This window comes from Pelagibius sp. 7325, from assembly GCF_037652055.1.
Taxonomy (GTDB): domain Bacteria; phylum Pseudomonadota; class Alphaproteobacteria; order Kiloniellales; family Kiloniellaceae; genus Pelagibius.
Genome location: NZ_JBBKAH010000008.1, coordinates 109,883 through 166,664, shown reverse-complemented (window position 1 = coordinate 166,664; position 56,782 = coordinate 109,883). Strand labels below are relative to the sequence as shown.

Genomic DNA, 56,782 nt, shown 5'->3' with positions numbered 1-56,782 from the left:
CGAGGGCGTGAAGACACCGGCCGAGAGCATCCTCGCGCGTCTGCGTGATCACCTGCCCGACTACATGGTGCCCGGCACCGCCGTGGTGCTGGACGCACTGCCGCTGACGCCGAACAAGAAGATCGACCGCAAGACCCTGCCCGCCCCGCAGGGCACCCGCCGCCAGGGCGAAAGCTACATCGCCCCGCGCAACGAGGTGGAGCGCCGGGTTCAGGAGATCTGGCAGGAGATCATCGGCGTCGAGCCACTGGGCATGCGCGACGATTTCTTCGAAGTCGGCGGCCACTCCCTGCTCGCCGTACGGCTGGTCGCCGCCATCGAGAAGCGGCTCGGCCAGCGCATTTCCCTGGCCGCGCTGCTGCAGGGCCGCACCATCGAGGCGGTTGCACGCCAGATCGGCGGCAGCGTTGCCACGGATACCGCCGCGGCCTCGCCCGGCGGCGAGGAAAGCTTCCTCGTCCTGCAGCGCGGCGGCAAGCGCACGCCTTTCTTCGCCGGCGGCAGCCATCCGCGCTACCGCGAACTGGCGCGCCGCCTGGGCAGCGACCAGCCGGTCTATCAGCTCGACATCTACGCCCTGCTGAGCCAGCGGCTGTCGCAGGGCCAGCCGGTCTACGAGACCATCGAAGAAATGGCCGCCCGCTACGTCGACCAGATTCGTTCGGCGCAGCCGCAGGGGCCCTACTGGATCGGCGGCGGCTGCGAGGGCGCCTATGTCGCCTTCGAGGCCGCGCTGCAGCTGCAGCAGCAGGGTGAGAAGGTCGAAAAGCTGGTGCTCTGGATTCCGCCGGCAATGCGGGAAGCCCCCGGCTTCCTGGCGGGTCGGACGGTGCCGTCACGCCTGTGGAAGCAGCTGCACCAGTTCGTCAGCGGCGGCGGCTACAGCAACCTGCGACTGGGCACGCTGCGTCACCAGCTGCGGCACGAATATCTCGACTACAAGATCTTCCGCGCCATCGACCGCTACCTGCCGGCGCGCCGCTTCGACGGCGAGGTCACCATCGTGCGCACCGAGCACAGCCCGCGCAATTCAGGCGACCTCAACAAGCAGTGGTTCGACCGCACGACGCGCGGCGGGTCGGTGCACATCATGCCCGGCCACCACGGTAATTGGCTCGACGACGAGCACATCGGCAACTTCAGCGGCCTGCTGAAGAAGACATTGCACGGCGACTAGCCCAGCCGGGCTAGGCCAGCCGGAAGCAGCGGCAGACCGGCGGACCACCCTCCACGGCCAGCGCGGCGCGGAACCGTCCCGCAAGGGGCGGCTCCAGCGCCACGTCCAGCAGGCTCCAGCGCCGTGCCTCCGCCGGGCGGAACTCGGTCGACAGCAGGCGCGCCGGCTGGCGGGGATCGGTCGAAACGCAGAAGCCGTCCAGCGGCAGGCTGAGCCCGGCGCCGAAAGCTTTCAGCAGCGCCTCCTTGCGCGTCCAGATCGCACAGAAGGCTTCCGCATAGAGCGGCGGATCGTAGGCGGCCAGCGCCGCCGCCTCCGCCGCCGCGAAGAACCGCTTCGCCACAGCAGCCAGATCCTCGGTCTCAGGGATGCGCTCCAGGTCGACGCCCAGGCACCGGCCCTGGCTCACCCCGAGCAAGGCCCAGTCCGCGCTGTTGGAGAGGTTGAAGCTCAGCTTGGCCGCTGCCTGGGGCCCGGCGATCTCCGGCTTGCCGGCCGGCCCGTAGGAGAACGTCAGGCTTCGGGGGTCAGCATCCAGATAGCTTGCCAGGATCCGCCGCAAGGTCGCGCGGCCGGCGATGAAGCGGCCCCGGTCGCGCTCGAAGCGGAACCGCTCGGCGCGTAGGGCCTCGTCGGGGCTCAGCAGCGCGGCCTCGGCGGCCGTTGCCGCCCCGCTGCCGGCCAACGCAAAGGCCCAGAGGTGCAGCGCCCCGTCCAGCCGGTCGAGGCGGGCCTCGCCGCCCAGGCCGTCGCGGCAGACCTCCTGCCAGAGACGCTGGCTGGCGACCTTAGAAGAGGTTTCCGAAAGCTCGGTGGGATGGCTCGACATGGCGCGGCGAGGGTAGTATCAGGGGGGTGCGGGGGCAAGGGGCGTCAGCTAGAACGGCGTCTCGGGCCGTAAGTATAATCTTCACCATATCAATAGCTTGTGGGCTGTTTCTGCGGTGTTGCATAATAAGTCCGGCGCCCGCGCCGAGGGTGGCGGAGAGACCGCTGTTGAGGTTTGCTGCAAGAGGGAAGGATGCTCGATGGCGGTCATTGATGAGGTAAAGCAGGTGCTGGGCGAGACGCTGCAGCTGGGTGACCGGGCGAAGCAGTTCACCGCGGAGACCTCGCTGTTCGGCGCCATCGCGGAGTTCGATTCCATGGCGGTGGTCACCGTGGTGACCGCGCTGGAGGAACGCTTCGGCATCTTCATCGAGGATGATGAGATCGAAGCCGACGTCTTCGAGACCGTCGGCAGTCTCGCCGCCTTCGTCGATCGGAAGCTCGCCGCGTGACACTGCCGCTGTCCTCCGGCGACCCCGCCCGGTCGGAGGCGCCGCAGCCGTTCTTCTTTCCCGGCAGCGCCGGGCCCCTGTTCTGCCTGCTGCAGGCCCCGCCCGAGGGCACGGCCCCGCGGGGCGCCCTCCTCTATCTGCCGCCCTTCGCCGAGGAGGCCAATCGCTCGCGGCGCATGGCGGTGCTGCAGGCCCGGCGGCTCGCCGCCAGGGGCTGGGCCGTCCTGCTGCTCGATCCCTACGGGACCGGCGACAGCAGCGGAGGATTTCACGAAGCGCGCTGGGAGATCTGGCAGGCCGATGTCGAGGCCGCCGCAGCCTGGCTGACCACCCGCTGGCCGGGGATCGCCGTCTCGCTGTGGGGCCTGCGCCTCGGCGCCCTGCTGGCTGCCGAGGTTGCCGGCCGCCACCCGGCACGCTTTGCACGGCTGCTGTTGTGGCAGCCGGTGCTGCGCGGCGACCAGTTCATGTCTCAGTTCCTGCGGCTGCGCATCGCCGCCGCAATGGCGGCCGGCGAAAAGGAAAGCGGCGAGGCCCTGCGCGGCCGCCTCGCCGCCGGCGAGACCCTCGAGGTCGCCGGCTACGAACTTGCGCCGCCCCTGGTCGCCGCGATCGAAAGCCGGCGTTTCGACACCCTGCTGCCGGCCCTCTCGGACTGCCGCATCGACTGGCTCGAGGTCACCTCGGCCGAGGGTGAGCCCGCGCCGGCCCCGGCAAGCCAGCGCCTGCTGGAAGCACTTCCCGACGACACCGCCGGACGCGTGAACTGCCGCGCCGTCGCCGGCGCGCCTTTCTGGACGATCCAGGAGATCACCCTCGCCCCCGCCCTGCTGGATGCGACCGATGCCCGGTTCGAGTGAGCCGACGTCCTCCGTCCCGAGCGAGGAGGCGGTGGTGTTTCCCTGCGCTGGCAGCCGCCTGCTCGGCGTTCTGCACCACGCTCCTGGGTCCCCGAAGACCGGCATCCTGATCGTCACCGGCGGGCCGCAGTATCGTATCGGCAGTCACCGCCAGTTCCTGCTGCTCGCGCGCAGCTTCGCAGCCGCGGGCGTGCCCACCTTCCGTTTCGACCATCGCGGCAGCGGCGACAGCGAAGGGCCCTACCTGGGCTTCGAAGGGATCGATGCCGACATCGGGGCCGCCGTTGACGCCTTCTTCGCGCGGTCGCCGGGCCTCAAGCACGTCGTGCTGTGGGGCATCTGCGATGCCGCCTCGGCGATCCTCTTCTATGCCGGCTGCGACCGGCGGGTGGCGGGCCTCTTGCTGGTGAACCCCTGGGTGCGCGAAGCGGAGGGCGAGGCGCGCACCCTGGTGAAGCACTACTATGGCCAGCGCATCCTCGATCCCGCCTTCTGGCGCAAGCTGCTGTCGGGCGGCGTTGCGGTGCTGCCCGCCCTGCGCGGCTTCATCGCCGGCGTCGCCGGCTGGCTGCGCGCCGCCGCGCCGGCCCGCGCAGGCAACGCCGCCGGTTCCAACAACGCCCGCGACACTCGCCCGCTGCCCAACCGCATGGCCGGCGGCCTGGCGGCGTTCGACGGTCCGGTCGGGCTGATCCTTTCCGGGCGCGACATCACGGCGCGCGAGTTCCTGGAGGCATCGAAAGAGGCGCAGTGGCGCCGCCTGCTGGCGGACCCGCGCGTGACGCGTCACGATCTGCCGGATGCGGATCATACCTTTTCGCGCCGCACCTGGCGCGACTCCGTTGCCCGGTGGACGCTATCCTGGCTACAGTCAATTGGTCGCTGAGGGGGGCTCGGCATGAAGGAAATGGCGAAGGCTGTCTGGAACTGGCGCATCCTGCCGTCACAGATCCTGAGGGATTACCGCTTTCACCGCCGGGTGAAGGTTGCGGCGCCACCGCTGCGGCGCCGCCTTGTCGAACAGGCCGCGCTGCTGTGGACCAACCGCATCACCGCGAAGGACTACTACAAGTTCGGCCTTTTCGATCCGGCAATGCCGCGCGACGTGAAGCGCACCTACATCGGCGAGTTCCAGCCGTGGAAGATGCTGACACCGGTAAACGATCCGGCGTTCTATGACCTGACCGACGACAAGCTGAAGTTCCAGAAGCGCGCCCTCGCCAGCGGACTGCCGGTACCCGAGATCCTGGCGACCCTCTCGGCTGAAGGGGCGGACCTCGATGTGCCGAACCTCGACAGTGCGCAAGCCCTCGCGGAATGGATGGCCGCCAACAACATCGCCGACGTCGTTTTCAAGCCCATCGGCGGCCTGATGGGTCGGGGGGTGATCAGCCTCGGTGAGCGCGTCCCGGAGACCGCCGCCTGGCGCTCACTGCCGGACGGCCGCACCCTCGATGCCCAGGCGCTTTGGGACCATTGCCAAAGCCAGCGCCGCCACGGCGGCATGTTCGTGCAGCGGCGCGTGGCGCCCCACCCGGAACTGGCAAGGATCGCGCCCAATGTGCTCCACACGGTGCGCGTGGTGACCTTCCTCGATCCGCAGCCGAGGGTCATCGATGCGGTGCTGCGCGTCGGCAACGGTCGCGTCGCAGCGGACAACATGCACTCCGGCGGCCTCGCGGTGCCGGTCGACCTGGCCACGGGGCGCTGCGGCAACGGCGCGCTCGTGGTCGACGGGCTGACGCAGGACCTCAGCCATCACCCTCTGACCGGCGCGCGCATCGCGGACACGGTGCTGCCTGACTGGCAGCAGGTCCTCGATCTCGCCGTCACGGCGGCCCGGACCTTTGACATGCAACGCAGCCTGGGGTGGGACATCGGTCTTTCTGACAAAGGGCCGGTGCTGCTGGAGGGCAACTGGCGCTATGACCTGGTCCTCCTGGAACTGGCCCAGCACAGGGGATCCCTCGACAGTCCTTGGATCGACGTCTTCAACGACGGCGGCGGCTACCGGCATCTCAGCCTCGGCTTTTCGAACCGCCCGCGCCGCCGGCAATCCGATCCGACTGCGCCCCGGCGCCGCTCCGCCTGAAGCGCTTCAGGCCGCGGCGCCGCGCCCGGCCGTGCCGGCCGCCATTGCCGCTTCGACGATCTGGTCGAACTTGGCCATCGCCTGCGTCCAGCTGTGGTGGCTTTCCATCCGAGCCCGCCCGGCCAGGGCGAGCCGCCGGCGCTCGGCGCCCTCCGTCATGAGCCGCAGGACCGCCGCGGCGGTCGCCTGCGGATCGTCCGCCACCAACAGGTGCTCGCCGGGCACCGCATCCAGGCCGCGCGCGGCAAGTTCGCTGGCCACCACCGGCACGCCCATGGCGAGACTCTCCAGGATCTTGTTCTGCGTGCCGCGCGCGACGATGAGCGGTGCGACCGAACAGGCCGAGCCGATGAAGTAGGGGCGCACGTCGGGCACCGAGCCCGTCACCGTCACGCCCGCCGCCTCCCCCAGGGCGCGCGCCGCCACCGTCGGCGAGGCGCCGACGATGGCCAGTTTCGCGGCAGGCCGCTGCACGCGGATCAGCGGAAAGACATCGCGCACGAACGCCGCCATGGCCTGGACGTTCGGAAAGTAATCCATGCGGCCGACAAAGCAGATCTGGTCGGGGTCGTAGGCCTCCGGCTGCGGCTGGAAGAATTCCAGGTCGACGCCGTTCGGGAACCAGTCGCCCCGTGCCCCCGGCGCGATCGCTTTCAGGCTTTCCACCTCCGCCGCGGTGGCGCAGGTCGCGTAACCAAAGTCTTCGGCGATGCGCCGCTCCACCCGCACCAGCTTCACACCTTCCAGCCAGTAACCGAGCGAGCGCGGGAACGTCATCTGCTTGCCGTAGGCCAGCCACTTCTGCGAGTCCATGTCGCAGAAGTCCATGATCTTCGGCACGCCGACGAAGGGCGCCGCGTAGGGCCCGACGGAGGAACTGTGCGCGATTACCAGGTCGAAGCGTTCTTCGCCGGCCAGCCGGCGCAGGCGGTTCATCAGGGCGGGCGACGAGAAGTAGCCGAAGGAGGACGGCTTGGGCGTGGGCAAGGCCAGCAGCGTCTTCGCCCAGGCCTCGGACTTGCCGATCGGCGCGGTGATGACGCCGGCGACCTGCTTTTCCAGTTCCGGCACCGCCTGGCGTTCCGCGTCGCTGCGCGTCAGCGAGGCCACCACCACGGCATGATGGCGGCTCAGGTGACGGATCATGTTGAACGATCGAATGTTCGCGCCCGAGTTCGGCGGATAGGGAAAGCGGTGACAGAGGAAGAGAATGCGCATGACCGGACTCTCAGTTGCCCGCCGCATTCACGCGACACCTTTCGAGCGCTCGCGGTGTCGCCTGCCGCTGCCCCCAGATTCCGGCCACCGTCATTCGGTTTCCTGACTCACGTCCTGCTCGGAAGCGTGCAGCTTGAGCAGGTGATAGAGCGTCGGGCGGCTGACACCGAGAAGCCGCGCCATCTCCGACCGATTGCCGTTGGCGATCGCCTGCGCGCGCCGCAGAGCACGGGCCTCCGCAAGCGTGCGAACGGTCGCGAGGTCGATCGCTTCGTCGGCATCTTCTTTCGGCACGTCAAGGCGCAGATCGGCCGCGGTGAGATAGGACCCGCGCGAGGCGGCCACGGCGCGTTTGATGCAGTTCTGCAACTCGCGCACATTACCGGGCCAACGGTACGCGAGGATCGCGGCCAACGCATCGGTCGAGAAGCCGCGGATCGGGCGCTTCAGTTCCTCCGCGTAGAGCCGCACCAGGCGATGGGCAATGATGACGGCGTCTTCCGGTCGCTCGCGCAACGGCGGCAGCAGGAACTCGCTCTCGGAGAGGCGGTAGTAGAAGTCCTCGCGAAAGCGCCCCTCGGCGATCAGGGTCTCAAGGTTCTGGTTGGTGGCCGCGACGACGCGCACGTCGACCGGTATGGACGTCCGTCCGCCGATCCGCTCCACCTTGCGTTCCTGCAGGAAGCGCAGCAGCTTTGCCTGCAATGCCGTGGGCATGTCGCCCACTTCGTCCAGGAAGAAGGTGCCGCCGTCGGCCTGCTCGACCTTGCCGACCGTGGTCTTGATTGCGCCCGTGAACGCGCCCTTCTCGTGGCCGAACAGTTCGCTCTCCAGCAAGGTCTCCGGGATCGCCGCGCAGTTCACGGCGATCATCGGTCCCTTGCGGCGCTGGCTCAGCTCGTGCAGCGCCTGGGCGATCACTTCCTTGCCGGTGCCGCTCTCACCGGTCAGCAGCACGGTGATGTCGGTCGTCGCCAGCCGCTTCAGTTCGTCGCAAAGCTCCAGCAATGCGGGATGGGTGGTCATGAAGCCGGGCAGTGCCTCGCCACCGCGCGCGCCCGTCAGCTGGCGGTTCTCCGCCTCCAACTCGTACAGCCGCTGGGCGCGGCGGACGATCAGCTGGATTTCTTCCACCTTGATCGGTTTTTGATAGAAGTCGTAAGCGCCGAGGGCGATGGCTTTCAGGGCGTAGGCGCGGTCGGTCTGCCCGCTCATCATGATGACCTTGGTTGCCGGCGCCGCTTGCAGCACGGCTTGCAGCACGGCAAGCCCCGCGCTCGGCCCGTCGGGGTCGGGCGGCAGGCCGAGATCGAGCAGGACAACCTGAGGCTGAATCTTCGCGAGTTGCGCAAGCGCACTGGCCTGATCGTTCGCAACGGCGACCGTGTAGTCTTCGAAAGACCAGCGCAGTTGCTTTTGCAGGCCGGAATCGTCCTCCACGATCAGGAGAGCGCCTTCCGGCTTTGAGGGTTTGCGTGCCGCCATGTCCTATCGCTACGGAAGTTAGTGCCTTGAGTCCACCACTAGTTCAGCTTTGCCGGCGAGCCTCGGAATTGCCGCCTTCGCGTCCGGCCGAAGGCAGTGTGAGGCGCATGGTGGTGCCGGCGCCCGGCGCCGAGATTGCCTCCAGTTCGCCGCCGATCTCGCGGGCCAGGGCACGGCACTGATAGGCGCCGATGCCAAAACCACCCCGCTTCGTCGTCTTGAAGGGCTTGAACAGCTCCTCCTCGATGAAGCGGCTTTCCATGCCGGGACCGTTGTCGCGCACCTCCAGGACCGTCTGGCGGCCATCGTCGCGCAGATGGAGAGACACCTGCCCCTGGGTACCCGCCGCCTCAACGGCATTCTGAAGCAGATGGCCGACCATGGTCTCCAGCCGCCCGCGGCCGCCCTTTATGCGGGCCGCGTCCGCCCCGGGCGCCAGCGCAAGGTCGAGAGCGGCGACGCTGCCCTCGTAGCGCGCAATGAGCTGGCGCAGCAGCGGCGCGACCGAGTCCTTCGCCGCCTCGCCCTCCGCATCGGTGGTAGCGCCATCCGCCTCGCCGTCCGGTATTTCCTCATCGCTGCCGTCGGCGACGTTGCCGTCCAGGCGGCTCATCACGGTCTCCATTCGCACCACCGCCGAGCGGATGGTCTCCACCATGTCCTCCTGGAACTCCGGCCGGTCGCCGAAGCGCGCGTGGTTCTTCACCATGAGGGAGAGCTGACTGACGAGATTCTTCAGGTCGTGCGCGACGAAGGCGTAGCGCTGGTTGAAGCGCTCGAACTCTCGCGCTTCGGCGAGGTCGCGCGCGAGCCGGCGCTCGGCCAGCAGGCCTGCCGCCTGCCGCGCCGCGGTCGCCAGCAGCTCGCCGTCCTCCGGCTCGAGATCGCGCGGCGAGCGCGGCTGCGACAGCATCAGCAGGGCGATCAGCCGGTGCTGATGCAGCAGCGGCACAAGGGCCCAGGACTCGGGGATCGTTCGCAGGGCCGCCAGCAGCTGCCGGCAGTCGGAGGGCGCGTCATCCGGCAAGGCATCCTCGTGGCTGAGACTCCAAACGGTATCGTGAGTCCTGAAGAAGTGCTCCAGCGCCGGAACGTCGATCGTCGAGAGGCTGGCCGGGGAAATGTTCCACGCCGCCGCGATCGGCAGGTAGTTGTCGCCCACCACCCACAGCGCGCCGGAGGGGCTGTCGACGATGTCGGCCAGCGCGCGGATGACGCGCCGCTCGAAACTCTCATCGCTGTCGGCCGAAGCGAGGCGTTCGCTGAAGCGCAGCCACTCGCCGCGATAGTCGTACTTGTCCTCCAGCACGTGGTGAGACAGGAAAGTCCGCACCTGCGCGCGGAACGAGCCGGAGAGCAGCAAGGCCATCAGCAGCATCACCGCGGCGAAGAGGAAGACCGCCTGCACGGCGCTGCCCCAGGCCTCCCCCATGGTGCGCACGTAGAAGGCGGTCGCGGCCATGATGACAAGGTAGATGCCGGCGCCGAAGACGACCGTCGACCCGAACACCAGGCGCCGCGAGAGGCCCAGCGCGAAGTGCCGGGCGTGACTGCGCTGGATGTTGATCACCAGGAACGGCACCACCAGCACCTGGGCGAAGCCGCGCATCTCCAGGAAAGTCGGGTCCAGCACACGGAACAGCAGACCCTCGCCGTAGAGAAAGACGTCGTAGGCGAACAGCCCGCCGGTGGCCAGACAGAGGAACTTCACCCCCCAGCGCTCGGCCGACTTGTATCCGCGATAAAGCGTTTCCGTGAGCGAGAGCCCGAAGAGGGCGATCAGCAACCCCTGGATCAGCAGCAGCAAGGCGGTGTTGAAGCCGAAGAGGCCGAGGTTGAGCCAGCGCAGCCCGATCAGCAGATGGGTCACCTGCAGCGCCAGGGTCACCGCGGTCAGCCCGATGATAAACGCCCAGCCCACGCGCAGCCGCCGCGGGAACATCACACGATAGGGCTCCAGCGAGGCGATGATGTGCCACAGGAACCATGCCCAGGCCAGCTTGGAAGCCTGCTGCAGGAACAGCGTCCACTTCGGAAAATGCGGGATCACGTCGTGGCCGACGAGGGCGACCAGGGCCCACACGGCGGTGAGCCCCACAGCCGCGATGAAGTAGGGGCCGTGGCTGCCCCAACGGCCGCGCCACAGGTAGTACGCCACCAGCCCCACATAGGCCAGTGCGGCCGCGCCGTAGCTCAGGTATCCGATGATCAGCCCCTGCAAGAATCTTCCACTCCGCTGGCCCCGTCCCCGGTCGGCTCCAAGCCACCCCGGCGCGCCGCCTGCGGGGACTGAACGGCGCTGCCGTCGAACGGTTTCAAGTAAGGCCGAAATTTCATAGAGTAAAATATTGAATGAACACGATACCCCCTAAGATCCCGTTGTCGTCGGGCGACTGAGGATCCCCCCTCGGCGGCACCGTGCCCCTTATCATTCGCCACCTATGATTGCGCGGCAATTATGATGCCGGCCGGTGATTGCGCGGCAATTATGATGCCGGCCGGTGATTGCGCGGCAATTATGATGCCGACCGGGCTAGAACGCCGGACTTACAGGCTATCGTCCGCCCTGTGCTCCGGCAAGCGGCGGCACCCGTTCCCGGATCGCCCGCCAGGATCGCCCGCCGGGGTCGCCCGCTGGGCCGGCCCGCTGGGCTGGGCCGGGCCCGAGGCGGTGTCTGCAATTCGGAAAGCCACTGGAAACCGGACTTGAAAACTCCGGTTTGCTGGCAATCTCCTTATCAGGGCTGGCCTTTTTCCTAACAGGCTCCTGCCCTATAGTAGGCCCAGACGGTACGACCATAATCGAAAAGAGAGGCCCGATTTCCGGGCCCTGACAGGGAAGCGCACCATGATGTTCCAGCCAGTGTCCGACCGCGCCATTTCGACCGGCAGGGCGGTTGCCGCTCATCCTGCGCGCCGCCCTGTGGCCGCCCCCCTCTTCGCCCTGCTGCTGCTCGCCGCGTTCGCCGTCCTGGCCCCCTCCCCGGCCTGGTCGGCCACCTTTCTGGAGCGGGCGCAGCAGTACTTCGAAGATGGCAATCTGCAGGCGGCCGAGGTGGAACTGAAGAACGCGCTGCAGCGCGATCCGACCGACGCCGCGGCCCGCTTCCTGCTCGGCAAGGTCCACCTGCAAAAGGGCGATGCGGCCGATGCGGAGAAGGAATTCGTCCGCGCCCAGGAACTCGGCTACAGCGGCGAAGAACTGGAATTGATGCTCGCCTACGCCCGCCTGAACCTGCGCCAGTATGGCGATGTCGTGAAGAACCTGGCCGAACAGACACCCGGCGACAGTGCCTTGAGCCGGGACCTGACGGTGGCCCGCGGCGAGGCGCTGATGAGCCTCGGGCAGTTCGACGAGGCGGCGGAGGCCTTTGACCGCGTCCTCAGCATGGGCCCGCACGTCCGCGCGCTGGTGAACAAGGCGCGCCTCGCGGTGATTTTCGAGAAGCCGGAAGAGGCGCGCGCGCTGCTGGACCAGGCGATCGCCATCGATCCCAATGATCCCTTCCTGGTCACGGTTGATGCCGAGTGGTACTTCCGCGAGCGCCGCTTTGACGAGGCCAAACTGCGCTTTGCCCGCGCGGTGGAGCTGGACTCGACGCAGGCCATCGCCCGTCTGGGCTACATCCAGACGCTGATTGCATTGCGCGAGTTTGAGGAAGCCAACCGGATCGTTCAGAACCTGCGGGCCGCCCAGCCCTCGGATTCCCGAGTTGTCCTGCAAAGCGCCGTCGTCCGCTTCCTCATGGGCGATTACGAGCGCGCGAAGCAGGATGCGGACAGTGTTCTGGCGCGAAACTCGCGAAGCACGCAGGCGCTGCTGATTGCCGGCTTCAGCGCCTTCCAGCTCGGGCAGTACGAGCAGGCCCGCGCACGGCTGTCGAACTACCTGACGCAGCAGCCCCAGGACAGTCGCGCCCGCGGCATCCTCGGCGCCGCGCTACTGCGGCTCGGCTACACGGAGCAGGCCTACAAGACCCTCGACGTGCCCGAAGACGAGATCCCGCAGAGCGCGGATTATCTAGGCATACTCACCGATGCCGCCATCGCCGCCCGCGACGAGGAAACCGCGCTGAAGCGCGCCGAGCAACTCGCCGCTCTCAGGCCCGACGATGCCCTGGCGCAGGAAAAGCTGGGCCGCATCCGCCTGTCAACCGGCGACGTCGATGGCGGACTCGCTGCCCTCAACACAGCTCTCGAGCTCGACCCGAGCACTCAGCGCGTCTATGTGTCGCTGTACTCCGCCTATATGGCCCGCAGCCAGTTCGAACTTGCGCGGCAGGTCGCACGGCAGGCACAGGAGCATATGCCCGAGAAGGCTCTCGGCTACGGACTGGAAGGTGGCGTGCTCATAGCGACGGGGCAAAACGAGCTGGCGGAGGCGGCATTCCGCCAGGCGGTTGCGAAGGACCCGACGGAGCTCCGCAACGTTGCCAACCTTGCCCGGTTCCTCGCTATCGACAACCGTATCGAAGAGGCGCGCGCCGTCTATGACGAGGCGATCAACCGTACGCCCGGCAATGTCGACCTGCTCATGCGTTACGCCGCGATGGAGAGCCGTGCCGGCAATCACGAGGAGGCCCGCGGCCTGATGCGCCGGGCCGTCGAAAGCAATCCCGGGTCGGTCCCCGCCAGCCTGCAGCTCGGCAGCAGCCTGCTGCGCGCGGGACAGCCGCGCACGGCGCAGGAGGTTTTCCAGGCAGCGCTCGCCCAGAATCCCAACGATGTTGAGTTGATCGAGAATCTGGGGCTGGCCCAGTTGCAGAGCGAGGCATGGCCGGAAGCGGTGCGCACCTTCCAGCAGCTCCGCGAGTTGAGGCCGAACAGCGGCAAGGTCGAAGAGTATTATGGCCTGGCCCTGGAGGGCGACGGCCGGCCCGAAGACGCCCTGCGGGCGATCGACCAGGCCCGCGGCCTGGGGGGGACCGACGGCCGGCTCGGGGTTACCCGCACCCGCCTGTTGATCCAGCTCGGCCGCACCGACGAGGCGCGGAGCGAACTGGACGCCTTGAGGCAGCGCAATCCGGAGGCCGCCGAGATCAGTATGCTGGAAGGCCAGCTCGCCCTTGCAACGGGCCGCCCGCAGGATGCCGAGGCCGCTTTCGAGAAGGCCTACGCGCAGGCCCCCAACAGCAGGTCCTTGCGCGAATTGGCGCGGACCAAGTTCGCCACAGGCGAACGCGGCGAGGCCGTTGCCCTTCTGCGCGACTGGCTGGTCCAGAACCCGGCCGATATCCCTGTTCATGAATTCCTCGCCGCCCTGCTGATCGCCGAAGGGCAGTGGGAAGAGGCCGAGGCCCAGTATCGCGCGGTGCTGACGCTGTCGCCGGATCAGCCGGCCACGCTGAACAACCTCGCCATGGTACAACTGGAGCGCGACTCCGTTACGGACGCGGTCGCCAACGCCCGCAGGGCCGTCTCCCTGGAGCCCGACGCCCCGGCCCTGGCCGACACCCTGGGCGTCGCCTTGCTGCGTGCCGGCAAGACGGAGGAAGCGGTCAGCGTCCTCCAGGGTGCTCACGAAGCGGCACCGCAGAGCGGCTCCATCGGCTTCCACCTCGCCCAGGCTCTTGCCGCCAAGGGCGACGTCAAGAGCGCGATCGCCACGCTTCAGGCTGTCCTCGATGCCGACCGGCGGTTCAGCGACCGAGGTGCCGCCGAGGCCCTGCTGGCGTCCTTGAAGCAGTAAGGACGGCCCCGCGCCGAGGCCGTTAACCTCCTGTAAAGAGATGCTTACATCTCTGCTCGCCCGTCCTTCTTATTGAAGAAAATATCGTTATTTTTCAATGATATAAAGTTCTGGCACGATGCTTGCTTCTATAGGGCACAGAAGTGAAAGCTGTTGCATCCACATCCCCCGACCCAAGGCCGGGGTGGCGTTTTAAGGAGAGCAGAATGTTTAAAAAGTATTTGGGAGCTGCGGCCATCGCCTGCTCGATCGGGCTCATGGCAGCTCCGGCGAACGCGGCGTTCGTGCTGGAGAACATCACGTTGAACTTCAACGGGGTCGACGGCCTCGATGACACGCCCCTTCCGGGCAGCTACACCTATTCCCCCGTGGACGCGCTGGGTTTCGTGGCGACCGTCCATGCGGTGATCGATGACGCCAACGGCAACTTCCTGCCGAACGACGGCGAGACCGGCGAAGTCAGCGGCTTCGGATCGATCGACTCGATCAACAACGGCGGCGGCGACGCGCCGACCGGTTCCGGCATCGACCTGCGCGGCAACACCGTGCAGATCGGCGGCCTGGACGGCTTCGAGTTCACCTTCGAGTTCCAGGAAGTGCCGATCCAGTTCACCAACGACACCGGTTCTTTCACGCACACCGGGCCGGATGGCGACTCTGTTGGCGTGCTGAACATGTACATCGACAACCTGACTTCCGCCGGCGACTCCCCGGGCTCCTCGCAGTGCTTCACCGAAGTGTCCGGCGCGGGCTGCACCGACGGCGTGCTGGTGGCGAGCTGGGTGATCATGCCGGGTGAAGGCGGCCTCTTCGCGTTCAACATCCAGGACGGCACCGACAACGCGACGTTCATGTCGACCTTCCTGCTGGACGGCGTGTGGTTCGACGAGTTCGGCAACGACCTCGGCTGCAACAACGCCGATGCCGATCCGGCCAACCACTGCGACCAGATCCTGGGTCTGGCCGACAGCAACTTCGACGCGGATCCGGACGGGACGGGCTCTTTCGGCAACTTCGACCCGACCAGCTTCGATTGCGGCGCCACCGCGGTTGACTTCTGCGCCTCGGAAGACGGTTCCTTCGTCATCGCCCGCATCCCGGAGCCGACCACCCTTGGTCTGCTGGGCATGGGCGTGGCCGGCCTCGGCTTCCTGTCGCTGCGCCGCCGCAAACAGGACTAGAACGCTGTCCCTGGCTGCGCTCTGATTTTCAGGCGCGGACGTCAGGGGTAAGGACCAAACCAGCTTTCATTCGGGGAGGCCCGCTGCACTCGGTGCAGCGGGCCTTTTCCTTTTGTGGCCCCTTTTTCTCGCCGCCTGCAGCCCCGCAGGCCTCGCCCCAGGCAGATCCCGCCCCCCTTCGCCGGGGCAGCCGCCGAATTGTCACTGGACTTGCCAGGTCGTTAACCAAATTTATACTGTGGTTTTCTAGGCTCTGAAGGCCATGCCAAGCATTCCTGTTCTCAAGACGCTTCTGCGAGAGGTCGTTACCCGCCACCAGGTGCCGCGGGTGCCGGAACCTGACCTCGTGATGGACGATCCCGCCAAGGTCGCGGCCTTCACCCGGGCCGGCCGCGAGGACGGCGTCATGGCGCCGGTCTACCTCTATCACACTGCCCAGGTCTGCGAGATCGTGAAGCCGGGCGATACCGTGGTCGACCTCGGCTGCGGACCGGCCACCCAGCTGGGCATGATCGCCCGCCTTAATCCGGACACCCAGTTCCTGGGCGTCGACTTCTCCGACGAGATGCTCGATCGCGCCCGCGCCCACGTCGCCGACCAGGGCCTGACCAACGTCCGCTTCCAGAAGTCCGACATGTCGCGGCTGGATTTCCTGGCGGATGCCAGCGCCGACGCGGTCTATTCGACCGTCGCCCTGCATCACCTGCCCGGCGTCGACACCCTGAACAATACTTTCTCCGAAATCGGCCGGGTCCTGCGGCCGGGCGGCGGTGTCTACGTGGTCGATTTCGGCCGCCTGAAGGCAAAGAAGTCCATCGAGTATTTCGCCTATCAGTATGCCGACCGCCAGCCTGAGCTGTTCACGCTCGACTATCTCTATTCGCTGAACGCCGCCTTCACCGTCGATGACTTCCGCCATGCGGCGCGGACCTACCTCGACGGCCGCGCCCGCGTCTATGCCACCTTCCTGGCTCCCTTCATGGTGGCCGTGAAGAGCCCGGCGCGCCGCGAGGTCCCGGAGGGGATCAAGCAGCGTCTGAAGGAAATCCGCAGCAGCCTGCCGAAGCACCACCAGGTCGACGTGAAAGACCTGGTCTCCTGGTTCGGCATGGGCGGTCTCGCCACCCCGGCCCTTTCCTGAGCGTCCCCCCGACGCTGTCCTGACCGCCCCAGGGACCGGCCGCAGCCGCGGCGGATAACCTCAAGTTTCGCGCGCTCGGGGGAAAGCGGGTGTGATATGGTCGCTGCAGTCTTGCCGCCAAGCCCAACGCGCCGCATGCGTCGGCCCCGCTCCTGATGGCCCTGGCAAGGCCCGTCATGCAGTCAGTTGGCCCGGCAATGCGCATTCTTCACGTTCTGGATCATTCCCTGCCGCAGCAGAGCGGCTACGTCTTCCGCACCCTCGGCATCCTGCGTGCCCAGCGGGCACGCGGCTGGCAGACCTTCCACCTGACGACCCCCCGCCACCCGGAAACCCGCGGGGCGGAGGAGACGGTCGACGGCTGGCACTTCTACCGCACGCCCCTGGCCGCGCATCCTTCCGATCGCCTTCCCTTCGCCCGTGACTGGCGCCAGATGCGGGCGACGCAGGCGCGCCTGGACGGCATCATCCGGGATCTCCGCCCGGACATCCTGCACGCACACTCCCCGGTCCTGAACGGCCTGCCGGCGCTTCGCGCCGCACGCCGTCATGGCATCCCGCTGGTCTACGAGATCCGCGCCTTCTGGGAAGACGCCGCCGTCGACCTGCACAAGGTGCGCGCCTGGGGCGCGCGCTACCGGGCAACCAGGGGGCTGGAGACCTATCTGCTGCGCCGGGCCGATGCCGCCGTCACGATCTGCGAGGGGCTGCGGAACGACATCGTCGATCGAGGCATTCCCGCCGGCAAGGTGACCGTCGTCCCTAACGCGGTCGACATGGACGACTTTCGCGATGTGCCGCCGCGCGATGCGGCGCTCGCCGGACGCTACGGCCTCACGGAGGGCGCGACGATCGGCTTCATCGGCTCCTTCTATGCCTATGAGGGACTTGAACTGTTGATCGAGGCGGCAGCGCGGCTCAAGGACCGCATCCCGGAGCTGAAGCTGCTGATGGTCGGCGGCGGACCGCAGCAGGACAACCTGCGCGCCCTCGCCCAAAGCCTCGGGCTGGACGGCCGCGCCATCTTCACGGGCCGTGTCCCCCATGAAGACGTCAAGCGCTACTACGGCCTGGTCGACGTGCTGGTCTACCCGCGCCACCGCATGCGGCTCACCGATCTGGTGACCCCGCTGAAGCCGCTCGAAGCCATGGCCCAGGGCAAGCTCGTGCTGGCCTCCGACGTCGGCGGCCACCGCGAGCTCATCGAGCCCGGCGCCACGGGCTTCCTGTTTCCGGCCGACGACACCGCCGGCCTCGTCCAGGCGCTGATCGATCTCTTCGACAGACGCCCACAATGGCCGGCCGTGCGGGCGCGCGGGCGCCGTCTCGTCGAAGAAGAGCGCAGTTGGGCTGCAAGTGCCGCCCGCTACGCGCCCGTCTACGCCGCCCTCTCGGGACAATAGTCGACGGCCCTTGCTACTTCCGCAACGGCTTCCGGCGGCAGCGAGTACTGTCAGCGCTCGCAATCCAGCGGCGAAAAAGATTTGGCGATATTCACCAAGCCTATTGTCTATTCTACGGCTCCGAGTGTTGATTTCTTAAAAATCAAAGTCTTGATGACATCATTAACTTGTCTTTGTCCGTGGTTACAGAATAGCCCCAGCAAATCCACAAAATGTCACAAGTCTCTCGCGAGTCCGCAGGGTTAAATGGTTAATGCTTTCGAGTTGCGAATTACTACCGAATCGCTGAAGATCGAAAGCTCAGGGGGACTCCGGGGGAAACAGTGTCCGCACGACACGCAGTACGCGGAAGCCGATTAAGTGCTTGTAATTCAAGAATAATTCCCCTTGCCCTGCCGGTTCTTGCAAAGGCCGTCTCCCGTCCGAACGTCCGTTTTCGACCCCGCTTTCGAGCATTGTGGCAAAACTGGGTCTTTTACTTAGACGTCCGGATTAGGCCTTTCTCGTTAACCAATTCTTCTTGCCTGTCTGAGACCCTTCCTCTCGCGACTGTTCTGCGCAGTCATCACCCTCAACACCGACGCGTAACCTAATCGGAGAACTATGGGAACTTTACCATCGCCAGGGACGCTGCGCGCTTCCCTTCCCGCCTCCGCCCTCTCCCTGAGCCGTTCAGACGACGCAGCGAGCGCCCGACCCTCTTCCGCCCGCCTCGATCTCCTGCGCCGTTTCGACCAGACGTTCAGCGAGGCCCCCGCCACCACCAGCAAGGACATTCGCGACGCCTTTCGCCTGCGCTACCAGGTCTATTGCCTGGACCGTGGCTTCGAGAGCGCCGACGCCTGCCCGCAGGGCATGGAACAGGACAGCTATGACGACCAGGCTCTCCATTGCCTGCTTCGCGAGCGCATGACCGGGCTCTCCATCGGCACGGTCCGCCTCATCCAACCGGCGGCGACCCCCGCCTGGTTCGCTGGACTGCCGCTGGCCGACTACGCGCCGCAGGAGAGCATGGCCGACATCATGCGACTGCCGGCCGGCACCACCGCCGAGGTATCGCGCTTTGCCATCACCCGCTCGGCGCGGGAGGTGCTGCGGGCGGCCGATGAGATGCGTGCCGACTACGACGCCGACGCGGCCCAGACGGTGGCGGCGGAGAAGCTGCTGCCCTACATGTCCCTCGGCCTCATCCGCGGGCTGGTGCGCCTCAGCATGGAGCACGACATCACCCACTGGTGCCTTGCCGCCGAACCAAGCCTGCTGAGACGCCTGCGCAGCTTCGGACTGCATTTCACCAATGCCGGTCCGCTGGTTGATCATCGCGGACTGCGCCAGGTGTGCTACGCCGAACTCGCGCCTTTGCTGTCGCGGGCCGAAGAAGAGCAGCCGGAGTTCTGGAGCGTGATCACCGACGATGGCGCCCTCGCCAGCGCGGATCTCGCCCGCAACGCGGCCTGACCAACCAGATCGGCCCGAGGACGGGCCCACAGCGGCGGCTCGATCCTCGCCCCTGACGTGCATCGCCGGGCCAAGCCTCAGGTCACGGTGCCCTTCGCGCAAGGCTCTGCGCCGTGCCCTTACTTCAGGGCCCCAATCGATACAATCTATGGCGGTAGTTTCCGCCCTGAATCAGCCATGTCACGAATAGCCCGCGCTGCCGGATTGGCGCGCCCTGTTTACCCTGCCTTAACAGGCTTGGTGCTATTTCTGTGACACGGAGTACTGGAATCAGCGATGGTGCCGCTGCTATCAGCGCTTGCAACGTCCAGAGAAGACGAAGCCAGGCAAAGATGGGAGCGACGTTGGGGGACTCGGGGTTCCGCTGAGTAGTGAATTCAGCAGGAAAGGGATGCGATGACCGGCTCTCTCCACGACGTCGGACTCATGGTGGAGAATTCTCCGCTTAGGGCCCGACCCAGCCGGCCTGCGCCGCGACATGACATCGCGCCACAGGCGGGCCGCGAACTCTATCGGCAATATTTCGATACCGTCATTGTCGGTGAGAACGACCACGAACTGCGCGACGAGGTCTTTCGTCTGCGTTACCAGGTTTATTGCGTCGAGAACCCCTTCGAGGATCCGGCGGCCAATCCGGACGGAATGGAGCGCGATGCCTACGATGCCAGGGCCGCGCACTGCCTGCTGCTGCACAAGCGCAGCCGCGCCTGGGCCGGTGCCGTCCGCCTGATCCTGCCCAACGCGGAAGACACGACCCGCAGCTTTGCGCTGCAGGAGGTCTGCTCGGACCCGATGATCTCGGACCCCGAGCGCTTCCCGGTCCTCCAAATGGCCGAAATCTCGCGCTTTTGCATCTCCAAGGACTTTCGCAAGCGCCAGGGCGACTGGCTCTATCCGCAAAGCAACGAGGCCGAGGACCGCGAGGACGAGCGCCGCGTCATTCCCAACATGACGCTCGGCCTCATCGAGGGCCTGGTCCAGATGAGCCTGGATCACGGCATCATCTACTGGTGCGCGGTGATGGAGCGTCCGCTGCTCCGCCTGCTCGCGCGCCTGGGCATCCACTTCCAGGACATCGGACCGCTGGTCGACTATCACGGCCGTCGGCAGCCCTGCTTCCTGCATCTCGGCACCATGCTGACGCAGGTTCGTGACGAGCGGCCGGACGTCTGGGAGATTCTCACCGATGGCGGACGCCATTGGAATCGCCTAGAGTGTGAGCTGGCAGCCCAATCCAAGTAAGCGCGGCCGCCAATGAGTCAGCAACCATTCAGACAGCTACCGACGGTCGTAGCGATGAGCGGCGCCAATTTCGACTATGAAGAGGCATTCGACCGCAACATCGGCTGGGTAACGGCGGACGAACAGCGGGCGCTGAGTGCCAAGCGCGTCGCCATCGCGGGGATGGGCGGCGTCGGGGGAGCGCATCTGCTCACCCTCGCCCGCATGGGGATCGGTGCGTTCAACATCTCCGATCTCGACAGCTTCGAACTCGCGAACTTCAATCGCCAGGCCGGCGCGTCGATCTCGAGCCTCAACCGTCCCAAGGTCGACGTCATGGCGCAGATGGCCGAGGACATCAACCCTCAGCTGGACATCAAGGCCTTTCCGGAGGGAATCAACGACGCCAACATCGACGCCTTCCTCAAGGACGTCGATCTCTTCGTCGACGGCTTCGACTTCTTCGTTCCCGACATCCGCGCCAAGGTGTTCCGCCGCTGTGCGCAACTCGGCATCCCCGCGATCACCGCGGGGCCGATCGGCTTCGGTACCAGCTACATCGTCTTCCTGCCCGGCCGCATGAGCTTCGAGCAGTACTTCCGCATGGAGGGACTGCCGAAAGAGTCCCAGTACGCCCGCTTCCTGCTGGGCCTGACGCCCAAGGGCCTGCACCGCGACTACCTCGTCGACCCGAGCCGTCTGAACCTGGTCGAAAAGAAGGGGCCCTCTTCGGCTGCCGCCGTGCAGCTCTGCGCCGGGGTCGTCGGCGGTGAAGCGGTGAAGATCCTGCTGGGGCGCGGCCGCGTGCGCGCCGCCCCTTACTTCCACCAGTTCGACGTCTACCGCGGCAAGTTCGTCTGTCAGCGGCTTTTTCTCGGCAACGCCAATCCGCTGCAGCGGCTGAAGCTGAAGATGGTCGAAAGACACATCGCGGCGACCCTGGCTCTCGCCGACGCTCAGAAAAGCGGCCTGCCGGAGGACGCGACGGAGCTCGAAAGGATCCTCGATCTTGCCCGCTGGGCGCCCAGCGGCGACAACTCGCAGCCCTGGCGCTTCGAAATCCTGGACGGCGACAACCTGCGCATCCATCTTCGCGCGCAGACGGACGAGGATATCTACGACTACAACGACGGCCAGCCGACCCTGCTGTCCGGCGGCATGCTGTTGGAGACCATGCGGATCGCGGCCTCTGCCTACGGTCGTCTGCTGACCTGGTCCCACGAGGAGAGCGATGGGTTGAACCACCGCATCGCCGTCAGCATGGTGCGCAGCCCCGTCACCGCCGACCCCTTGCTCGCCGCCGTGAAGAGCCGCTCCGTCGATCGCGGTGCCTACCATCGCCGCCGCCTCGGCGAGGACGACAAGGCGGCGCTGACCGCCGCCCTCGGCGACGACCTGCGGATCCACTGGCACGAAACTTTCGGCGACCGCCTGGCGCTCGCCCGCCTGAACGCCCGGGCCACCGACATCCGCCTGCGCATCCGCGAGGCCTTCCAGGTCCATCGCCGGGTGATCGACTGGTCGCACGACCTCAGCCCGACCGGGATTCCGGCCAAGGCCGTCGGCCTGGATGCGATGACATTGAAGATCATGCGCTGGGGCTTCGGCGACTGGCGGCGGCTCGAGCGGATGAACGCCATGCCCGGCTCGACCGGCCCCGCCATCCTGCAGATGGATATCCTGCCCGCCGTCCATTCGGCGGCGCTCTTTACGATCAGATCCGCGACGCCGCCCGCCGCAGGCCGCCACGACCCGGAGACCCTGCTGCGCTTCGGCTGCGCGTTGCAGCGTTTCTGGCTGACGGCCGAGCAGCGCGGCCTCGGCCTGCAGCCTGCCCTGGCAACCGCAATCTTCGCGCATTACGGGCGCCACGACATCGACTTCACCCCGGACGAGAAGATCCGCGCGAAGGCGAAAGGGCTGGCTGACGAACTGAACCGCCGCGGCCTCGGTGCCGACGACCTGGTGTTCCTCGGTCGCATCGGCCGCGCCAAGCGGCGCCTCGCCTACCCCCGGTCGATCCGCCGGCCGCTCAGCGACCTGCTGATGCAACCGGCCGCCGACGCGGACAGCGCGCCTCACCGCCACGGCGCCGCCTCCGGCATCTGAGGCCGCTCAGAAGAACCAGGACAGGCGTATTTCGAGGTAGGAGTCCCTGGCGAAGCCGCCCAGGATGTCGTCTTCATCGACGTTGTCGTATATCTGGCCTTCGATCTCCAGGCTCATGCGGTCGGTCAGCCGGCGCTCGAACTCCAGGCTGAAGATGCGCTCCTCCTGGTCGATGTCCAGAATGACGCCGGCCAGCAGTTCGGTGCTCTCCATATCGTTCAGCGTGATCCGAGTGCCCAGGAAGACGTCGTTCTCGAACGGCGTTTCCGGCGTGCGGTCGTCGCGTCCGTCATGCAGGTACTCGGCGAGCAGGCCGACGTCGGCATCGCTCTCCATGACCCCGAAAAAAGTGTACTCGACACCGCCGACGGCGGCGAAGAAGGTATCGTCCTGGCCGGAGCGCGTCATCGCCTCCAGCTTGAACAGCCAGGAATCGACGGTGTACTGCGCGTCCAGACTGGTCTGGTTGATGATGTCGTAGTGCGGGCGCAGCACCATGTCGCCGTTGTCGCTGACGGCCGGGCGCAGGACCGGCTCGCGGCTGGTACCGTAGAAGTGCGCCAGGCCGATGTCCCAGTTACCGAAGCTGTGCGCATAGCGTGCCGCGAAGTCCACATGCCATTGCTCGGCGTTGGAATCGTAGGTCGCGTCGCCCGAAGCGATCGGCATCGCTCCGCGCAGCCGGGCATCGTCGTCGGGGAACGTTCGTTCGCGGAAGCCCGGCAGCACGAAGAAGCTCAGCGTTCCCCAGTCCCGCATCAGGTTCACGTTGGCCATCGGCTGGCCCAGTTTCTCCTCCTCGTCGGGGCTTTCCACCAGATCGGTCTGGTTGATGATGTCCACGAGGTGGCGCGATTCCGTGACCCCCCAGAACACCTTGCCGATGCCCAGGACCATGTCCCAGTCCTCGCCGGCGTGATACCAGTTCAGCTCGCGGATGTCGGCGTGGGTACGGTTCTCGTCGTCGGCATCGAGGCGCAGGAAGGGCACGAAGGTGATGCGGTCGTCGCGGCCGTTCCAGCGATAGCGCAACTCCGGCTGCAGGGCCGTGGACGGCGAGACGATAGCCGAGTCCTGTTCGGCATACTTCGGTTTCTGCGGAAAGATACGCGTCTCCGCCGAGACATAGCCGGAGAAATCGAAGTTGGACCAGGCGAGATCCTGGGCGCCGGCCGGCCCGCCGGCGAGCATCGCCGCCAGCAGCATTCCCCCGGCATATGCCCCCCGGTACCGCATGTCAGCGCAGGCGCTCCAGCCGGTTCGGGTCGAAATCATTGTCGTCCAACCCGTTGCGGAAATTCCACCCCGCAAAGGTCAGACGCGTTGTCTTGCCTGTCTGATGGTTCTCCATGTACCACTCGTCGGCGCGCCAGTACTGATCCAGATACTGGCGATAACCGCTGAACGTCAGCGTCTTCAGCAGCGCATCCTTGCGGTCATAGAACTCGACGCGCTGCACCCGGTATTCCTGCTGGTCGATCCATGTAACCTGCCGAGTATAGCCCGAGTTCTCGTAGAGAGGATAGCGCTCCACGACGAAGCAGGTCAGCGCCCCGCAGGCTTCGTCGCGCAGCCAGCGGTACTCGTACTTGTCGACTTCCGGCGCGAGCATGTCCTCGTAGGCAAACTCGCTGCCAACGAAGGGGCCCGACTTGTTCGCCGACGAGATGCGCTTCACCCGCTTCAGCGCGGGCAGGAAAAGCCATTGGTCATCCGGCTCCAGGATCTTCGTGAAGCTGAGCAGGGCGGTGCCCTCGATGTCGCGCGGGTGATCAAAGACGATCAGCGCCTTGTCACCCACCTCGCGCTCGGGCACCTCAAGCGTCTGGATACGCAGTTCGCGCGTGCTGGTTTGGCCCTGCTGATTGGACAGTTCCATCTTCACCTCGGCAGCGCTGTCGCCGAAGCCCAGGTCGCGACGGTCCATCTCCTCGGCAACGGCGCGCCCTTTCAGTTCGGGCGTCTCGGCCCCAACCGGCGCGCCGGCCGCCAGCACGCCGAGCACGGCGGCCGCAGCCGCGACGTCAGTCCACCGCATGTGCCAGCACACTGGGCGAGTCGGCATGTTTCTTCTCCTTGTCGATGGCCAGCAGCAGCGGCGGCAACAGCAGGAAGTCGGCGACCAGCGCCGCGAAGATCGCCAGCGCCGTCAGCAACCCGAGACTCTCGTTCACCTCGAAGGCGGAAAGCGCCAGGGTGCCGAAGCCGGCGATCAGCACGGCGGAGGTCACCCAGAGGGCGCGCCCCACCGTGGCAAAGGCATAGCGCACGGCGTCCTCCGGGCTCGCTCCCTGCTCCCGGCGGGCGCGCAGGTACTTGCTGAGGAAGTGAACGGAATCGTCAACGATGATACCCAGGCTGGTCGCCGCGATGACCGAGGACGCGAGCCCGATCTCCCCCACCAGCAGGCCCCAAAGCCCGAAGGCCATGATCGCCGGAATCACGTTGGGGATGATGCTCAGTGCGCCGATCCTGAAGCTGCGCAGCGCGACGATGAGCGATAGCGAGATCAGCACGAGGGCCAGGCCCGTACCGGTCAGCATCGAGCGGATGTTGCGCTCGGAAATATAGGCGAACATGACGTAGGGACCGGTGGCCTCCGTCGCGGAGGCCGGCATGTTGGCCGCCAGCCAGGCCTCCGCGCCGTCCTTCAGCCGGCGCACCTCGCTGGTGGTGATGTTTTCCAGCGTCGCGATCATGCGCAGCGACGACTTGTCGACGTTGATCTGGTTGTTGAGGTCCAGGCCATAGGGCAGCGACATCTCGAACAGCAGCAGGTATTGCGCCGCCAGCTCGCGCGCCTCCGGCAGGCGGTACCAGGTCTCGTCGTCGCCGTGCATGTTCATGTTCAGGCGACGCAGGACATCGGTCAGGCTCTGCACATGGACGACGCCCGGCTGTTGGCGCAGCCAGCCAGCAAAGGCGTCCGCCTGGTTCAGGTAGCCGGGCTCGCTGATGCCGCCCTCCTCTCCGGCGGGCAGCGAGAACTCGACCTGGTAGATGCCCGACAGGTTCTCCATCGCAAAGTCGGTGTCGCTGCGGAAGGCAATCGAGTCGTCGAAGTAGTTAACGAACTGGTCGTTCAACTCGATGCGTGGGATCCACAGGGCCATGGCGACGATCATCATCGTCATGCCCCAGAACAGCGGACGGCGCCGGCGCAGCACGAACTCGGCCAGCCGCGCCATGGTGTCGCTGCGCTCCGCCGGCAGCGCCCGAGCGCGCAGCGGTACCACGGCCAGAAACGCCGGCAGAAAGAGCACCGAGTAGATCCAGGCGGCGATGACGCCGAAAGTGGTGATGTTGCCGAGGTCGCGGAACGGCGGCGCATCGCTGAAGTTGAGACTGAGAAAGCCGATCGCGGTGGTCAGTGAGGTGAGGAAGACCGGGTTGAAGTTGACCCGCAGGCTTTCGGCGATCGCCGCCCGCCGGTCGGCGCCCTGCCCCATGGCGTGCTGCATGGTCACCAGCAGGTGGATCGAATCAGCCACCGCCAGGGTCAGGATGATGGTCGGCGCCACCGCCGAAGGCGGCGTCAGCAGGATGCCGAGCCATCCCGCCAGCCCCATCGCCGAGGCGGCCGACAGGCCGACGACCAGCAGGGTGACTGCCATGCCGGCCAACGAGCGCAGGAACAGCAGCAGCGCGACGGTGATGATGCCGTACATGATCGGGATGAGCGTCGTCAGGTCGGCCAGGCTGGCTTCGCTGAAAGCCGCATCGAGCGCGACGAGTCCGCTGACCGCGACGGTGATGTCCGGGTGATCGGCCCGGAAAGCGTCGACCATCGTGCGGGCCGCCGCCATCGCCTGCAACACCTCGTCCTGGTGCTCGCCGGGCAGTGTCAGCGCGATGTTGACCCCCGTCGCGCGGCCGTCCGCGGCCACCAGGCGGTTGACCAGCAGCGGCTCGGCCATCGCGATCTCGCGGATGGCCGCCACCCGCGCGACGGTCAGCTCCGCATCGCCCGGCACCAGGTCCTCGACCGTCAGGTCGTCGCCTTCGGCATAGCTGTGCTGGAAGTTGGTGAGGGAATCGACCCGGCGCGAATAGGGCAGCTGCCAGGCCGCTGCGGTGAGTTCGCGGATCGCGCCCAGCGTCGCGGCGGTGAAGATCTCGCCCTGCTGCGGCTGGAGGACGATCAGGATGTTGTCGTCTTTCGTATAGACCTTCTGCAGGGTCTCGAAGGCCTGAAGCTGCGGGTTCTCCTGGCTGAAAAAGACGCGGTAGTCGGTGGAGAACGTCAGGAAGCGGGCGCCGCTGCCGAGGACCAGCGCGACCGCCACGCAGGCCAGCAGCACCGCCCAGCGCCAGCGGATCACCCATCCGGTATAGGCGGCGATCCAGGCCTCGCCTGGCCGCTTCCCGGCTGCGTGATCTGATCCCGCCATCTCTTCCCCTTGCTCGGCCACGCGAGTGCAGGCCGGCATTGCACCTCCCGAGTGCGCTGGCCCTGTGCGGTGGCCCGGCGACTTGCCAGGACACGCGGGCCAGCAGCACGGGCGGGAGGCCCCGCCAGCGACAATTCAGGGTGACGATAGCGTCATTATGGTTAACAGGCTACTTACGCCCGCCCGCTCGCAGCAGCAGCCGGTGCCGGAACGCCGCGGCGGCCGCAGGATCGGCGGGCTCCCCTTTTGCGCAGCAGCCGGCGCGTTAGGAGCCCAGTAAATCTTTGACCTTACTCTGCCTTTCAGGCGAGCATAGACCCCAGGCACACAGCCGGAGCCGCTATCATAATGCGCCCATTCTCAATGCAAGGATGCCTGTCATGAAGCCGGAACCGGAACTGCTCCAGGCCGTCCGCTACTCGATCGGCGAGTACGAGGAACGTCCGTGGGGAAACTGGCGGGTGGTGGATACCGGCCCGACCTTCATCACCAAGCGCGTCGAGGTGAAGCCGGGCCACCGGCTTTCCTTGCAGTACCACGAGCACCGCTCGGAGCACTGGGTCGTCGTCGCGGGTAGCGGCGAAGCCACGGTCGACGAGACGACCAGCACGGTGGGGCCCGGCGACTACGTGGTGATTCCCTGCGGCGCGGTCCACCGCCTGCACAATACCGGGACGGAGCAGTTGATCATCGTCGAGGTACAGTTCGGCGATATCCTGGACGAACGCGACATCACGCGGTTGCAAGACGACTACGCGCGCAACACCTGAAGCGCCTCATGCAGGGCCGTCACGAGAATTCAAGGAGATACGGCCGCCGGCTGGCGGCCTCGTGCCTCGGCGCCGGCCTTTTCGCCCTGCTGAGCCTCGGCGCCGGACCCAGGGTGGCAGAGAGCGCCGCACAGAGCGCCGCACCCGCGGCCGCAGCGGATATCCTGGAAGTTGCCAGCGCGGAGGAACTGCGCGCCGCCATCGCCGCCGCGCTTCCGGGACACACCATTCAGATCGCACCGGGCATCTACGACTTCACCGGCCCGTCCCTGCGCATCACCGCGGCGGGTCGGGAAGACGGCCGCATCACCCTGCGGGCCGCCGTATCGGGCACCGTGCTGCTGCGCTTCGATCTCCTCGAAGGCTTCCACGTCACCGTCCCCTACTGGACCTTCGAGAACCTCGACATCCAGGGCACCTGCGCAGACGACACCCGCTGCGAGCACGCCTTCCACGTCTCTGGGGCCGCGGCGCACACGGTGATCCGCAACAACCGCGTTTCCGACTTCAACGCCGCGGTGAAGGTGAACGGCCAGGACGGGATCTACCCCGACGCCGGGCTGATCGAAGGCAGCAGCTTCACCAACAGCCGGCCGCGGGCGACCGACAAGCCCGTCACGCCGATCGACATCGTCTCGGTCAGCGAATGGCGCGTGCGCCGCAACGTCATCGCCGACTTCGCCAAGGCCGGCGGCAACAACGTCAGCTACGGCGCCTTCTTCAAGGGCGGCGGCGAAGGAAACATCTTCGAAGAGAACATCGTGCGCTGCGAGTGGCAGCACCGCGGCTACACCCGTGTCGGCTTTTCCTTCGGCGGCGGCGGCACGGCCCTGCGGTTCTGCCGGAACGGCCCCTGCCCGCCCGAGCATCGCTACGGCATCGCGCGCAACAACGTCATCGTCGACTGTCCCAATGATGCCGGCATCTATCTGAACGAAAGCGCCAACACGCTCATTCACGGCAACGTGCTGATGAACACGCTGGGCATCGACGTCCGATTTCCCACTTCGACCGCCACGATCACTGGCAACGTCCTCGACGGGCGCATCGTGGCGCGTGAGGGTGGGTCCTATACGGAATCGGACAACACCACGATCCCCAGGCAGCCCTGACGCCGCAGCGGCGTGCGGCTCACGCCAGGCCCTTGGCCCGGCGGGTCAGGCGGTCGGCCAGGATCCCCACGGCCTTGTGTAGGATCAGCGTGAACACCGCGAGCACGATGAGCGCGGCGAACATCAGGTCGATCTTGGCCCGCCCGTTGGCCAGCAGCATGAGATAGCCGAGCCCCTGCGAAGCCCCGACCCACTCGCCGATGACCGCGCCGATCGGGGCATAGACGGCGGCCAGGCGCAGGCCGGACCCGAAGGACGGCAGCGCCGCCGGCACCCGGATGCGCAGCAGCAGTTGCCGCTTCGTGGCGCCGAAGCTGCGCCCCATCTCCAGCAGGCCCGGCTCGGTATGGCGCAGTCCGTCGAGGAAGCTGGAAGCGACCGGGAAGTAGATGATCAGCACCGCCATGGCGACCTTGGAGCCGAGGCCGTAGCCAAGCCACAGGGTCAGCAGGGGCGCCAGCGCGAAGACCGGCACCGCCTGGCTGAACACCAGCACCGGCAGCACCAGGCGCAGCGCCATGCGCGACATCATGAGGATAAGCGCGGTCAGGCCGCCGAGCAGCGTGCCCAGCGCGATGCCGAGCAGCACCTCGGCGACGGTGACCGCGGCGTGATGCGCGATCAGCTGGTACTGCGCAAGCAGCGTGGTCGCGACGCGCACGGGACCCGGCAGGATGTACGGCGGCACCTCGGTGAGCCAGACGACCGCCTGCCAGCCGGCCAGGGCGACGGCGGCCGCGGCCACACCGTCGCGCAGACGGCGCGACGCCTGCTCACGCGGGCTCGGCATGACGGGTTCGTTTTGTGCCGCCAAAGATCTACCTGTTTCCCGCCCGCAGTCCCATGTCCCAGAAGCCGACCTCCAGGCGGGTCGCCGTGCGGAAGGTGCGGCAGAGATCGGCCCAGCGCGGCGAGGCCTGCGGCGTGGCGCCCAGCCGCTGGGCGGCCGCGCGGTCGATCAGCCGGCCGACGGTCAGACAGACCGCCTGATAGTCGCTGGCGGCGTAGGCATCGATCCACGGGCCGTAGGCCCTGTCGCCGTCCGTTCCATGAGGCGCCGCATCGCCCAGCCAAGCCCCGATTTCGCCGTAGCCCAGCACACAGGGCGCCAGCGCCGCCAGCAGGTCGAGAAAATCGCCGGAAAGGCCGCGATCCATGACGAAGCGCGTGTAGGCCAGGTTCTCGACTTCCTCCTCCGCCGCCATCAGCGTCTTCTCGGAGATGCCGTGCTCGGCGCAGCCCTGCACGTGCAGCGTCATCTCCTGGTTCACCAGGGCGTCGACCGTCGCCGCCGCCGCGCGCATCTCCTCCAGGTCGCCCGCCTTCACCACCGCCAGCGCCCAGGCGCGCGCAAAGTGAATCAGGAAGACGTAGTCCTGCACCAGGTAGTGCAGGTAGGCAGCGCGCGGCAGGCTGCCGTCGCCCATCCGCGCGACGAAGGCGTGGCGGGTGTAGGCCTGCCAGTCCTCCGCCGTGGCGCGGCGCCAGCCGGCGAAGACGGCGGAGCCGTAGTCCGGTGCGGTGTTGGGCGCGGTCATGGCGCCCCGACCTCGACGGCCAGGCTGTCGACGGGCAGCGCCTCGCTCACCAGCCCCGAAGCCACCATGAAGGCCTCGAAGCGCGCATAGCGGCCGCGGTCCAGCGCGGCGGGCCGCAGGGCGAAGCGCGTCACGGTATCCTTCCACGCCATGGCGTTCAGCTCGTCCTGCAGTTCCTTGGCGGTGCCGGCGAAGATCTCCCAGCTCGCCTCCGGATGGTTGACGATGTACTGCGTCGCCTTCTCCGTCGCGGCGAGGAAACGGGCGACGACGTCGGCATCCATGGTCTCCGGATTGGCGATGTAGATCAGCTCGTCGTAGGTCGGCACGCCTTCCTCTTCCGGATAGAAGCAGCGCCCCTCCAGCCCTTCGATGGTGAGCTGGTTCAGCTCGAAATTGCGGTAGGCCCCGATCACCGCATCGACCTGGCGCGACATCAGGGCGGGCGACAGCGACCAGTTCACGTTCACCATCTCGATGTCCTCGAAGGTGAGGCCGTGCGGCTTCAGCATGGCACCCAGGATCGCTTCCTCGACGCCGGCGACCGAGAAGCCGACCTTGCGCCCCTTGAGGTCGGCGAGGCTCTTCACCGGGCCGTCACGCAGCACCAGCAGGCAATTGAGCGGCGTCGCCACCAGAGTGCCCACGCGCTTCAGCGGCAGCCCCTCGTGCACCTGCAGGTGCAGCTGCGGCTGGTAGGACACTGCGAGGTCGGCCTTGCCGGCGGCCACCAGCTTCGGCGGGTCGGAGGGGTCGGCCGGCGCGATCACTTCCACCGCCAGCCCCTGGTCGGCGAAATAGCCGTTCTCCTGGGCGATGATGATCGGTCCGTGGTCGGGATTGACGAACCAGTCGAGCACCAGGGTGAGCTTGTCCGCCGCCGCTGCCGGAGTGGTCTGCATCGCTGCGGCAAAAAGTGCCGCCGTGAGGGTGAGCCCAAAGGCCTTCCATCGCATCTCGCTGTTCCTCTCTTATGCGCTGCTGGGGAGTCAGCCCCGTGTCGCCGCAAGCCAGGCCCGGGTGCGCGCTTCCGGGTCGGCGTTCAAGGTGATGTCGGTGACGACGGAGACCACGTCGGCGCCGGCGGCCAGCACGCCGGGCGCGCGCTCAACCGTCAGGCCGCCGATGGCGATCAGCGGAATGCCGCCGATGCGGCGCTTCCACGCGCTCACGCGGTCCAGGCCCTGGGGGGCCCATTTCATCTGCTTCAGGATGGTCGGATAGACGGGCCCCAGCGCGACATAATCGGGACCGAGCGCCAGCGCGCGGTCAAGCTCCGCGTCGTCATGGGTGCTGATCCCCACCTTGATGCCGGCGCGTCGGATGGCGCCGAGATCGGCGCCATCGAGATCCTCCTGCCCCAGGTGGACATAGTCGCAGCCTTCGTCGATGGCGATCCGCCAATAGTCGTTCACGATGAGCTGGCAGTCCGCCGCGTCGCAGAGCGCCTTGGCCGCGCGGATCTCCCGACGCGTTTCTTCGTCGCTGCGTTCCTTCACGCGCAACTGCACCAGCTTCACGCCCAGCGGTAGGAGACGGCGCAGCCAGTCGCTGCCGTCGACGATCGGGTAGAAGGGATCGAGCGTCATCGTTTCGCCTCCGCCCGCTGCGCAGGGTGCGCAGGGCGCGCGCAACCCACCCCAACCGTCATCCTCGGGCTTGACCCGGGGATGACGGCCTGAGTGACCGTTCTCGCGGTGCGAACCTTCAAGAGACCCAAAGACATTCCCTTCCCCTTCACCCCAAGAACGCCTTGCCGATGACCGGTGTCGAGGGTGCCGCCATGTCGCGCGGCTCCATCGGGTCGGCCTCGAAGGCGGCGCGGCCCGCCGCGATCGCCTGCGAGAACGCCGCTGCCATGGCGACGGGATCGCCTGCCTTGGCGACCGCGGTGTTCAGCAGCACCGCGTCGTAGCCCAGTTCCATGGCTGCCGCGGCGTGGGACGGCAGGCCGACGCCGGCGTCGATGACCAGCGGCACATCGGGAAAATGGGCGCGCAGGCTGCGCAGGCCATAGAGGTTGTTCAAGCCCAGGCCCGAGCCGATCGGCGCCCCCCAGGGCATCAGCACCTCGCAGCCCGCATCCAGCAGGCGCCCGGCCGCGACGAGGTCTTCGGTCGTGTAGGGAAACACCTGGAAGCCTTCGGCCGAGAGGATCTCAGCCGCCTCCACCAGGCCGAAAAGATCGGGCTGCAGGCTGTCGTGCTCGCCGATCACCTCCAGCTTCACCCAGGGCGTGCCGAAGACCTCGCGCGCCATTTCGGCGGTGGTGACCGCCTCTTTCACGCTGTGGCAGCCGGCGGTGTTGGGCAGCACGCGCACGCCGAGCGCGCGGATCAGGTCCCAGAAGGCCTGGCCGTCACGGCGCTCGGCCGACTCGCGGCGCAGCGACACCGTGACCACGTCGACCCCGGCGGCGCGCACCGCCTCGGCGAGGATTGCCGGTGAAGGGTATTGCGCGGTGCCCAGCATCAGCCGGTTGCTCAACTCGACACCGTAGAAAGCGGTCATGCCGTCATCCTCCCTGCATCGGGGCGATCACTTCCAACTGGTCGCCCTCGCCGAGCGTCGTCTCGCCACGCACACGGCGGCCGACGAAGGCGCCGTTCACCGCCGTCGCCACCGTGTCGCCCTGGTAGCCGAGTTCCTCCAGCACCGCGTCGAGACGCTCGCGCGCCACATCACAGGGTTTGCCGTTCAAGACGATGCGCATCGCGCCCCTCCTCGTTCTCGCCGTCGGCTTGTTCGCCAAAGACCAGCGCGGCGGCGCGCCGCGCCATCGCCGGGGCCAGCAGGAAGCCGTGGCGGTAGAGTCCGTTCACATGGACGGTGTCGCCGTCGCGCCAGGCGCGCGGCAGGTTGTCAGGAAAAGCCGGCCGCGCGTCGACGCCGATCTCCATCACCTCGGCCTCGCCGAAAGCCGGGTGCAGCGCGTAAGCGGCGTTCAGCAGTTCCATCAGCGAACGCGCCGAGACCGGCGAGCGCGAGGCACTCTCGATCATCGTGGCGCCCAGCATGTAGATCCCTACGCCTCGCGGCACGAGGTAGACGGGAATGCGGGGATGCAGCAGGCGGACGGTACGGCTGATCGCGAGCGCGCGGCAGCGCAGCACCAGCATCTCGCCGCGCACGCCGCGCAGTTCGGGAAGCGCGGGCCGCGCGGCAAGGCCGCGGCAGTCGACGGTGACGTCTCCTTGCGGGGCGTGGCGGGCGTCGGTGCCGAAACGCAGGACGGCACCGCCGGCGGCAAGACGCTCGGCCAGCGCCGCGGTTGCCGCGCGCGGATCGAGGTGGGCTTCTCCGGAAAACAACAGGCCCTGGCGGAAACGGCCGGCCAGGTCGGGTTCCAGCTCGCCGATCATTGCCGCATCCACCGCCTCGTGCTGCGTCGTGCGCCTGGCAAAGCGCTTCAGTTCGCCGCTGTCGCGGGCCGGCGCCAGCACCAGGGTGCCGCGCCGCGTCACGCCGCCGGCGTGCTGTGCCCACCAGTCCGCCGCCGCCTCGCCCAGGCGCACGACCTCGTCTTCGGCGCTCTCGCCTTCGCACCAGGGTGCCAGCATGCCGCCGGCCCACCACGAACAGGACGCCGGGCCCAGGTCGCAGGCGCGGTCGACCACCGTGACCTCGGCGCCGCGCTTCAGCAGCTCTGTCGCGCAGGTCAGGCCGGCCACTCCGGCGCCGATGACCGTCACCCGCATGGCGCTACCTCCGGACCGCATGCCGGACCGCATGCCAGACCGCATGGAAGTGATGCACCGGGCCGTGCCCCGAGCCGACCGCGAGGCCGTCCGCCGCGGCGATGGCACCTTGCAGGTAGTCGTGCGCGTCGCGCACCGCCGATGCCAGATCGGCGCCCTTGGCGAGGCCCGCCGCGATGGCGGCCGAGAGCGTGCAGCCGGTGCCGTGGGTGTTGCGAGTCGCGCGGCGCGGCGCTTCCAGGCGCAGCGTCCCGCCACCGCTGGTCACCAGCAGGTCGACGCAGCGCTCGCCCCTGCCGTGGCCGCCCTTCATCAGCACGGCTTGCGGGCCGAGCGCCAGCAGCGCGCGTCCCTGCGCGGCCATTTCCTCTTCGGTGGCCGCCTCGTCGATGCCCAGCAGGCGTGCCGCTTCCGGCAAGTTCGGTGTCAGCAGACTGGCCAGCGGCAGAAGCGTCTCGCGCAGTGCGGCGACGGCAGCCTCCGGCAGCAGGGCATCGCCGGACTTGGCGACCATCACCGGGTCGAGCACGATGGGCCGGCGGCAGCCGCGCAGGCTCCGGGCGACCGTGCCGATGATCTCCGGTCCGCCCAGCATGCCGATTTTAACCGCGGCGATATCGAGATCGTCGAACACCGCGTCGAGCTGCGCGGCGATGGTCTCGACGGGAATGGCGTGGACCGCGGTGACGGCGCGGGTGTTCTGCGCGGTGACCGCCGTGATGACGCTGGCGCCGTAGACGCCCAGCGCCGAGAAAGTCTTGAGATCGGCCTGAATGCCGGCGCCGCCGCCGCTGTCGGAACCGGCAACGGTGAGGGCAATCGCCGGTGCGTGCCCGCCGATGCCGGCCTTGGCTACGTGCAGTCGTGCTTGCGCCACCTCTCGCGTCCCCTCTTAAAGGGCCGGAAAAGGAAAGCGGATCAGGCTTATTTCTGGAGATGTCGTGACCCGTTCCCTTCGCCGGCATTACCCGGATCAGGTTCCTTGGGTTGACGCCTCAAACGTCTCTCAGCCCTTTCGAGCACCCCAACGGTAGGTCATGAGATAACAGGTCGCGCCGGCCCTTTCAAGGGGCCGCGGCTCAGTTCGCCGGGCCGTGCAGCCGCTCGCAGGTAAAGAGGGCGGACTCGGGCTCCAATGCCAACATCTGCTCGCGGGCGCGCAGGCGCCGAATGCCCTCGGCCTCCAAGGCGAGCACGAGCGGATGGTGCATGATGTAGTCACGCGCATCTTCCGGCGAGGTCACATCGATGGCTTCGACGCTGGCGGTGAGAGGCTGCCGGTCGTGATCGCGTCCCAGCCGCACGATGAAGAAACGCTGCTGCGCGATCTGCGACAGCGCGGTCGCCATGCGCTCGACGCTGTCCACGTCGTCGGTGTCGCGCGCGATCTCGTTGATCGTGCGGTAGGTCACCTCGACCAGCTCGTTGGCGAGCCAGCAGATGGCGCCGTCGGCGAAGACCCGCCGGCTGCGTGGCGTCTCCAGCGACAGCCCCCGGCTTATCCCTGCCATATAGTCAGCGAGATCGGCGACGCTATCCGGCGCAGGGATCCTGTAGCCGCTCCACATGAGCTCCCGGGTCCCTATGACCGCACAATAGCCCCAAACGTCGTGAAACGATTCCGGACCCACAGAGGTGACACGCGACATCCGATCCACTTCCTGTTCGTCGCAGCTAACTCAATGAAATCTGACGGAAATTCGTTAACGAACTCTCGCCATCGTCATTGGATGACCAGGGCCGGCGCTGTTCCCGCCGGAGGCCAAGGCCGTAAGTCTCAGCAATCCAGCAGAAACGGGCCGATGATCGACGGCTGCGGCCCGTGGAGTTCCGGCTGCGCGGCGGCGGGACGCACGCGGCCGGCCGCGGCCGGCGCCTCCCCCGGGCCAGGCAGCGCACAGGGGGGCGTCGGCAGGCCCGCACCATTCCACAGGATCGCCACCGTCCGCTTCACCTCCGCGCGCGGCAGGCCCAGTTCTTCCAGGTAGCGCTTGATGTGCGGCTGCCGGTCGCTCAGCAGCTCCAGGAGGGCGTCCCGCTCCGCCGCGCTCGGTGTCGCCTCGTTGGTCAGCCCGAACATCGCCGCTTCCTGGTCACGCCGAGCCTGCACCCGGTGGTGGCGTTGGCGGTTGGAGCCGAAACGGATTTCGAACCACGCCTCGCCCCGGGCGCCGCGCTGCAGCGCGCTGCACAGCTTGGGGCCGATGAGCGCGGGGTTGCAGTAGGCCAGGGAGAACAACGCCACCAGTTCGCGCGATCCGGCAAGGGTGGCGAGCAGTTCGCGGCCCAGCTTGCGCTGCAATACGGCCTCGACGTCGGGGCGTGCCAGTTCGAACAGCGCCTGCGCCTGCGCGCGGTCGATCAGAAAGCTAAAGCCGTTGCGCGCCTGTGGGTCTTCGCCCGGTATCCAGGGGCTGACCAGCCGTCGCGCCGCCGCCACGTCATGGCACGACAACGCCTCGCCAACCGCCGTCAGCCGGATGCGGTCCTGCGGCGTGAGGCGGATGCCGATGCCGGCCAGGTCGCGATCGAGGGAATCCCGCGGCGGCCAGCCCGGGGTGCTGTCCAGCATCGTAAAACCCAACCCCAGGGTGGGAAGGCCGCGCGGGTCACTGTAGACCCGCGGGACGAAACCTTCGCTGGCGGCGACGAAATCGAACAACGCCCGGTCGAATGAGCCTTCGATCCGCCTGGATACGATCGCCACGACACCCCCCACGAGTTGCGATAAGACAAGGGTCGGGTTGATCGAAGGTAGAAGTCAATACCCCGAAATCGCTAGTTTCGGCCACGCCCCCGGAGCGGTCGCCTTTGCTGCATCGCAAAAAGATCAGCAATCCAAGGTATTCTGGCGTTCCCACTCGGTCAGGTGACGGCTGTAGTCGCGCCACTCCTCCATCTTCAGCTTCACGAAGGCAGCGACCAGTTCCGTCCCCAGGACATCCTCCAGGACCTTGGACTTTTCCAGGGCGCGCAGGGCATCCAGCAGGTTGAGCGGCAGCCGCTTGGCGCCCTTGGCCTTGTGGCCCTCGGTATACATGTTGATGTCGAGGCGCTTGCCCGGATCGCGCTTGCCGGCGATGCCTTCCAGGCCGGCGCCCAGCACGGCCGCCGGCATGAGGTAGGGATTGGCCGCGCCGTCGGCGAGGCGGAACTCGAAACGCCCCGCATCGGGGATGCGGATCATGTGGGTACGGTTGTTGCCACTGTAGGTGACGGTGTTGGGCGACCAGGTGGCCCCGGAAGTCGTCACCGGCGCATTGATGCGCTTGTAGGAGTTCACGGTCGGGTTGGTGATGGCGCACAGCCCCTCGGCAGCGTTCATCACTCCGGCGATGAACTGGTAGCCCAGCGTCGAGAGACCGTGCGAATCCTTCTTGTCCTCGAAGAGGTTCTCGCCGCTCTTGGTCGACCACAGGGAAACGTGCATGTGGCAGCCATTGCCGGTCAGATTGGCGAAGGGCTTCGGCATGAAGGTGGCGCGCAGGCCGTGCTTCTCGGCCAGCGCCTTCACCATGTATTTGAAGAAAGCCTGGCGGTCGGCGGTCTTCAGGGCATTGTCGTACTCCCAGTTCATCTCGAACTGGCCGTTGGCATCCTCATGGTCGTTCTGGTACGGCCCCCAGCCCAGCGCCAGCATGCAGTCGCAGATCTCGGTGATCAGTTCGTAGCGCCGCATCAGCGCTTGCTGGTCGTAACAGGGTTTCGCCTGGGTGTCGGCGGCATCGGAAATCGCAGTGGCGTCGGGCAGGATGAGGAAGTACTCGCACTCGACGCCGGTCTTCATCTCGTAGCCCTTGGCTGCCGCCGTCCTGGATACAGTCTTGAGCACGTTGCGCGGCGCGTGCGCGACTTCCTTGCCGTCCATCCAGGGATCGGCGGCGAGCCAGCCGACCTCCGGCTTCCACGGCAGCTGGATCAGGCTCTCCGGATCGGGCACCGCGAACATGTCCGAGTTCGCCGGCGTCATATCCAGCCAGGTCGCGAAGCCGGCGAAGCCCGCGCCGGTCTTGGCCATGCCGTTGATCGCCTCGACCGGCACCAGCTTGGCACGCATGACGCCGAACAGATCGGTGAAAGAAATCAGGAAATACTTGATGCCGCGGTCCTTGGCGACCTTCGCAAGATTGACTGCCATCTGCCCCTGCCCTGTTGCCCCGTTCCTGTTCAATGCCGCGGCGCACCGCCGTTACCCCTGCTCCACAATCGGGGCGCCGCGCCCCCTCAATACCCGCCCTTGCCCGGCACCCAGTTCGTCCCCGCGAGCGGCACCTGGGCCATCGCCGCGGCTTCCACGCTCAGTGCGACAAGGTCTTCCGGCTCCAGGTTCAGCACGTGCGACTTGCCGCAGGCGCGGGCGATGGTCTGCGCCTCCAGGGTGAGCACGGCCAGATAGTTGGCGAGGCGCCGGCCCGCCGCCACCGGATCGAGGCGCGCGGCAAGTTCCGGGTCCTGCGTGGTGATGCCCGCCGGGTCGCGCCCCTCGTGCCAGTCGTCATAGCAGCCCGCCGTTGTGCCGAGCTTCTCGTACTCCGCTTCCAGCGCCGGATCGTTATCGCCCAGCGCCGCCAGGGCGGCCGTGCCGATGGAAACCGCGTCGGCGCCCAGCGCCAGCGCCTTGGCGACGTCGGCGCCGTTGCGGATGCCACCGGAGACCACCAGTTGCACCTTTCGGTGCATGCCGAGATCCTGCAGCGCCTGCACCGCCGGTCGGATCGCCGCCAGGATCGGGATGCCGACATGCTCGATGAAGACCTCCTGGGTCGCCGCCGTCCCGCCCTGCATGCCGTCCAGCACCACCACGTCGGCGCCCGCCTTCACCGCCAGCGCGGTGTCGTAGTAGGGCCGGCTGGCGCCGACCTTGATGTAGATCGGCTTCTCCCAATCTGTGATCTCGCGCAGTTCGTGGATCTTGATCTCCAGGTCGTCCGGCCCGGTCCAGTCCGGATGGCGGCAGGCGGAGCGCTGGTCGATGCCCTCGGGCAGTGTGCGCATTTCGGCCACGCGCGGCGAGATCTTCTGGCCCAGCAGCATGCCACCGCCGCCCGGCTTGGCGCCCTGCCCTACCACCACCTCGATGGCGTCGGCCTTGCGCAGGTCGTTGGGGTTCATGCCGTAGCGCGAGGGCAGCAGCTGATAGACCAGGATGTCTGAGTGGCCGCGCTCCTCCGGCGTCATGCCGCCGTCGCCGGTGGTCGTCGAGGTGCCCAGGGCCGAGGCGCCACGCCCCAGCGCTTCCTTGGCCTGCGCCGACAAGGAGCCGAAGCTCATCCCGGCGATGGTGATGGGAATCTTCAACTCGATCGGCTTCTTGGCGAAGCGCGTGCCCAGGGTCACGTTTGTTGCGCACTTCTCGCGGTAGCCCTCCAGCGGGTAGCGCGAGACCGAGGCGCCGAGGAACAGGAGGTCGTCGAAGTGCGGCACCCGGCGCTTGGCGCCTCCGCCGCGAATGTCGTAGAGGCCCGTGGCCGCTGCGCGGCGGATCTCGGAGAGCGTATAAGCGTCGAAGGTCGCCGACGCGCGCGGTGTCGTCTGCGGGATACCTGCGGGAGACGGCTTGTCCATCAGTAGGCGCTCACGTTGTCGACCTTGAAGTTGTACAGCTGGCGCGCCGAGCCGTAGCGGCGGAACTCGGCAGGGTCGATGCCCCCGTTCACGCCCGCCTTGGCCAGCAGCGCCGCCAGTTCCGCCTTGTGCCGGTCGGTCATCTCCTTCTCGATGCAGTCGGCGCCCAGGCTGGCGACCTTGCCGCGCACGTAGAGGCGGGCCTCGTAGATGGAATCGCCCAGCGCCTCGCCGGCATCGCCGAGCACGACGAGGTTGCCCGCCTGCGCCATGAAGGCGCTCATGTGCCCGACGTTGCCCTTCACGATGATGTCGGCGCCCTTCAGCGAGATGCCGCAGCGGGCACTCGCATTGCCGCCGATCACCAGGGTGCCGCCGTGCGCTGTCGCACCGGCCGACTGGCTCGCATCGCCGGTGACACGCACCTCACCCGACATCATGTTCTCGGCCAGGCCGACGCCGGCGTTGCCGCGGATGGTGACGCTCGCCTGCTGGTTCATGCCGGCGCAGTAGTAACCGACGTGTCCTTCGATCTCGACCGCGATGGGCACGTCCAGGCCGACCGCAATCGCGTGCTGGCCGCGCGGGTTCCTGATCGTCCACTGGGTATCGTTGGTGTCGGGCGGCAGCGCGTGCAAGGCCGCGTTCAGGTCACGCAGCGATGTCGCCGCCAAATCGACGGCACTCATCAGGTACGCTCCCAGAAGTAGACGGTCGCCGGCTCCGGCTCCCACACCTTGGCCTGCTCGATGCCCGGCAGCCCGGCCAGCGCGCGGTACTCGGACCCGAAGGCGACATAGTCCTCGGTCTCCGCCAGCACGGCGGGCTTGCAGGCGATGGGGTCGCGCAGCACGCCGAAGCCCTTCTCAGTGCCGACCACGAAAGTGTAGAAGCCGTCGAGGTCCTTCAGCGACGCCTCCAGCGCATCGCCCAGATTCATGCCGCGGCTCATCTGCCAAGTGAGATAGGCGGCGGCAACCTCGCTGTCGTTCTCGGTTTCCATCGTCATGCCCGCGTGAGCCAGGTTGCGGCGGATGCCGCAGTGGTTGGAGAGCGATCCATTGTGCACCAGGCACTGGTCCGGCCCGGTCGAGAAGGGATGCGCGCCGGCGGTGGTGACCGCGGACTCGGTCGCCATGCGGGTGTGGCCGACCGCATGGCTGCCGGCCATGGCGGGCAGGTTGAAGCGCGCGCTCACCGAGGCCGGCAGGCCGACCTCTTTGTAGACCTCCATGGCGCGCCCGGCGGCGAAGAGGCTCACCTCCGGCGCATTGACCCGCAGCCAGGCCTCGGCCTTGCCGCGCATTGCCTCCGGCACGGTGAGGATGGCGTGGGTCGAGCGCGTCAGCAGATCGACCTCGTCCTTCAAGTGAGCCGCAAGCCGCTCGGCCAGGTCGGCGAAATCGTAGCCCTCCCCGGCCGCGCGCAGGGTCAGCTTCACCCGCGCCTGGAGCGGCTTTCCGTAGATGGCGAAACCGGCACTATCGGGGCCGCGGTCGGACAGCACCGCCAGCATCCCGCCGAGCAGTCCGCCGAGCGCCGCGGCGTGCGTCTCGTCTTTCAGGAAAAGACCGGCAATCCCGCACATTTCCAAGCCTCGTTAAGGGGTAAACCGCCCCCGTCCGCGGAGGCTTCACGAGACTAGCAGTCCGCGCCGGACTGTCAATCTGTAAGAAACAAATTTTCTTGAGGATAAATACCCTTATCCCATCAACGCCGCGCTACTGGTCGCGCTCGAACACGATGATGGAGAGGAACTTCAGCGGCAGCTTGCGCAGTTCCTCCGGCCCGTGCGCGGCATTGGCACTGAAGAACAGCGAATCGCCGGGACGCAAGCGATAGACCTGGTTGCCGTGGCGGTAGCCGACCTCGCCCTCCAGGATGTAGATGAATTCCATGCCTTCGTGGCGAAAGTTGGAATAAGCCTCGGCCTCTTTGGTCAGCGTGATGAAGTAGGGCTCGTAGGCAAAGTTGCCGGGAAAGGGATGCCCCAGCAGCTGGTACTGGTGGCCGGACCTGGTGCCGCGCCGCTCGATGGTGAGACCCTCGCCCGCCTTCACGTGGGTGACGTCCTGGCGCTGCTCGAAGTCGGCGAAGAGGCTGGTCATCGGCACGTTGAGGGCATGCGCCAGGCTCTGCAGCGTCGCCAGCGACGGGGAGATGGCGCCGTTTTCCACCTTCGACAGCATGCCAGCGGAAAGCCCGGCCTGCCCCGCCAGTTCGGCCACCGTCATGTCCTGACGCTTGCGCAGCGCGCGCACCTGGGCGCCGAGGGCTTCCTCGATAGACTGGCCCTCGGCGGTGCCCGGCGCGGAGGAGCCGGTCGCCAAGCGGATCGGAATCTCCTTCGCGCCGGCCTTCGCAGGCGCGGTCTTTGCCTTCGGTGCCTTCACTTTCGCGCTCTTCGCTCCGCCTTTTCCTGCTGCGCTGCTCCCGGCCAAGGCTCGCTTCCTTGTTCTCCTGATGACGCGCGCCACCCTAGGCAGCGGCCGGCCGTTTCGCAAGTCCACTTACGATTGTCGATCCGCTGCATCGGCACAAAAGAACAGGGCCGCCCGAAGGCGGCCCTGCAACGCCAACCGCCGGTGCTCACTTCCGGGCGGCAGCACCCCACAAGCTACTTCTTCAGGTACTTTGCGTAGACATGCTCTTCGTGGATCGCCGCCAGCACGATGGCGCCGAAACAGGCGACCACGGAAAGCAGCAGGATAATTCCCGGCGTGGCGCCGCCGGCACCGGTGAAGATCACCTGCGCGCCTTCCCAGGTTTCGATTGGTGAACCCATAGCTTGATTCTCCTTTCCTAAGTAAGTTGGCCCGGATTTATCGGCAGGTCACTCGGCCGGCGCCGCAACGCCGATGCCGTTGGAGTCCATCCCCTCGGGATAGGCCGAGATCGGCACCTTCACCGGATCCATCCCGCGGATCTCGACTTCCGGTGGGATGCGCAGCAGGCCGACCGACTTGAGGATCAGCGAGCCGACATAGCCCGGCACGAAGCCCAGCAGCAGCATCGACACAGCGCCGATCAGCTGAGCCAGGAAGTTGGTGTCGGGATAGTCGCCGTTGGGATAGCCGGCCCCGAAGATGCCGAAGGCCAACACACCGAACAGGCCCGCAAAGCCGTGCACCGAGACGGCGCCGACGGCGTCGTCGATGCCCAGCTTGTCGAGCTGCTTGAAGACCAGCGGTGCGATGACGCCGCCGCCGATGCCCAGCAGGAAGGCCAGAGGCGGCCAGTAGACGTCCAGGCCCGATGCCGCGGCGAAGATGCCGGCCAGCGCGCCCGACATCATCCAGAAAGGATCGCGGGTCACCACCCAGGCGCCGATGATGCCGCCGGCAAAGCACATCAGCGTGTTGAACGCCACGGCCGACAGCGTCGTCGGATTGCCGAAGATCGTCGTCCACTGCCCGGTGCCGTTGTAGATGATGCAGCCGCCAAGGAACCCGAAGAATCCCACGATGAGGATCATCAGGCCGAAGACCGACATCGGGACGTTATGCGGCAGGATGTCGTTGGACGAGCCGTCGGGATTGTATTTGCCGATGCGCGGGCCGAGGTTCAGCAGCACGCCCAGGGCGAAGAAGCCGGCGACCATATGGACGCAGCCGGCGGCGCCGAAGTCGTGCCAGCCGTATTCGGTCAGCAGCCAGCCGCCGCCATGCCAGGCCCAGGCGGCACCCAGGATCCACACCACCGAACCCAGCAGGATCGCCAGGATGATGAAGCCCGATAGCTTGATGCGCTCGATCACCGCGCCCGAGAAGATCGAGGCGGTGGTCGCCGCGAACAGCGTGAACGCGGCCCAGAAGATGCCTGTCGCGTTGTCGCCCAGGTTCGGGCCCATGGCGTCCGACCAGGGAATGCCGCCGGCACCCTGTTCGAAGTCGGGAACGAAACCGTTCGGGAAGGCGAGATAGATCCACCAGCCGAAGAAGAAGAAGGTGGGAATCATAAACGCGAACGCGAGAATATTCTTGATACCGGATGCCAGCACGTTCTTCTTGCGCGACGCACCCATTTCATAGGCGAGAAAGCCGGCGTGGATGATGAACATCAACGCCGTGCACCACCAGTAGAACACCTCCATGTTGATGGTGGTGCTCCAACCGCTCCCCTCTTCCAGTGCGGCAACCTTGGCCGCGAGTTCCGCCAATTCCTGTTCCATGCCCCCTCACAAGCTCCCAGTCGGTGAATTTGAAAATTCTTACCGGATGAAATTTTTCATAAGATGAAACGACGTTTCCTGTCCAGAATAATTGCTGCGGCGCACAAATAGTTTGTGAGTAATCGCATAGAACACGAACAATTGCCTGCAAACAGCGTGCAGTAATGGGTCGCGCTCCATCCGCGATTTCAAGCAGATAGGCATTGATATATGGGTACGTATGAAATATTCGCGCCGGCGAGAGTCACCGCTGGAGGGTCGTTCGCCGGACCTCGGAATCAGAACTGGTGGGGACTGTCGGGACTAACGAAGAAAATCAGCGCGATGAGCCGCACGACGATCAGCAGCAGCAGCACCAGTCCCAGCCACCACAGAGCCGGTCCTGCCACCGCCACGCCGCCTGCCAGCGCACGCCAGCCGGCGACCGCGACCCACAGCGCCCAGACGCAGGCCACGGCTGCGGCAAGGTCGATGTAATAACGGCTAAGGTCCCCGTGGCCCACATAGCTGAGGCACAGCGCGGCCACGACAATTGCCGAAAGGCGCAACAGATAGCCTCGGTGCGATTGAATCACCGCGGCTGGCTCCCCGGCGGAGAATGCCGCCAGCAGCATCGCGACCAGCGCCAACAGCACGCCGGTGAAGGTGAAGTAGCGCAGGTACTGCGCCAGCCAGTGAGCGAACTCCAGCCAGCGGTCGTCGAGCTGCCCGTCCGCGCTCCGCGCATAGAGCCGGTCGGCGAGCGCTTCGCCGAGCCAGTTGACGACAGCCAGCATGACGGCCACGACGTAGGCAAGGTAGGCGTAGGTCTGCGTCCAAGGTACTGTCATCGTTCTGGCTCTTTCCTTCGGCTGCTGAAGCCACGGTTTCAGAACATCCGGAAGCCTTGGATCTCGATCATGATCCAGAAAAGGGCGAAGACGCCGACCAGCAGCAGGTCGGCCGCCAGCGCCAGCCACCACAGCGCGGGGCCGGTCACCGGCATGCCGCCGGCATAGGCGAACCAGCCCGCCGCCACGACCCACAGCGCCCAGGCGAAGAGCACGACGGCGCCGGCATCGGCATCGAAGGCGCCCATGCGCACCCTGGCGAGCCCCACCAGCACCAGAAAGGCCAGCGCGATGGCGCCGCAGCGCAGCTGGTAGGCCTTGTGCGCCCCAGTGACGTCAGGGGTGACGTCAGGGGCGACATCGGGATCGACCGGCGTCGCGCCTCCGGCCGGCAAGGCGGCCAGCACGAAGGCCACGACCGCGCAGGCCACGGCGGCCCAGACCGCCGCCTTCATGCCGCGCATCAGAATGTGGGAGAAATCCAGCCAACCCTGGCCAAGGCGGCCCATCTCGACCCGGTCGTAAACCACGGTATCGAACAGCGCCGCCAGCCAGACGCCGGTACCGATCGCCAGCATCACCGCGTAGCCGAGATACGACACTGTGACAGTCCAAGCGGGCACCATGTCGTCGCTCCTCCCCGAAGCAGGCGGTCACCGGCCGCCGTGAATTCCTTAGGAGCTCAAACCCCGCCCCAGCAGCGCGGGCGAATCGCCGGATCGGACCCGGCGACGCCCGCGCCGCAGAAGACTGCGGTCTTCACGGCAAAAGTCAACTGTGGGTCGAGGAAGCCGCGGCCCCGTTCGTGGCGGATCATCCACCGGCTTCAACTGCGATGAAGCCCACTTGGGGAAGCCAGAGGACGCACGGCCCGACGGGCGGCGAATAGCCGTCAGCGCACCATCACCTCGACGCGGCGGTTCTGCGGCTCGGGGACCTCGTCGGCGGTGGGCACCAGCGGGTTGGCCTCGCCGTGCGAGCTCACCGTCATCAGGTTGGGATCGAGTCCCTCCTGCAGCAGCAGCGCGCGCATCGCTTCGGCACGGTCGCGGGCGAGGCGCTCGTTTACCGCCGCCGGACCGACGCGGTCGGTGTGGCCGATCACCGCCACCTCGGGGGCGGGATACTCCCGCAGGCTGTCGAGTATGGCCGGCAGCTGGGTCCGCGACTCCTCGGTCAGGACATCGGTGCCGAAGACGAAGTAGAGCAGGAAGCTGCGCGGCTTCAGCGGGCTGGCCTGCAGGCTCGCGCCCCAGGTCTGCTGGATCTCAGCCTCGCTCAGCGCTTGCGGCTCGCTCGGCGCGGCGGTGGCACTGGCGACCTGCGTCGCGTCGCCGGCTTCGGTGACGGTCTGGCTGCCGGCTGCGTTCTCCACCGTGATGGCGCCGACGCTGCCGTCCTCCTCCTCCAGCAGGACGAAACGGTTCTGGCCGGCACAGGCCGCCAGAGAGAACAGCAGGCCAAAGGTCAGGATGAGGCGGGTCATCGGCTAGTCTCCTTCCACTTCGGCAAGGAAGCGCGTGCCGCGCACGGCCACCGTGGCGACCGGCGTCTGCACCTTCACGGAGTCCGGTGACAGCTTGGCGATGACGCCCGAGACGTAGAGCAGCGTGCCGCGGAAGAAATCGATGAGAAAGGCGAGCCGCCCCTCGGCCGGCGCGAACTCGAACTCGGTGAACTGGATGCGCGAGTTCGGCCCGATCGAAAGGCGCGAGCCGTCCTTGAAGGTCAGGCCGACCGAGCCCGCTTCCGTCTCCACCACGTCCTCGACGTAGATCGGCGTGCCGACGCCCAGGGCGCTGCGTTCATCGGCCCTGAGGGCGAAGGCCTCGCCGTCGACCACCTTCACCAGGCCGATCTGGTTTTGCTGCTGCGCCAGCGCGGGCGTTACCGCCGCCGCTGACGCGGCCAGCGCCAGCGCCAGCGCAAAACTCCTCATCCTGAGGACCCCGCGCGAGCGGGCGTCTCGCAGGATGTGCCGCTCCGCGACTGTTCCTGCTTCGGAGACTGTCTCGAAGCACGCATGGTGGCCTTTCGGCCTCGGGCATACCGTCATGTCAGGCTCTCTCCCTCTGTCGCGCGCGGGGCCCGCGCACCCTCTCGGCCGGAAACACCAGCGTTGCCGTGGTGCCGTGATTGCTGATGCTGGCGACTTCCAGTCTGCCGCCATGCATTTCGACCATCGCCTTGGTCAGGGGCAATCCTAGCCCGATTCCCTCGAAGTTCGACGTCAAAGCGTGGTCGACCCGGCGGAACGGCTCGAAAGCCTCGACAAGCTCCTTGTCCGTCATGCCAATGCCGGTGTCGGAAACCGAGAGGCGGAAGTCGCCGGTATCCGCCAGCACGCCGGAGACCCGTACGCGTCCGCTGTCCGGCGTGAACTTGATGGCGTTGGACAGCAGGTTCATCACCATCTGGGTGAACATGCGCTGATCGCCCCAGAGGTTGGGCAGCACCGACTCGCGGTCCAGCACGACGCTGTTGCTGCGGTCGCGGTAGGCTGTCGTCACCGTACGGATGCTGTCTTCCAGCAGGGCGCCGACCGGGAATTCGCTCTCGCTCAGCTGGCTCTCTCCAGCCTCTACCTTTGACATCTCCAGGACATCGTTCACCAGTGACAAAAGGTGGTTGCCCATGTGGTGGATGTCCTCGACGTAGTCGCGGTACTTGGGCGGCGACACCGGGCCGAGGATCTCGCGCTTCATCATCTCGGAGAAGCCGAGGATGGCATTCAGCGGGGTGCGCAGCTCATGGCTCATGTTGGCCAGGAAGCTGGTCTTGGAACGGTTGGCCGCCTCGGCCAGCACCAGCGCCATTTCGCGCTCCTTGTCGCTGCGTCTGCGCTGGCGCTGTGCCTCGACGATCTCGATGCCAATCATCACCAGGTAGGTGACGATGAAGACCAGCGCGGCATAGCTGGGGTCCAGCAGCAGGTCATGCTGGCCGAAGGCGTAGAGCGCGCCGCCGAACAGCAAGGCGAGCACCCCCAGCAGGGCGATCGGATTGGCGTAGCCGGGCAGACGCTCGCTGAAGGCGAGAAAGGCCAGGAACAGCGCCAGCGTGGCCAGCAGCTCCCAGAAGATGGCGAAAGGCGGCCGCAGCAGGTAGTGCTGCGTCAGCAGGTTCTCGATGAAGAGCGCTTGCATGTCGATGGCGGAAAGCGCGGCGCCGCCCGGCGTGATGAAATTGCGCGTCAGGCCGCTGGCAGTCGCCCCCAGCAGCACGATGCGGTCGTGCAACAACGCCGGCTCCACCGTGCCGTTCAGGACGTCCACCGCCGACACCCGCGCGATGCGGTCCAGCGGCACCTCGCGCAGCCAGACCTCGCCGGAGAACGCCGTCTCGATCCTCAGGTCACCCAGGCTGACGCCGGCGATGCCGGGCCCGTCGATCTCCACCTCGATGGCCGGCACCCGCTTGGCGACGCGCACCACTTCCACCGCGAAAGACGGCAGCACCGCGTCGCCGACCAGCATGACGATGGGAATGCGCCTGACCACGCCGTCGCCGGCATATTCCAGGCTCACCACGCCGACGCCGCTGCTCGCCTCCTCGAAGATCGGCAAGTTGCGCAGCAGGGCCGGATAGCGGCGGATCTCGGCGGCCCCCTGGTGGCCGAGGCGCAACAGGATCGGCGCGCGCAGGACGGAGACGTCCGTCGCCGCCGGCCCACCGCTGGTGACGGCGGCGCCCAGCACCGCCGGCACCTGGCGCAGGCTGAAGGCCAGCAGGGCGTCGTTGGACGGCAATTGGGCGAGACTTTCCCGCAGCGGCGCGTCGATCGGAAAGCGCTGCAGCACGGCCTCCGGAGACAGCCGGTCGGGTTCCGGGAACAGGATGTTGATGCCGAAGACTCGCGGATTCTGGGGCGCGATCCGGTTCGCCAGGTCGGCCAGCAGGTCGCGCGGCCAGGGCCACTGCCCCAGGCGGGCAAGGCTCGCCTCGTCGATGTCGACGATGGTGATCGGCGAACCCGCGCTCGCGCCCCCGGCAGACCCGGCGGCGGGCGGCAGCAGGCCCTGGGCGAAATCGAAGAACGCATTGCGGAAAGTGGGCAGCGGCTCCGGGTCGGCGAAGCGCAGGGCGATCACCGCGCAGAGTGCCAGCCAGACGAGCCCCCTTCTGACCCACCCGGCCGCAACTGCCGACAGCCGGAACGGCTTCATAGACAGACGGCTCCGTTAGCTACCCATGGCTAGCGAAGGCGATCGGGAAAGCGATTGCACCCGGATTTCTCATTTCGAGACAACCTCTCCACCGCCGCCTGGATAACCGGCTCCATCCCGCATGCCTTGCAGTCCCCCATCATTCGGAGCCGGACGCGCCCAAGCGGTGCCGCCCTGCATAACTCAGGATAGCACGAATTTGGTAAGGCAGTTCAACAGGTTGATTAGACGAATTACCGGCAATTTTTAGGTAATCCGTAACAGCAGCAAGGCCTTTCAAGCACCCGCAAGAGAACGGATTTCGGCCAGCATGACAACCGGAACGTGAATGCCGTCGCGTGCCGCCGCGGCGCGCGCGGCCAGTCGCCGGCTGCCCGGCAGGCGTGCGCCGTCCTGGGTTTCCAGGGCGTCGATCAGCACCTCCAGCCGGGCGGCGAAGGTGCCGCCGGACAGCGGTCCCGGATCGATCGCCAGCAGGAACTGGCCGACCCCCGGCGGGGGCCCCTCGGCGGTGAAGAAGGAACTCGCCTCGAAGGCATGGTTGGCACCGATCAGGCTGGCCGAGAGGATCTCCACCATCATCGCCAGCGCGGCACCCTTGGCATCGCCCATGGGGATCATGGTGCCGGCCAGCGCCGCTTCCGGGTCGGTGGTCGGCCGTCCTTCGGGATCCAGTGCCCAGCCCTCGGGGATCGTCTGGCCGGTCTTGGCCGCGGCCATGACCTTGCCGCGGGCGACCTTGGAGAGCGAGAGGTCGATGACCAGCGGCGGATCGCTGCGCCGCGGCGCGGCGAAAGCGATGGGATTGGTGCCGAAGATGCCCCGGCTGCCGCCCCACGGCGCCATGGCCTGCGGCGAGTTGCCGACCATCAGGCCGACCAGCCCCTTCTCCGCCAGCCGCTCGACGTGGAAGCCGGCCTGGCCGAAGTGGTGCGAGTGATGAATGCCGGCGACGGCGATGACGCTCTTCGCCGCCATCCGCATCAGTTCCTGCCGCGCGCGCTGGATCGCGGGAAAGGCAAAGCCCGCTCCGGCGTCGACGCGCACCGCACTGTCCGACAACACTTCGACCGTCGGGTCGACCTTGCCGTCAACCTTGCCGCTCTTGACCTGTGCCGCGTAGGCGGCAACGCGCGAGAAGCCGTGGCCGCGCTGGCCGTCGGCCTCGGCGGCGACCAGCGCCGCCGCCACACAGTCCGCATTGGAACTCGATGTGCCGGCCTGCGTCAGCGCCCGCTTCACCAGGTCATGGGCGGCCCGCAGGCTCAGCGTCTCGCTGTCATTCGACACTTGCTTGTTCATGACTCATTTTCCCGCGGTTGCCCGCTTGATCCTTGCCATCCACTCGGGCTGTCATCCCGGCCAAGCGAGCGCGAGCCGGGATCCATGAACGGGCACTCGCATACGGAGGCAGATCTCACTGCCTCTCCAGCACCCGCCGCACGTTTTCCGCCGTCAGCGCGCTGACGCGCACGTTGGCCTCCTGGGTCACGCCGGCGATGTGCGGCGTCAGGATGACGTTGGCAAGGCCGGCGAACTTCGCCGCCGCCTCAGCGCCCAACGGCTCCTTCTCGAAAACGTCGAGCGCGGCGCCGCCGAGATGACCCTGGCGCAGACTCTCCGCCAGCGCCGCCTCGTCCACCACGCCGCCGCGCGCCGTGTTGATCAACACCGCCCCGGGCCGCATGGCTGCCAGGGCCGCGGCCCCCAGGAGTCCGCGGGTCTTGTCGGTCAGGGGCACGTGCAGGCTGACTGCATCGGCCGCCGCCAGCAGGCTTTCCAGCGAGTCATGCCGCGCCACCCCCTGCCAGGCCGCGTCGTCCGCCGCCACGAAGGGATCGGCGGCGGCGATCGTCATGCCCAGCGCGCGGGCCCGCGCGGCGACCTGGCGCGCGATGGCGCCGAAGCCGACGAGGCCCAGGGTCTTGCCGGCGACTTCATGGCCCATCAGCGCCTGGCGCGGCCAGTCTCCCGCCAGCATGGCCTTGCCCGCATGGTAGGCGCCGCGCAGCAGCACCAGCGTCGTTGCGATGACGTATTCGGCCACCGCCTGGTCGTTGGCGCCGGTTGCCGGAAATACCGGAAGCCCGCGCGCCTTGCAGGCCGCCATGTCGATGTTGTCGAGCCCGACGCCGAGGCGCCCGACGGCCTCCAGCTTCGGACCCGCCGCCAGCACGTCTGCGCTCACCTGGGTGCGGTTGCGCACGATGAGCGCGCGCGCGCCGGCCAGCGCGGCCTTCAGGTCTTCCGGCCGGTCGACCAGCGCGGGATCGTAGAGCACGGCGAAGTCCTTGCTCAGCCCCTCGACGGCGGCGGCATCCATGAACTCGGAGATCACGATATCCGGCAAGCAAACCTCTCCCTTACTCAAACAGGCTGCCGACCGGCAGCGGCACGCGCAGCACTTCGGCGAACAGCACGAAAAAGGCGACCACGATGGCGATGCCGACCAGCGGGAAGACGAAGCGCCGGGCGCCCTGCCAGGGGTCGTACATCGCCAGCAGCATGATCGCCAGGAACACGACGATGCCTGCCGGCAGGAATCCGATCAGCGGCATCGACAGCGCGCCGCCCAGCATGACGGCGACCAGGCCGATGCGCCGGGGCCAGGATCCCTCGGTCGAAAGGTGGTGCCGGCCGCCGCCGCGCAGCAGGTTGCGCAGGATCAGCAGCAGCGAGAAGCCGACCATGAGCACGATGACGGTGCGCGGGAAGACGTAGGAGTCGGAATCGGCCATGTCGGTGGTGTCCCACCACGCCGCCGCGCCCAGCAGGATGAAGAGGGCCGCGGCGATGGTGCCCGCGATGTCGCGGCCGCCCTCGCGGGGTCGCGTCGTGTCACTCGCCATAGCTGCCCTCCTGCTTCAGGTTGCGGTGCCGCATGTAGTACTGCCGCAGCAGCGGGTAGAACAGCGACAGCAGCGTCATGGCGACGATGGCCAGCGAGATCGGCCGCCCGAAGAACATGCCCGGCAGGTCGCCAACCGCCGAGCCGATGGTCCAGGCCTGCACGAAGCCCTGCTCGGCGATGGAGCCGAGGATGAGGCCCAGCACGATGGGCGAGACCGCAAAGCCGATCCGGCCCAGCACCCAGCCGACGACGCCGAGGACGATCATGACGACGACATCGGAGATGTTGTTGCGGATCGAATAGGCGCCGATGACGGTCATGAAGGCGACCGTCGGCACCAGCAGCGCCTTGGGCACGGTGACGATGGAGCGGTAGGCATAGCGCCCGATGATCAGGCCCGCCGGCAGCATCAGGATGGTCGCCAGGAACAGGCCGTAGATGAAGGTGTAAACGATGGAGCCCTGCTCGCCGAAGAGGTTCGGCCCGGTGCGCACGCCCTGCACCATGAGGGCGCCCAGGATCACCGCGTCGGGCGGCGTGCCGGGAATGCCCAGCACCATGGTCGGGATGAAGCCGCCGCCGACGGTGGCGTTGTTGGCGGCCTCGGTCGCCTGCACGCCCGCCGGTTCGCCCTTGCCGAAGTCCTGCGGACGCTTGGCGCTGCGCCGTGCCTCGGAATAGGCGACGAGGCCGGCGATGGAACCGCCGGCGCCGGGCAGGATGCCGACCAGGGTGCCGATGATCGAGGAGCGGATGAGGTTCACCTTGCCGCGCCAGGAGATCGCCAGGCCCTCGCGCAGGCGGAAGCCGCGCGGCTTGGCCTCGACCTTCAGGTGGCGGTCGGCGGTGGCGACGAGGTCGATGAGCACCGGCACGCAATAGAGCCCGATGAGCGCCGAGACCACCTCGATGCCGCCCAGCAGGGTCTTGGTGCCGAAGGTGAAGCGCACGTCGGCCGAGATCTCGGCGACGCCGATGCAGGAGAGCAGCAGGCCGAAACAGCCGCCGATGAGACCCTTCAGCAGGCTCTGCTCGGACAGGGCGGCGATCAGCGAAAGGCCGAAGATCGCCAGCCAGAAATATTCCATCGGCCCGAAGGCCAGTGCGACCTCGGCCAGCGGCGGCGCCAGAAGCAGCAGCGCGAGCGCCCCGATGAGGCCGCCGACCACAGAGGCCAGGCAGGCCAGCGTGATCGCCAGGTCGCCGTCGCCCCGCTTGGCCATGGGATAGCCGTCGAAGGTGGTGCCGATGGCCGAGGGCGTGCCCGGGGTGTTCAGCAGGATGGCGGCATAGGCGCCGCCGTAGATCGCCCCGGTGTAGATCGCTCCCATGAGGATCAGCGCCGAGGCCGGTTCCATGGCGAAGGTGAGCGGGACGAGGACGGCGACCGCCATGGTCGCCGTCAGTCCCGGAAGGGAGCCCACGATGGTGCCGGCAGCGACACCACCGAGGGCCAGCATGATGTTGAGAGGCGTCAGCGCGGCTGCGAAATATTCGATGCCCGGAAGCATGACACGACCTCTTGGTTTGCTATGGCGCTGCCGTCCCTATTCCAGCACCCCCGCTTCCTTGGCCGCGGCGGCGTAGGTCGCCTTCATCTCGGTCATGAAGGCGTCCATGTCCTCGTAACCGACGTCCAGCATGGCCATGCCATCGTTCTCCAGGCGCTTGCGGAACTCGGGATCGGCATTGATCTTGCCGATCATGTCGGAGATCTGCTTGCGCAGTTCCTCGGGCGTCGACTTCGGCACGGCGATGCCGCGGTAGGCGCCGGAGGCAAGCTCGAAGCCCAGCTCCTTGAAGGTCGGCACGTCGGGGAACATCGGGTGGCGTTCTTCCATGGCGACCGCCAGCATGCGCACCTGGTCGCCCTGGGCGGCACCCACCGAGGTGTAGCCCCACTCGGCGGCAACCTGCTCGCCCAGCAGCGCGGTCACCGCCGCGCCGGTGCCCTTGAAGGGCACGTAGGTCGTCTTGATGCCGGCCAGCTGGTCGAAGCGGATCTGTGCGATGTGGTTCGCGGTGCCCTTGCCCGAGCCCGAGAAGGTCGTCTTGCCGGGGTTCGCCTTGGCGTAGTCGATGAGATCCTGCAGCGTCTTGAAGGGGCTGTCCTTGCTCACCACGATGGCATCGGGCGTGTAGTGGAACATGTAGACCGTGGTGATGTCGTCGGTCTGGAAGCCGACGTCCTTCTGCAGCGGCTGGATGACGATGTGCGGCAGATTGACGCCCATCCAGGTGTAGCCGTCGCCCTTGTACTCGTTGAGCTGCGACCAGCCGACGGCACCGCCGCCGCCGGGCTTGTACTCGATGACCAGGTCCTGGCCGAACATCTTCTGGAAGAAGGCCTGCTGGTGGCGCGCCGTGATGTCGGATTCGCCGCCGGGGCCGAAGGGGATGATGTAGTTGACCGCCTTGTCCGGATAGGACTGCGCGGCCGCCGGGGTGGCGAGGCCGAGCGACAGGGCCGCCAGTGCGGCCGCGGCAATCGAGGTAAAGGTCTTCATAGGTGCTTACTCCCTCTTTTTGGTGTCGGCGCCCTTTTGCGCAGCTTGTGCTCCGCTCGTTTCGGCATCCGCTCTTCTTGATTGGTGGCGGCGGCCCCCTTCCGCAGGAAAAGGGCCGCCGGGGTCTGCTAGGTCCGCCTTGATCAGGCGCTGCGGTAAAGTTTGGTCATGACGAACTCGCGGTGCTTCAGCGCTTCGGCCGCCGTGAGCCGTCCGTTGCAGGTCCGCAGGGTGATGTCGATCAGGGCATCGCCGGCCTGGTCGAGGTTCATCTCGCCGCGCAGGATGCCGGAGACGTCGAGGTCGACGTGCTCGCCCATCTCGCGCGCCGTCTTCGGATTCGCGGTCAGCTTGATCACCGGCTCGATGGGATTGCCGATGATGTTGCCCTGCCCGGTCGGGAAGAGGTGGACGACGAAGCCCGCCGCCGCCTGCAGGGTCACGCACTCGGCCGCCGCCGAAGAGGAGTCCATGAAATAGAGGCCCGGGCCCTTGGAGGGTTCCTCGGCCGGCTTCAGCACGTCGATGAACTTCGTCTTCTTGCCGATCTTCTGCAGGTTGCCAAAAGCCTTTTCCTCGATGGTGGTGAGGCCGCCGGCGATGTTGCCCTTGGTCGGCTGGCTGTCGGAGAGATCGCTGGTCTTGTGCGGCTCGATGACCTCGTCCATGTAGGCCTGCCAGGTATCGAGAAACTTCTTCGCCACCTCCGGCGTTGCCGCGCGCGTCGCGCAGATCTGCTCGGCGCCGGTCAGCTCCGAGGTCTCGCCGAAGCAGGTGGTGGCGCCCAGGTCGTCGAACTTGTCGATGAAGTTGCCGACCGTCGGGTTGGAGGCCAGGCCCGAGGTGGTATCGGACTCGCCGCACTTGGTCGAGACCCACAGCTCGTCGATCTTGCAGGGCTCGCGCTGCAGCTCGGTCGCCCACTGCACGAACTCCTTGGCCTTGCGCGAGGCGTCGGCGACGATCTTGATCTCGCCGTGGCCTTCGATGGCGAAGCCTTCCACCCGCTTGCCGGTCTTGCGGATGCCGTCCACCACGCGCCCCGTCCACTGCGGCTCGATGCCGATGACGATGACGGCGGCGACGTTGGGGTTGCTGCCGGTGCCGATCAGGGTGCGGAAGTGCAGTTCCAGGTCCTCACCGAACTGCAGGCGCCCGTAATGGTGCGGCAAGGCGAGGCAGCCGTCGATGTTGTTGGCCACCTTCTCGCAGGCGGCGTTGGAAAGGTCGTCCAGCGGCAGGATGACCACGTGATTGCGGATGCCGACCCGGCCGTTCTCGCGCCGGTAGCCGAGGAATTTCTGTGCGCTCATTTCACCAGCTCCCTATTACCAGCGTTTGGTCTTGACGTTCTGGGTATGGACATGGCCGCCCTTGGCGATCTTCGCCACGGCCTTGCCGATGTCGTGACCGTACTTGAGGATGGTATCGCCTTCGGCGATATCCCCAAGGGCGATCTTGTGGCCCAGCGGAATGGCGTCGATGCACTTCATTTCGAAGCGCGAGTCGTCCTCCATGATCCAGCCGGTGAGCGTGGTGTTGGCCGCGATGCCTTCCTTCACGATCACGCCGACCGTGTCCTTGGCATCGTGCACGATGAAATCTGGTGCCGACATCTTCGGATGTTCTCCCGTAACGGCGCGGGACGGCCGGCAACAAGCCGGGCCGCCCGCGTTCTTTTGTTCCTGAACGGGAATTTATATGTTATGTCTTATATAAGACAAGGAGATTTTCGGGTGACCCGACAGCTTTCCGCGATTGCAGGCTTCAAGCCGCTTTACCAGCAGGTGAAGGACCTGCTGCTGGAGCGGCTGATCGGCGGCTACTGGAAACCCGGCGACCTGCTGCCCAGCGAGTTCCAGCTCGCCGAGGAACTGGGCGTCAGCCAGGGCACCGTGAGGAAGGCGCTGGACGAGATGACCGCCGGTAATCTGCTGGTGCGTCGTCAGGGCCGCGGCACCTATGTCGCCGAGCACGACCAGGAGCACGCCCTCTTCCACTTCTTCAAGCTGACCGACCGTCAGGGCCGGCCGCTGGTGCCGCAAAGCCGCGTGCTGAAGATCGCGCGCGGCGCGGCGCGCAGCAGCGAGGCGCAGCGCCTGCAGCTCGCGGCGGAGCAGGAGGTCATCCGCATCACCCGCGTGCGCTCGCTGGCCGGGCGGCCGGCGATCTTCGAGCGCATCGTGCTGCCCGCCGCCCTGTTTCCGGGCCTCGACGCCAAGCGCGACCTGCCCAATACCCTCTACACCCTGTTTGCGCGCGACTACGGCATCACCATCGGCCGCGCCGAGGAACGCCTCTCGGCCGTCGCCGCCGGCGCCGAGGCGGCGCGCCACCTGGCGCTCGAGCGCGACGCCCCGCTGCTCGCCATCGACCGCACGGCCCTCGCCCTCAACAACCACCCGGTCGAGTGGCGCCTCAGCCTCTGCGACACCCGTGACCAGGTCTATTCCGTCACGCTGGCGTAGCAGGCCTGTCCCCGAATCACGCCCGGTTTTCAAGAAACCGAAAGGACCCTGTCGAATAGCGCCCGACGTGGTGGCGTGCTAGCGTTACCCGCAGGCGAGGTGGCACGGTTCAAACTGTCCGGAAGTTCGGAGGCGCACCATGGCAGGACGCACAACTCTGGCCGCCGTTGCAGCAACGTTGCTGGCTGCAACGCTGACCGCCTCAGCGCCCGTCATGGCTCAGAACGGCGAGGTCGAAATTCTGCGCGGTCAGCCGCCCGCAAAGGCGATCTCGGTCTCCGCTGATGAGGGCGTCAGGGGCGTCACGGTCTACCGCGGCTCTTCCAATTTCGTGCCGGCGAAGACAGCGGCCGCCGCGCCGGTCGCCTATATCGGCGGTGAAAGGATCCGCATCGACAGGC

The 56,782-nt window shown here is 67.0% G+C and carries 52 protein-coding genes and 1 riboswitch (2 of these 53 cut by a window edge); of the genes, 16 read left to right on the top strand and 36 right to left on the bottom strand.

Annotation, left to right across the window (positions count from 1 at the left end; all coding sequences use genetic code 11):
* On the top strand, positions 1–1,177 hold the 3' portion of the coding sequence (locus WDC82_RS18085) for an amino acid adenylation domain-containing protein (RefSeq protein ID WP_340118779.1). 4,637 nt of this gene lie to the left of the window's left edge; only the last 1,177 of its 5,814 coding nucleotides appear in the window; its start codon lies beyond the left edge, outside the window; its stop codon occupies positions 1,175–1,177.
* Between the two features lie 10 nt (positions 1,178–1,187).
* Here the strand turns inward: WDC82_RS18085 and WDC82_RS18080 are convergent, their stop codons facing one another.
* Positions 1,188–2,006, bottom strand: coding sequence for a 4'-phosphopantetheinyl transferase superfamily protein (locus tag WDC82_RS18080; protein WP_340118778.1), 819 nt, complete (start codon positions 2,004–2,006; stop codon positions 1,188–1,190).
* Positions 2,007–2,205: 199 nt separating this feature from the next.
* Between WDC82_RS18080 and WDC82_RS18075 the strand changes: the two genes are divergently transcribed.
* Genes WDC82_RS18075 through WDC82_RS18060 form a run of 4 tightly spaced genes read left to right on the top strand, consistent with a single transcriptional unit; the run spans position 2,206 to position 5,409 of the window.
* Positions 2,206–2,457: an acyl carrier protein gene (locus tag WDC82_RS18075; RefSeq protein ID WP_340118777.1), complete on the top strand. Its 252-nt coding sequence runs from the start codon at positions 2,206–2,208 to the stop codon at positions 2,455–2,457.
* Positions 2,454–3,317, top strand: coding sequence for a hydrolase 2, exosortase A system-associated (locus WDC82_RS18070; protein WP_340118776.1), 864 nt, complete (start codon positions 2,454–2,456; stop codon positions 3,315–3,317). Before WDC82_RS18075 ends, WDC82_RS18070 begins: the two co-directional genes overlap by 4 nt.
* Positions 3,301–4,203, top strand: coding sequence for a hydrolase 1, exosortase A system-associated (locus tag WDC82_RS18065; protein WP_340118775.1), 903 nt, complete (start codon positions 3,301–3,303; stop codon positions 4,201–4,203). The genes WDC82_RS18070 and WDC82_RS18065 overlap by 17 nt, the downstream gene beginning before the upstream one ends.
* A gap of 12 nt (positions 4,204–4,215) precedes the next feature.
* Positions 4,216–5,409: a sugar-transfer associated ATP-grasp domain-containing protein gene (locus WDC82_RS18060; protein ID WP_340118774.1), complete on the top strand. Its 1,194-nt coding sequence runs from the start codon at positions 4,216–4,218 to the stop codon at positions 5,407–5,409.
* Positions 5,410–5,415: 6 nt separating this feature from the next.
* Here the strand turns inward: WDC82_RS18060 and WDC82_RS18055 are convergent, their stop codons facing one another.
* The 3 genes from WDC82_RS18055 to prsK form a co-directional block, all read right to left on the bottom strand.
* On the bottom strand, positions 5,416–6,627 hold the full coding sequence (locus WDC82_RS18055; RefSeq protein ID WP_340118773.1) for a TIGR03087 family PEP-CTERM/XrtA system glycosyltransferase: 1,212 nt from the start codon (positions 6,625–6,627) through the stop codon (positions 5,416–5,418).
* 90 nt (positions 6,628–6,717) lie between these two features.
* Positions 6,718–8,067 (bottom strand): PEP-CTERM-box response regulator transcription factor, encoded by a 1,350-nt coding sequence (gene prsR / locus WDC82_RS18050; RefSeq protein WP_340118772.1) that lies wholly within the window; start codon positions 8,065–8,067, stop codon positions 6,718–6,720.
* A gap of 88 nt (positions 8,068–8,155) precedes the next feature.
* A complete protein-coding gene (prsK, locus tag WDC82_RS18045; RefSeq protein ID WP_340118771.1) occupies positions 8,156–10,333 on the bottom strand; it encodes an XrtA/PEP-CTERM system histidine kinase PrsK in 2,178 nt (725 codons plus the stop codon).
* A 642-nt stretch (positions 10,334–10,975) separates the two neighbouring features.
* Between prsK and prsT the strand changes: the two genes are divergently transcribed.
* From prsT to WDC82_RS18010, 7 genes are all read left to right on the top strand, one after another.
* Positions 10,976–13,801 (top strand): XrtA/PEP-CTERM system TPR-repeat protein PrsT, encoded by a 2,826-nt coding sequence (gene prsT / locus WDC82_RS18040; protein ID WP_340118770.1) that lies wholly within the window; start codon positions 10,976–10,978, stop codon positions 13,799–13,801.
* 206 nt (positions 13,802–14,007) lie between these two features.
* The gene (locus tag WDC82_RS18035) at positions 14,008–14,982 is read left to right on the top strand and encodes a PEP-CTERM sorting domain-containing protein (RefSeq protein WP_340118769.1); all 975 of its coding nucleotides are present in this window, start codon (positions 14,008–14,010) and stop codon (positions 14,980–14,982) included.
* Between the two features lie 262 nt (positions 14,983–15,244).
* Entirely contained in the window at positions 15,245–16,123 is an 879-nt protein-coding gene (locus WDC82_RS18030) for a class I SAM-dependent methyltransferase (protein ID WP_340118768.1), read from the top strand.
* A gap of 197 nt (positions 16,124–16,320) precedes the next feature.
* Positions 16,321–17,526: a TIGR04063 family PEP-CTERM/XrtA system glycosyltransferase gene (locus WDC82_RS18025; RefSeq protein ID WP_340118767.1), complete on the top strand. Its 1,206-nt coding sequence runs from the start codon at positions 16,321–16,323 to the stop codon at positions 17,524–17,526.
* 603 nt (positions 17,527–18,129) lie between these two features.
* The gene (locus WDC82_RS18020; protein ID WP_340118766.1) at positions 18,130–18,984 is read left to right on the top strand and encodes a PEP-CTERM/exosortase system-associated acyltransferase; all 855 of its coding nucleotides are present in this window, start codon (positions 18,130–18,132) and stop codon (positions 18,982–18,984) included.
* A 396-nt stretch (positions 18,985–19,380) separates the two neighbouring features.
* Positions 19,381–20,226, top strand: coding sequence for a PEP-CTERM/exosortase system-associated acyltransferase (locus WDC82_RS18015; RefSeq protein WP_340118765.1), 846 nt, complete (start codon positions 19,381–19,383; stop codon positions 20,224–20,226).
* A 54-nt stretch (positions 20,227–20,280) separates the two neighbouring features.
* Positions 20,281–22,314, top strand: a complete 2,034-nt coding sequence (locus tag WDC82_RS18010; RefSeq protein ID WP_340118764.1) for a ThiF family adenylyltransferase — start codon at positions 20,281–20,283, stop codon at positions 22,312–22,314.
* Positions 22,315–22,320: 6 nt separating this feature from the next.
* Here the strand turns inward: WDC82_RS18010 and WDC82_RS18005 are convergent, their stop codons facing one another.
* Genes WDC82_RS18005 through WDC82_RS17995 form a run of 3 tightly spaced genes read right to left on the bottom strand, consistent with a single transcriptional unit; the run spans position 22,321 to position 26,705 of the window.
* A complete protein-coding gene (locus tag WDC82_RS18005) occupies positions 22,321–23,520 on the bottom strand; it encodes a hypothetical protein (RefSeq protein WP_340118763.1) in 1,200 nt (399 codons plus the stop codon).
* A 31-nt stretch (positions 23,521–23,551) separates the two neighbouring features.
* Positions 23,552–24,352 carry an outer membrane lipoprotein-sorting protein gene (locus WDC82_RS18000; protein WP_340118762.1) on the bottom strand — a complete coding sequence of 267 codons (801 nt, stop codon included), beginning with the start codon at positions 24,350–24,352 and terminating at the stop codon, positions 23,552–23,554.
* Complete coding sequence (locus tag WDC82_RS17995) at positions 24,339–26,705, bottom strand: MMPL family transporter (protein WP_340118761.1); 2,367 nt, start codon at positions 26,703–26,705, stop codon at positions 24,339–24,341. The genes WDC82_RS18000 and WDC82_RS17995 overlap by 14 nt, the downstream gene beginning before the upstream one ends.
* A 380-nt stretch (positions 26,706–27,085) precedes the next feature.
* On the opposite strand from WDC82_RS17995, the gene WDC82_RS17990 reads away from it, so the two are divergent.
* Together WDC82_RS17990 and WDC82_RS17985 are read left to right on the top strand one after the other, a co-directional pair.
* Positions 27,086–27,475, top strand: a complete 390-nt coding sequence (locus WDC82_RS17990; RefSeq protein WP_340118760.1) for a phosphomannose isomerase type II C-terminal cupin domain — start codon at positions 27,086–27,088, stop codon at positions 27,473–27,475.
* 8 nt (positions 27,476–27,483) lie between these two features.
* A complete protein-coding gene (locus WDC82_RS17985; protein ID WP_340118759.1) occupies positions 27,484–28,587 on the top strand; it encodes a right-handed parallel beta-helix repeat-containing protein in 1,104 nt (367 codons plus the stop codon).
* 19 nt (positions 28,588–28,606) lie between these two features.
* On the opposite strand, the gene WDC82_RS17980 is transcribed toward WDC82_RS17985, so the two are convergent.
* The 29 genes from WDC82_RS17980 to WDC82_RS17840 all read right to left on the bottom strand — a co-directional run bounded on the left by WDC82_RS17980 (position 28,607) and on the right by WDC82_RS17840 (position 55,529).
* Positions 28,607–29,377, bottom strand: a complete 771-nt coding sequence (locus WDC82_RS17980) for an ABC transporter permease (protein ID WP_340118758.1) — start codon at positions 29,375–29,377, stop codon at positions 28,607–28,609.
* 28 nt (positions 29,378–29,405) lie between these two features.
* A complete protein-coding gene (locus tag WDC82_RS17975; RefSeq protein ID WP_340118757.1) occupies positions 29,406–30,125 on the bottom strand; it encodes a TenA family protein in 720 nt (239 codons plus the stop codon).
* A complete protein-coding gene (locus WDC82_RS17970) occupies positions 30,122–31,081 on the bottom strand; it encodes an ABC transporter substrate-binding protein (RefSeq protein WP_340118756.1) in 960 nt (319 codons plus the stop codon). Before WDC82_RS17970 ends, WDC82_RS17975 begins: the two co-directional genes overlap by 4 nt.
* A gap of 33 nt (positions 31,082–31,114) precedes the next feature.
* Positions 31,115–31,714 carry a thiamine phosphate synthase gene (locus tag WDC82_RS17965; protein ID WP_340118755.1) on the bottom strand — a complete coding sequence of 200 codons (600 nt, stop codon included), beginning with the start codon at positions 31,712–31,714 and terminating at the stop codon, positions 31,115–31,117.
* A 148-nt stretch (positions 31,715–31,862) separates the two neighbouring features.
* Complete coding sequence (locus tag WDC82_RS17960; protein ID WP_340118754.1) at positions 31,863–32,636, bottom strand: thiazole synthase; 774 nt, start codon at positions 32,634–32,636, stop codon at positions 31,863–31,865.
* A gap of 4 nt (positions 32,637–32,640) precedes the next feature.
* Positions 32,641–32,838, bottom strand: coding sequence for a sulfur carrier protein ThiS (gene thiS / locus WDC82_RS17955; protein WP_340118753.1), 198 nt, complete (start codon positions 32,836–32,838; stop codon positions 32,641–32,643).
* Positions 32,807–33,823 (bottom strand): FAD-dependent oxidoreductase, encoded by a 1,017-nt coding sequence (locus WDC82_RS17950; protein WP_340118752.1) that lies wholly within the window; start codon positions 33,821–33,823, stop codon positions 32,807–32,809. The genes thiS and WDC82_RS17950 overlap by 32 nt, the downstream gene beginning before the upstream one ends.
* A gap of 4 nt (positions 33,824–33,827) precedes the next feature.
* Positions 33,828–34,700, bottom strand: coding sequence for a bifunctional hydroxymethylpyrimidine kinase/phosphomethylpyrimidine kinase (thiD, locus tag WDC82_RS17945; protein WP_340118751.1), 873 nt, complete (start codon positions 34,698–34,700; stop codon positions 33,828–33,830).
* Positions 34,701–34,756: 56 nt separating this feature from the next.
* A riboswitch (TPP riboswitch) is annotated at positions 34,757–34,860 on the bottom strand.
* A 42-nt stretch (positions 34,861–34,902) separates the two neighbouring features.
* On the bottom strand, positions 34,903–35,334 hold the full coding sequence (locus tag WDC82_RS17940) for a hypothetical protein (protein WP_340118750.1): 432 nt from the start codon (positions 35,332–35,334) through the stop codon (positions 34,903–34,905).
* Positions 35,335–35,600: 266 nt separating this feature from the next.
* Positions 35,601–36,530 (bottom strand): hypothetical protein, encoded by a 930-nt coding sequence (locus WDC82_RS17935; protein ID WP_340118749.1) that lies wholly within the window; start codon positions 36,528–36,530, stop codon positions 35,601–35,603.
* 123 nt (positions 36,531–36,653) lie between these two features.
* Complete coding sequence (glnT, locus tag WDC82_RS17930) at positions 36,654–37,961, bottom strand: type III glutamate--ammonia ligase (RefSeq protein ID WP_340118748.1); 1,308 nt, start codon at positions 37,959–37,961, stop codon at positions 36,654–36,656.
* An 86-nt stretch (positions 37,962–38,047) separates the two neighbouring features.
* Positions 38,048–39,388, bottom strand: coding sequence for an FMN-binding glutamate synthase family protein (locus WDC82_RS17925; RefSeq protein ID WP_340118747.1), 1,341 nt, complete (start codon positions 39,386–39,388; stop codon positions 38,048–38,050).
* The gene (locus WDC82_RS17920) at positions 39,388–40,077 is read right to left on the bottom strand and encodes a protein glxC (RefSeq protein WP_340118746.1); all 690 of its coding nucleotides are present in this window, start codon (positions 40,075–40,077) and stop codon (positions 39,388–39,390) included. Before WDC82_RS17920 ends, WDC82_RS17925 begins: the two co-directional genes overlap by 1 nt.
* A complete protein-coding gene (locus WDC82_RS17915) occupies positions 40,077–40,976 on the bottom strand; it encodes a glutamine amidotransferase (protein WP_340118745.1) in 900 nt (299 codons plus the stop codon). The genes WDC82_RS17920 and WDC82_RS17915 overlap by 1 nt, the downstream gene beginning before the upstream one ends.
* A gap of 133 nt (positions 40,977–41,109) precedes the next feature.
* Entirely contained in the window at positions 41,110–41,781 is a 672-nt protein-coding gene (locus tag WDC82_RS17910; RefSeq protein ID WP_340118744.1) for an XRE family transcriptional regulator, read from the bottom strand.
* A 224-nt stretch (positions 41,782–42,005) separates the two neighbouring features.
* Positions 42,006–42,173 carry a hypothetical protein gene (locus WDC82_RS17905; protein WP_340118743.1) on the bottom strand — a complete coding sequence of 56 codons (168 nt, stop codon included), beginning with the start codon at positions 42,171–42,173 and terminating at the stop codon, positions 42,006–42,008.
* A gap of 48 nt (positions 42,174–42,221) precedes the next feature.
* On the bottom strand, positions 42,222–43,559 hold the full coding sequence (locus tag WDC82_RS17900) for an ammonium transporter (protein WP_340118742.1): 1,338 nt from the start codon (positions 43,557–43,559) through the stop codon (positions 42,222–42,224).
* A gap of 278 nt (positions 43,560–43,837) precedes the next feature.
* Positions 43,838–44,389: a hypothetical protein gene (locus WDC82_RS17895; protein ID WP_340118741.1), complete on the bottom strand. Its 552-nt coding sequence runs from the start codon at positions 44,387–44,389 to the stop codon at positions 43,838–43,840.
* A gap of 38 nt (positions 44,390–44,427) precedes the next feature.
* Positions 44,428–45,015, bottom strand: coding sequence for a hypothetical protein (locus WDC82_RS17890; protein WP_340118740.1), 588 nt, complete (start codon positions 45,013–45,015; stop codon positions 44,428–44,430).
* A gap of 266 nt (positions 45,016–45,281) precedes the next feature.
* Positions 45,282–45,875 (bottom strand): OmpA family protein, encoded by a 594-nt coding sequence (locus WDC82_RS17885; RefSeq protein ID WP_340118739.1) that lies wholly within the window; start codon positions 45,873–45,875, stop codon positions 45,282–45,284.
* A 3-nt stretch (positions 45,876–45,878) separates the two neighbouring features.
* Positions 45,879–46,328 (bottom strand): FecR domain-containing protein, encoded by a 450-nt coding sequence (locus tag WDC82_RS17880; protein WP_340118738.1) that lies wholly within the window; start codon positions 46,326–46,328, stop codon positions 45,879–45,881.
* Between the two features lie 118 nt (positions 46,329–46,446).
* A complete protein-coding gene (locus tag WDC82_RS17875; RefSeq protein ID WP_340118737.1) occupies positions 46,447–48,555 on the bottom strand; it encodes a CHASE2 domain-containing protein in 2,109 nt (702 codons plus the stop codon).
* A 276-nt stretch (positions 48,556–48,831) separates the two neighbouring features.
* Complete coding sequence (locus WDC82_RS17870) at positions 48,832–49,857, bottom strand: Ldh family oxidoreductase (RefSeq protein WP_340118736.1); 1,026 nt, start codon at positions 49,855–49,857, stop codon at positions 48,832–48,834.
* Between the two features lie 115 nt (positions 49,858–49,972).
* Positions 49,973–50,905, bottom strand: coding sequence for a hydroxyacid dehydrogenase (locus WDC82_RS17865; protein ID WP_340118735.1), 933 nt, complete (start codon positions 50,903–50,905; stop codon positions 49,973–49,975).
* A 13-nt stretch (positions 50,906–50,918) separates the two neighbouring features.
* The gene (locus WDC82_RS17860; protein ID WP_340118734.1) at positions 50,919–51,404 is read right to left on the bottom strand and encodes a tripartite tricarboxylate transporter TctB family protein; all 486 of its coding nucleotides are present in this window, start codon (positions 51,402–51,404) and stop codon (positions 50,919–50,921) included.
* Complete coding sequence (locus tag WDC82_RS17855; RefSeq protein ID WP_340118733.1) at positions 51,394–52,917, bottom strand: tripartite tricarboxylate transporter permease; 1,524 nt, start codon at positions 52,915–52,917, stop codon at positions 51,394–51,396. The genes WDC82_RS17860 and WDC82_RS17855 overlap by 11 nt, the downstream gene beginning before the upstream one ends.
* Before the next feature lie 36 nt (positions 52,918–52,953).
* The gene (locus WDC82_RS17850) at positions 52,954–53,913 is read right to left on the bottom strand and encodes a tripartite tricarboxylate transporter substrate binding protein (protein WP_340118732.1); all 960 of its coding nucleotides are present in this window, start codon (positions 53,911–53,913) and stop codon (positions 52,954–52,956) included.
* A gap of 143 nt (positions 53,914–54,056) precedes the next feature.
* Positions 54,057–55,226: a UxaA family hydrolase gene (locus WDC82_RS17845; protein ID WP_340118731.1), complete on the bottom strand. Its 1,170-nt coding sequence runs from the start codon at positions 55,224–55,226 to the stop codon at positions 54,057–54,059.
* A 15-nt stretch (positions 55,227–55,241) separates the two neighbouring features.
* Positions 55,242–55,529, bottom strand: coding sequence for a UxaA family hydrolase (locus WDC82_RS17840; protein ID WP_340118730.1), 288 nt, complete (start codon positions 55,527–55,529; stop codon positions 55,242–55,244).
* 120 nt (positions 55,530–55,649) lie between these two features.
* Here WDC82_RS17840 and WDC82_RS17835 point away from each other — a divergent pair, with 120 nt between their 5' ends.
* Positions 55,650–56,381: a GntR family transcriptional regulator gene (locus WDC82_RS17835; protein WP_340118729.1), complete on the top strand. Its 732-nt coding sequence runs from the start codon at positions 55,650–55,652 to the stop codon at positions 56,379–56,381.
* A 139-nt stretch (positions 56,382–56,520) separates the two neighbouring features.
* Positions 56,521–56,782: the 5' portion of a hypothetical protein gene (locus WDC82_RS17830; protein WP_340118728.1), read on the top strand. Its footprint extends 128 nt past the window's final position; 262 of the gene's 390 nt are visible here — the first part of the coding sequence; its start codon is at positions 56,521–56,523; its stop codon lies off the right edge, out of view.

Bases quoted from the DNA above. Each gene is read 5' to 3' on its own strand.
- WDC82_RS18080 (WP_340118778.1), bottom strand. From the start codon at position 2,006: ATGTCGAGCCATCCCACCGAGCTTTCGGAAACCTCTTCTAAGGTCGCC.
- WDC82_RS18075 (WP_340118777.1), top strand. From the start codon at position 2,206: ATGGCGGTCATTGATGAGGTAAAGCAGGTGCTGGGCGAGACGCTGCAG.
- WDC82_RS18065 (WP_340118775.1), top strand. From the start codon at position 3,301: ATGCCCGGTTCGAGTGAGCCGACGTCCTCCGTCCCGAGCGAGGAGGCG.
- WDC82_RS18060 (WP_340118774.1), top strand. From the start codon at position 4,216: ATGAAGGAAATGGCGAAGGCTGTCTGGAACTGGCGCATCCTGCCGTCA.
- WDC82_RS18055 (WP_340118773.1), bottom strand. From the start codon at position 6,627: ATGCGCATTCTCTTCCTCTGTCACCGCTTTCCCTATCCGCCGAACTCG.
- WDC82_RS18035 (WP_340118769.1), top strand. From the start codon at position 14,008: ATGTTTAAAAAGTATTTGGGAGCTGCGGCCATCGCCTGCTCGATCGGG.
- WDC82_RS18030 (WP_340118768.1), top strand. From the start codon at position 15,245: ATGCCAAGCATTCCTGTTCTCAAGACGCTTCTGCGAGAGGTCGTTACC.
- WDC82_RS18025 (WP_340118767.1), top strand. From the start codon at position 16,321: ATGCGCATTCTTCACGTTCTGGATCATTCCCTGCCGCAGCAGAGCGGC.
- WDC82_RS18020 (WP_340118766.1), top strand. From the start codon at position 18,130: ATGGGAACTTTACCATCGCCAGGGACGCTGCGCGCTTCCCTTCCCGCC.
- WDC82_RS18015 (WP_340118765.1), top strand. From the start codon at position 19,381: ATGACCGGCTCTCTCCACGACGTCGGACTCATGGTGGAGAATTCTCCG.
- WDC82_RS18010 (WP_340118764.1), top strand. From the start codon at position 20,281: ATGAGCGGCGCCAATTTCGACTATGAAGAGGCATTCGACCGCAACATC.
- WDC82_RS18005 (WP_340118763.1), bottom strand. From the start codon at position 23,520: ATGCTGCTGGCGGCGATGCTCGCCGGCGGGCCGGCCGGCGCCCAGGAT.
- WDC82_RS18000 (WP_340118762.1), bottom strand. From the start codon at position 24,352: ATGCGGTGGACTGACGTCGCGGCTGCGGCCGCCGTGCTCGGCGTGCTG.
- WDC82_RS17995 (WP_340118761.1), bottom strand. From the start codon at position 26,705: ATGGCGGGATCAGATCACGCAGCCGGGAAGCGGCCAGGCGAGGCCTGG.
- WDC82_RS17990 (WP_340118760.1), top strand. From the start codon at position 27,086: ATGAAGCCGGAACCGGAACTGCTCCAGGCCGTCCGCTACTCGATCGGC.
- WDC82_RS17985 (WP_340118759.1), top strand. From the start codon at position 27,484: ATGCAGGGCCGTCACGAGAATTCAAGGAGATACGGCCGCCGGCTGGCG.
- WDC82_RS17980 (WP_340118758.1), bottom strand. From the start codon at position 29,377: ATGCCGAGCCCGCGTGAGCAGGCGTCGCGCCGTCTGCGCGACGGTGTG.
- WDC82_RS17975 (WP_340118757.1), bottom strand. From the start codon at position 30,125: ATGACCGCGCCCAACACCGCACCGGACTACGGCTCCGCCGTCTTCGCC.
- WDC82_RS17970 (WP_340118756.1), bottom strand. From the start codon at position 31,081: ATGCGATGGAAGGCCTTTGGGCTCACCCTCACGGCGGCACTTTTTGCC.
- WDC82_RS17965 (WP_340118755.1), bottom strand. From the start codon at position 31,714: ATGACGCTCGATCCCTTCTACCCGATCGTCGACGGCAGCGACTGGCTG.
- WDC82_RS17960 (WP_340118754.1), bottom strand. From the start codon at position 32,636: ATGACCGCTTTCTACGGTGTCGAGTTGAGCAACCGGCTGATGCTGGGC.
- thiS (WP_340118753.1), bottom strand. From the start codon at position 32,838: ATGCGCATCGTCTTGAACGGCAAACCCTGTGATGTGGCGCGCGAGCGT.
- WDC82_RS17950 (WP_340118752.1), bottom strand. From the start codon at position 33,823: ATGCGGGTGACGGTCATCGGCGCCGGAGTGGCCGGCCTGACCTGCGCG.
- WDC82_RS17940 (WP_340118750.1), bottom strand. From the start codon at position 35,334: ATGGCAGGGATAAGCCGGGGGCTGTCGCTGGAGACGCCACGCAGCCGG.
- glnT (WP_340118748.1), bottom strand. From the start codon at position 37,961: ATGGCAGTCAATCTTGCGAAGGTCGCCAAGGACCGCGGCATCAAGTAT.
- WDC82_RS17925 (WP_340118747.1), bottom strand. From the start codon at position 39,388: ATGGACAAGCCGTCTCCCGCAGGTATCCCGCAGACGACACCGCGCGCG.
- WDC82_RS17920 (WP_340118746.1), bottom strand. From the start codon at position 40,077: ATGAGTGCCGTCGATTTGGCGGCGACATCGCTGCGTGACCTGAACGCG.
- WDC82_RS17915 (WP_340118745.1), bottom strand. From the start codon at position 40,976: ATGTGCGGGATTGCCGGTCTTTTCCTGAAAGACGAGACGCACGCCGCG.
- WDC82_RS17905 (WP_340118743.1), bottom strand. From the start codon at position 42,173: ATGGGTTCACCAATCGAAACCTGGGAAGGCGCGCAGGTGATCTTCACC.
- WDC82_RS17900 (WP_340118742.1), bottom strand. From the start codon at position 43,559: ATGGAACAGGAATTGGCGGAACTCGCGGCCAAGGTTGCCGCACTGGAA.
- WDC82_RS17895 (WP_340118741.1), bottom strand. From the start codon at position 44,389: ATGACAGTACCTTGGACGCAGACCTACGCCTACCTTGCCTACGTCGTG.
- WDC82_RS17890 (WP_340118740.1), bottom strand. From the start codon at position 45,015: ATGGTGCCCGCTTGGACTGTCACAGTGTCGTATCTCGGCTACGCGGTG.
- WDC82_RS17885 (WP_340118739.1), bottom strand. From the start codon at position 45,875: ATGACCCGCCTCATCCTGACCTTTGGCCTGCTGTTCTCTCTGGCGGCC.
- WDC82_RS17880 (WP_340118738.1), bottom strand. From the start codon at position 46,328: ATGAGGAGTTTTGCGCTGGCGCTGGCGCTGGCCGCGTCAGCGGCGGCG.
- WDC82_RS17875 (WP_340118737.1), bottom strand. From the start codon at position 48,555: ATGAAGCCGTTCCGGCTGTCGGCAGTTGCGGCCGGGTGGGTCAGAAGG.
- WDC82_RS17870 (WP_340118736.1), bottom strand. From the start codon at position 49,857: ATGAACAAGCAAGTGTCGAATGACAGCGAGACGCTGAGCCTGCGGGCC.
- WDC82_RS17860 (WP_340118734.1), bottom strand. From the start codon at position 51,404: ATGGCGAGTGACACGACGCGACCCCGCGAGGGCGGCCGCGACATCGCG.
- WDC82_RS17855 (WP_340118733.1), bottom strand. From the start codon at position 52,917: ATGCTTCCGGGCATCGAATATTTCGCAGCCGCGCTGACGCCTCTCAAC.
- WDC82_RS17850 (WP_340118732.1), bottom strand. From the start codon at position 53,913: ATGAAGACCTTTACCTCGATTGCCGCGGCCGCACTGGCGGCCCTGTCG.
- WDC82_RS17845 (WP_340118731.1), bottom strand. From the start codon at position 55,226: ATGAGCGCACAGAAATTCCTCGGCTACCGGCGCGAGAACGGCCGGGTC.
- WDC82_RS17840 (WP_340118730.1), bottom strand. From the start codon at position 55,529: ATGTCGGCACCAGATTTCATCGTGCACGATGCCAAGGACACGGTCGGC.